At 71.0% G+C, this 56155-nt stretch carries 56 protein-coding genes (2 of these 56 cut by a window edge); 29 read left to right on the top strand and 27 right to left on the bottom strand.

Annotated features, from left to right (window positions below; translation table 11 throughout):
- On the bottom strand, positions 1-143 hold the start of the coding sequence (locus tag AA23TX_RS30195; RefSeq protein WP_230862766.1) for a helix-turn-helix domain-containing protein. The gene continues 778 nt to the left of window position 1, outside the view; 143 of the gene's 921 nt are visible here — the first part of the coding sequence; the start codon lies at positions 141-143; its stop codon lies off the left edge, out of view.
- A 156-nt stretch (positions 144-299) separates the two neighbouring features.
- Here AA23TX_RS30195 and AA23TX_RS30200 point away from each other — a divergent pair, with 156 nt between their 5' ends.
- On the top strand, positions 300-773 hold the full coding sequence (locus AA23TX_RS30200; protein ID WP_155546166.1) for an MmpS family transport accessory protein: 474 nt from the start codon (positions 300-302) through the stop codon (positions 771-773).
- Between the two features lie 16 nt (positions 774-789).
- A complete protein-coding gene (locus AA23TX_RS30205) occupies positions 790-1536 on the top strand; it encodes an ABC transporter permease (protein ID WP_155546167.1) in 747 nt (248 codons plus the stop codon).
- On the opposite strand, the gene AA23TX_RS30210 is transcribed toward AA23TX_RS30205, so the two are convergent.
- From AA23TX_RS30210 to AA23TX_RS30220, 3 genes are read right to left on the bottom strand one after another with little or no spacing between them, the layout of a single operon-like run.
- The gene (locus AA23TX_RS30210) at positions 1520-2206 is read right to left on the bottom strand and encodes a histidine phosphatase family protein (protein WP_155546168.1); all 687 of its coding nucleotides are present in this window, start codon (positions 2204-2206) and stop codon (positions 1520-1522) included. The genes AA23TX_RS30205 and AA23TX_RS30210 overlap by 17 nt on opposite strands.
- Positions 2207-2216: 10 nt before the next feature.
- Entirely contained in the window at positions 2217-4100 is a 1884-nt protein-coding gene (locus AA23TX_RS30215; protein WP_196425589.1) for a Na+/H+ antiporter, read from the bottom strand.
- A gap of 33 nt (positions 4101-4133) precedes the next feature.
- A complete protein-coding gene (locus AA23TX_RS30220) occupies positions 4134-4541 on the bottom strand; it encodes a nuclear transport factor 2 family protein (protein ID WP_155546169.1) in 408 nt (135 codons plus the stop codon).
- Positions 4542-4614: 73 nt separating this feature from the next.
- Between AA23TX_RS30220 and AA23TX_RS30225 the strand changes: the two genes are divergently transcribed.
- A complete protein-coding gene (locus tag AA23TX_RS30225) occupies positions 4615-6003 on the top strand; it encodes a carboxylesterase/lipase family protein (RefSeq protein WP_155546170.1) in 1389 nt (462 codons plus the stop codon).
- A gap of 43 nt (positions 6004-6046) precedes the next feature.
- Here the strand turns inward: AA23TX_RS30225 and AA23TX_RS30230 are convergent, their stop codons facing one another.
- The 4 genes from AA23TX_RS30230 to rnhA all read right to left on the bottom strand — a co-directional run bounded on the left by AA23TX_RS30230 (position 6047) and on the right by rnhA (position 10675).
- Positions 6047-9124: a glycosyl hydrolase 2 galactose-binding domain-containing protein gene (locus AA23TX_RS30230; protein ID WP_196425590.1), complete on the bottom strand. Its 3078-nt coding sequence runs from the start codon at positions 9122-9124 to the stop codon at positions 6047-6049.
- Between the two features lie 230 nt (positions 9125-9354).
- Entirely contained in the window at positions 9355-9792 is a 438-nt protein-coding gene (locus AA23TX_RS30235; protein ID WP_155546171.1) for a hypothetical protein, read from the bottom strand.
- Positions 9792-10172 carry a YchJ family protein gene (locus AA23TX_RS30240; RefSeq protein WP_155546172.1) on the bottom strand — a complete coding sequence of 127 codons (381 nt, stop codon included), beginning with the start codon at positions 10170-10172 and terminating at the stop codon, positions 9792-9794. The genes AA23TX_RS30235 and AA23TX_RS30240 overlap by 1 nt, the downstream gene beginning before the upstream one ends.
- A 41-nt stretch (positions 10173-10213) precedes the next feature.
- Positions 10214-10675 (bottom strand): ribonuclease HI, encoded by a 462-nt coding sequence (gene rnhA / locus AA23TX_RS30245; protein WP_155546173.1) that lies wholly within the window; start codon positions 10673-10675, stop codon positions 10214-10216.
- Positions 10676-10851: 176 nt separating this feature from the next.
- On the opposite strand from rnhA, the gene AA23TX_RS30250 reads away from it, so the two are divergent.
- The 5 genes from AA23TX_RS30250 (at position 10852) to AA23TX_RS30270 (ending at position 14422) form a co-directional block, all read left to right on the top strand.
- Positions 10852-11553 carry a Crp/Fnr family transcriptional regulator gene (locus AA23TX_RS30250; protein ID WP_155546174.1) on the top strand — a complete coding sequence of 234 codons (702 nt, stop codon included), beginning with the start codon at positions 10852-10854 and terminating at the stop codon, positions 11551-11553.
- A 65-nt stretch (positions 11554-11618) separates the two neighbouring features.
- On the top strand, positions 11619-11837 hold the full coding sequence (locus AA23TX_RS30255) for a hypothetical protein (RefSeq protein ID WP_155546175.1): 219 nt from the start codon (positions 11619-11621) through the stop codon (positions 11835-11837).
- Between the two features lie 207 nt (positions 11838-12044).
- Complete coding sequence (locus AA23TX_RS30260) at positions 12045-13010, top strand: hypothetical protein (protein ID WP_196425591.1); 966 nt, start codon at positions 12045-12047, stop codon at positions 13008-13010.
- 4 nt (positions 13011-13014) lie between these two features.
- Positions 13015-13620 carry a hypothetical protein gene (locus AA23TX_RS30265; protein ID WP_155546176.1) on the top strand — a complete coding sequence of 202 codons (606 nt, stop codon included), beginning with the start codon at positions 13015-13017 and terminating at the stop codon, positions 13618-13620.
- Between the two features lie 19 nt (positions 13621-13639).
- On the top strand, positions 13640-14422 hold the full coding sequence (locus AA23TX_RS30270) for a DUF1684 domain-containing protein (RefSeq protein ID WP_155546177.1): 783 nt from the start codon (positions 13640-13642) through the stop codon (positions 14420-14422).
- Positions 14423-14437: 15 nt separating this feature from the next.
- Here the strand turns inward: AA23TX_RS30270 and AA23TX_RS30275 are convergent, their stop codons facing one another.
- The 4 genes from AA23TX_RS30275 to AA23TX_RS30290 all read right to left on the bottom strand — a co-directional run bounded on the left by AA23TX_RS30275 (position 14438) and on the right by AA23TX_RS30290 (position 17425).
- A complete protein-coding gene (locus AA23TX_RS30275; RefSeq protein WP_155546178.1) occupies positions 14438-14920 on the bottom strand; it encodes an AMIN-like domain-containing (lipo)protein in 483 nt (160 codons plus the stop codon).
- Between the two features lie 93 nt (positions 14921-15013).
- Complete coding sequence (locus AA23TX_RS30280; RefSeq protein WP_155546179.1) at positions 15014-16312, bottom strand: PIN-like domain-containing protein; 1299 nt, start codon at positions 16310-16312, stop codon at positions 15014-15016.
- A gap of 93 nt (positions 16313-16405) precedes the next feature.
- Positions 16406-16558, bottom strand: coding sequence for a hypothetical protein (locus AA23TX_RS30285; RefSeq protein ID WP_155546180.1), 153 nt, complete (start codon positions 16556-16558; stop codon positions 16406-16408).
- A 189-nt stretch (positions 16559-16747) separates the two neighbouring features.
- Entirely contained in the window at positions 16748-17425 is a 678-nt protein-coding gene (locus AA23TX_RS30290) for an MBL fold metallo-hydrolase (protein WP_155546181.1), read from the bottom strand.
- A 110-nt stretch (positions 17426-17535) separates the two neighbouring features.
- Here AA23TX_RS30290 and AA23TX_RS30295 point away from each other — a divergent pair, with 110 nt between their 5' ends.
- Together AA23TX_RS30295 and uvrA are read left to right on the top strand one after the other, a co-directional pair.
- Positions 17536-18741 carry an acyltransferase family protein gene (locus tag AA23TX_RS30295; RefSeq protein WP_155546182.1) on the top strand — a complete coding sequence of 402 codons (1206 nt, stop codon included), beginning with the start codon at positions 17536-17538 and terminating at the stop codon, positions 18739-18741.
- Positions 18742-18817: 76 nt separating this feature from the next.
- Positions 18818-21679, top strand: coding sequence for an excinuclease ABC subunit UvrA (uvrA, locus tag AA23TX_RS30300; protein ID WP_155546183.1), 2862 nt, complete (start codon positions 18818-18820; stop codon positions 21677-21679).
- 4 nt (positions 21680-21683) lie between these two features.
- Here uvrA and AA23TX_RS30305 read toward each other — a convergent pair whose 3' ends face one another.
- Positions 21684-22226 carry a fibronectin type III domain-containing protein gene (locus AA23TX_RS30305; protein WP_155546184.1) on the bottom strand — a complete coding sequence of 181 codons (543 nt, stop codon included), beginning with the start codon at positions 22224-22226 and terminating at the stop codon, positions 21684-21686.
- Between the two features lie 222 nt (positions 22227-22448).
- Here AA23TX_RS30305 and AA23TX_RS30310 point away from each other — a divergent pair, with 222 nt between their 5' ends.
- The 4 genes from AA23TX_RS30310 to AA23TX_RS30325 all read left to right on the top strand — a co-directional run bounded on the left by AA23TX_RS30310 (position 22449) and on the right by AA23TX_RS30325 (position 24813).
- Positions 22449-22958 carry a hypothetical protein gene (locus AA23TX_RS30310; RefSeq protein WP_155546185.1) on the top strand — a complete coding sequence of 170 codons (510 nt, stop codon included), beginning with the start codon at positions 22449-22451 and terminating at the stop codon, positions 22956-22958.
- A gap of 145 nt (positions 22959-23103) precedes the next feature.
- Entirely contained in the window at positions 23104-23655 is a 552-nt protein-coding gene (locus AA23TX_RS30315; protein WP_026469270.1) for a sigma-70 family RNA polymerase sigma factor, read from the top strand.
- Positions 23652-24365 (top strand): anti-sigma factor family protein, encoded by a 714-nt coding sequence (locus tag AA23TX_RS30320; protein WP_155546186.1) that lies wholly within the window; start codon positions 23652-23654, stop codon positions 24363-24365. The genes AA23TX_RS30315 and AA23TX_RS30320 overlap by 4 nt, the downstream gene beginning before the upstream one ends.
- Before the next feature lie 4 nt (positions 24366-24369).
- Complete coding sequence (locus tag AA23TX_RS30325; RefSeq protein ID WP_155546187.1) at positions 24370-24813, top strand: SRPBCC family protein; 444 nt, start codon at positions 24370-24372, stop codon at positions 24811-24813.
- 126 nt (positions 24814-24939) lie between these two features.
- On the opposite strand, the gene AA23TX_RS30330 is transcribed toward AA23TX_RS30325, so the two are convergent.
- The gene (locus AA23TX_RS30330) at positions 24940-26355 is read right to left on the bottom strand and encodes an MFS transporter (RefSeq protein WP_155546188.1); all 1416 of its coding nucleotides are present in this window, start codon (positions 26353-26355) and stop codon (positions 24940-24942) included.
- Between the two features lie 106 nt (positions 26356-26461).
- Here AA23TX_RS30330 and AA23TX_RS30335 point away from each other — a divergent pair, with 106 nt between their 5' ends.
- Positions 26462-26863, top strand: coding sequence for a winged helix-turn-helix transcriptional regulator (locus AA23TX_RS30335; RefSeq protein ID WP_155546189.1), 402 nt, complete (start codon positions 26462-26464; stop codon positions 26861-26863).
- Positions 26864-26962: 99 nt separating this feature from the next.
- Here AA23TX_RS30335 and AA23TX_RS30340 read toward each other — a convergent pair whose 3' ends face one another.
- Positions 26963-28330, bottom strand: coding sequence for a cation:dicarboxylate symporter family transporter (locus AA23TX_RS30340; RefSeq protein ID WP_155546190.1), 1368 nt, complete (start codon positions 28328-28330; stop codon positions 26963-26965).
- A gap of 161 nt (positions 28331-28491) precedes the next feature.
- On the opposite strand from AA23TX_RS30340, the gene AA23TX_RS30345 reads away from it, so the two are divergent.
- The 3 genes from AA23TX_RS30345 to AA23TX_RS30355 all read left to right on the top strand — a co-directional run bounded on the left by AA23TX_RS30345 (position 28492) and on the right by AA23TX_RS30355 (position 32582).
- Positions 28492-30093, top strand: a complete 1602-nt coding sequence (locus tag AA23TX_RS30345; protein WP_439328781.1) for an ATP-binding protein — start codon at positions 28492-28494, stop codon at positions 30091-30093.
- Positions 30090-30758, top strand: coding sequence for a response regulator (locus AA23TX_RS30350; protein WP_155546191.1), 669 nt, complete (start codon positions 30090-30092; stop codon positions 30756-30758). Before AA23TX_RS30345 ends, AA23TX_RS30350 begins: the two co-directional genes overlap by 4 nt.
- 69 nt (positions 30759-30827) lie before the next feature.
- Entirely contained in the window at positions 30828-32582 is a 1755-nt protein-coding gene (locus tag AA23TX_RS30355; protein WP_155546192.1) for a M64 family metallopeptidase, read from the top strand.
- On the opposite strand, the gene AA23TX_RS30360 is transcribed toward AA23TX_RS30355, so the two are convergent.
- The 8 genes from AA23TX_RS30360 to AA23TX_RS30395 all read right to left on the bottom strand — a co-directional run bounded on the left by AA23TX_RS30360 (position 32583) and on the right by AA23TX_RS30395 (position 42555).
- The gene (locus AA23TX_RS30360; RefSeq protein ID WP_155546193.1) at positions 32583-33950 is read right to left on the bottom strand and encodes a beta-N-acetylhexosaminidase; all 1368 of its coding nucleotides are present in this window, start codon (positions 33948-33950) and stop codon (positions 32583-32585) included.
- Position 33951: 1 nt separating this feature from the next.
- Complete coding sequence (locus tag AA23TX_RS30365; RefSeq protein ID WP_155546194.1) at positions 33952-34806, bottom strand: carbohydrate ABC transporter permease; 855 nt, start codon at positions 34804-34806, stop codon at positions 33952-33954.
- Positions 34797-35744, bottom strand: a complete 948-nt coding sequence (locus AA23TX_RS30370) for a carbohydrate ABC transporter permease (protein WP_155546195.1) — start codon at positions 35742-35744, stop codon at positions 34797-34799. The genes AA23TX_RS30365 and AA23TX_RS30370 overlap by 10 nt, the downstream gene beginning before the upstream one ends.
- A complete protein-coding gene (locus AA23TX_RS30375; protein ID WP_155546196.1) occupies positions 35744-37027 on the bottom strand; it encodes an extracellular solute-binding protein in 1284 nt (427 codons plus the stop codon). The genes AA23TX_RS30370 and AA23TX_RS30375 overlap by 1 nt, the downstream gene beginning before the upstream one ends.
- Positions 37028-37100: 73 nt before the next feature.
- Positions 37101-38234, bottom strand: coding sequence for a lactonase family protein (locus tag AA23TX_RS30380; protein WP_155546197.1), 1134 nt, complete (start codon positions 38232-38234; stop codon positions 37101-37103).
- A 42-nt stretch (positions 38235-38276) separates the two neighbouring features.
- Positions 38277-39665 carry a GntP family permease gene (locus AA23TX_RS30385; RefSeq protein WP_155546198.1) on the bottom strand — a complete coding sequence of 463 codons (1389 nt, stop codon included), beginning with the start codon at positions 39663-39665 and terminating at the stop codon, positions 38277-38279.
- Entirely contained in the window at positions 39662-41257 is a 1596-nt protein-coding gene (locus AA23TX_RS30390; RefSeq protein ID WP_155546199.1) for an N-acyl-D-amino-acid deacylase family protein, read from the bottom strand. The genes AA23TX_RS30385 and AA23TX_RS30390 overlap by 4 nt, the downstream gene beginning before the upstream one ends.
- Complete coding sequence (locus AA23TX_RS30395; protein WP_155546200.1) at positions 41257-42555, bottom strand: amino acid deaminase; 1299 nt, start codon at positions 42553-42555, stop codon at positions 41257-41259. Before AA23TX_RS30395 ends, AA23TX_RS30390 begins: the two co-directional genes overlap by 1 nt.
- A 113-nt stretch (positions 42556-42668) precedes the next feature.
- Between AA23TX_RS30395 and AA23TX_RS30400 the strand changes: the two genes are divergently transcribed.
- From AA23TX_RS30400 to AA23TX_RS30410, 3 genes are read left to right on the top strand one after another with little or no spacing between them, the layout of a single operon-like run.
- Positions 42669-43643 carry a sugar kinase gene (locus tag AA23TX_RS30400; RefSeq protein ID WP_155546201.1) on the top strand — a complete coding sequence of 325 codons (975 nt, stop codon included), beginning with the start codon at positions 42669-42671 and terminating at the stop codon, positions 43641-43643.
- Positions 43640-44398, top strand: a complete 759-nt coding sequence (locus AA23TX_RS30405) for an IclR family transcriptional regulator (RefSeq protein WP_155546202.1) — start codon at positions 43640-43642, stop codon at positions 44396-44398. Before AA23TX_RS30400 ends, AA23TX_RS30405 begins: the two co-directional genes overlap by 4 nt.
- A complete protein-coding gene (locus AA23TX_RS30410) occupies positions 44398-44781 on the top strand; it encodes a RidA family protein (RefSeq protein WP_086672334.1) in 384 nt (127 codons plus the stop codon). Before AA23TX_RS30405 ends, AA23TX_RS30410 begins: the two co-directional genes overlap by 1 nt.
- Positions 44782-44815: 34 nt before the next feature.
- Here AA23TX_RS30410 and AA23TX_RS30415 read toward each other — a convergent pair whose 3' ends face one another.
- From AA23TX_RS30415 to AA23TX_RS30425, 3 genes are all read right to left on the bottom strand, one after another.
- The gene (locus AA23TX_RS30415; protein WP_155546203.1) at positions 44816-45811 is read right to left on the bottom strand and encodes a 1-aminocyclopropane-1-carboxylate deaminase; all 996 of its coding nucleotides are present in this window, start codon (positions 45809-45811) and stop codon (positions 44816-44818) included.
- Complete coding sequence (locus AA23TX_RS30420; RefSeq protein WP_155547410.1) at positions 45808-46413, bottom strand: GntR family transcriptional regulator; 606 nt, start codon at positions 46411-46413, stop codon at positions 45808-45810. The genes AA23TX_RS30415 and AA23TX_RS30420 overlap by 4 nt, the downstream gene beginning before the upstream one ends.
- An 87-nt stretch (positions 46414-46500) precedes the next feature.
- Entirely contained in the window at positions 46501-46860 is a 360-nt protein-coding gene (locus tag AA23TX_RS30425) for a DUF1844 domain-containing protein (RefSeq protein ID WP_196425594.1), read from the bottom strand.
- 205 nt (positions 46861-47065) lie between these two features.
- Here AA23TX_RS30425 and infC point away from each other — a divergent pair, with 205 nt between their 5' ends.
- From infC to pheT, 7 genes are all read left to right on the top strand, one after another.
- The gene (gene infC, locus AA23TX_RS30430; RefSeq protein ID WP_155546204.1) at positions 47066-47680 is read left to right on the top strand and encodes a translation initiation factor IF-3; all 615 of its coding nucleotides are present in this window, start codon (positions 47066-47068) and stop codon (positions 47678-47680) included.
- A gap of 68 nt (positions 47681-47748) precedes the next feature.
- The gene (gene rpmI, locus AA23TX_RS30435; RefSeq protein WP_086672342.1) at positions 47749-47943 is read left to right on the top strand and encodes a 50S ribosomal protein L35; all 195 of its coding nucleotides are present in this window, start codon (positions 47749-47751) and stop codon (positions 47941-47943) included.
- 68 nt (positions 47944-48011) lie between these two features.
- Entirely contained in the window at positions 48012-48386 is a 375-nt protein-coding gene (rplT, locus tag AA23TX_RS30440) for a 50S ribosomal protein L20 (RefSeq protein WP_155546205.1), read from the top strand.
- Positions 48383-49198, top strand: a complete 816-nt coding sequence (locus AA23TX_RS30445) for a TrmH family RNA methyltransferase (protein ID WP_277875451.1) — start codon at positions 48383-48385, stop codon at positions 49196-49198. Before rplT ends, AA23TX_RS30445 begins: the two co-directional genes overlap by 4 nt.
- A gap of 49 nt (positions 49199-49247) precedes the next feature.
- Positions 49248-50081: a DUF6159 family protein gene (locus AA23TX_RS30450; RefSeq protein WP_155546206.1), complete on the top strand. Its 834-nt coding sequence runs from the start codon at positions 49248-49250 to the stop codon at positions 50079-50081.
- 134 nt (positions 50082-50215) lie between these two features.
- Entirely contained in the window at positions 50216-51277 is a 1062-nt protein-coding gene (gene pheS, locus AA23TX_RS30455; protein ID WP_155546207.1) for a phenylalanine--tRNA ligase subunit alpha, read from the top strand.
- Positions 51277-53841, top strand: coding sequence for a phenylalanine--tRNA ligase subunit beta (pheT, locus tag AA23TX_RS30460; RefSeq protein WP_155546208.1), 2565 nt, complete (start codon positions 51277-51279; stop codon positions 53839-53841). The genes pheS and pheT overlap by 1 nt, the downstream gene beginning before the upstream one ends.
- 411 nt (positions 53842-54252) lie before the next feature.
- Here the strand turns inward: pheT and AA23TX_RS30465 are convergent, their stop codons facing one another.
- Positions 54253-54942 carry a DNA alkylation repair protein gene (locus tag AA23TX_RS30465; RefSeq protein ID WP_155546209.1) on the bottom strand — a complete coding sequence of 230 codons (690 nt, stop codon included), beginning with the start codon at positions 54940-54942 and terminating at the stop codon, positions 54253-54255.
- 193 nt (positions 54943-55135) lie between these two features.
- On the opposite strand from AA23TX_RS30465, the gene AA23TX_RS30470 reads away from it, so the two are divergent.
- On the top strand, positions 55136-56155 hold the 5' portion of the coding sequence (locus tag AA23TX_RS30470) for an alpha/beta hydrolase (protein ID WP_155546210.1). Its footprint extends 564 nt past the window's final position; only the first 1020 of its 1584 coding nucleotides appear in the window; its start codon is at positions 55136-55138; its stop codon lies off the right edge, out of view.

Here is a 56155-nt window from a genome sequence, read left to right on the forward strand (position 1 = left end):
CCCGCGATGAACACCTCGCCGTCGCCGACGACCAGGTCGAGGCAGCCGTCGGGGACGATCCGCTTCGGCGCCGCCGAAGCCGACCGCCACACGCAGCGGGCCACGCCCGCCAGCGGACCGGGTGGCGCCGTCTCCTCGTACACACCCCGATGATGCACCCCGGGTACGACAAAACCGCGGGCCCCCGATTGGGTGAAAGTTGGACATCTCGCGTATCAGGGGCTAACGCGCCGTGAGGTCACGGCGAGATATAGGCGACGCGCTCGACGGAAGCGCGCGCGACGAGAGAAGACCTCTTCATGGGTGTTCCCACCGCGATCCCGCCCCGCCGTGACTGCCCTGGCCGCGCCAGGTCGGCCGGCAGCGTCGTGGTCGTCCTGGGCGTGCTCGCCGCCGCCGTCGCGGTGACGGCGTTCGTCGTGCCCCGGTCCGCGCGCGGACCGGCCCAGCCCGCGCCGGTGGCCGCGCCGGTCGTGCCGGCCGCGGTCGCCACCGCGAGCCACTCCGTCGTCTACGAGCTGCTCGGCGCGCACGGCGCCCAGGACGTCACCTACGCCGCCGCGGGTGCCGCGCTGACCCAGCGCGTCGAGGTGACGACGCCGTGGTCGGTGGAGTTCACCCGAGTCGGGCCGGCCGGGCGCACCGAGTTCTACAGCATCGCCGCCCGCAACCCCGGGCCCGGCGAGCTGCGCTGCCGGATCGTCGTCGACGGGGTCGTCGTCGCCGAGAAGAGCGTCACCGAGCCGGGCCGCCAGTTCAGCTGCGCCGTCTGAGAGCAGGATCGTCGGCGTGAACAACGCCGCGATCACCTTCGGGCCCGCCCTCGTGGCGGTGCTGGTCCTGCTCGCCGTCGCCGCCACCGCGGTCGTCCAGGCCGGCGGCCTCGGCCGCGGACGGGACGTGGTCATCGCGGCCGTCCGGGCGGTCGCGCAGCTGGCCCTCGTCTCGCTGGTGATCACCGCCGTGCTGCGGTCGGCCCCGCTCACCGGCCTGTTCGTGCTGCTCATGTTCGGCATCGCCGCGGTGACGTCGGCGCGCCGCGCCGGGACCTGGGCGAACCTCCCGTGGACGGCACTCGCGATCGCGGCCGGCGTCGTGCCGGTGCTCGCGCTGGTGCTGGGCGCCGGGGTCGTCCCGCTCGAACCGATCGCGGTCGTGCCGATCGCCGGCATCGTCATCGGCGGCGCGATGACCGCGACGTCCCAGGCCGCGCGCCGGGCGCTCGACGAGCTGAACGCCCGTCACGGAGAGTACGAAGCCGCGCTCGCCCTGGGATTCCTGCCGCGCCCGGCCGCTCTCGAAATCTGCCGTCCGAGCGCCGGGCACGCGCTGATCCCGGCGCTGGACCAGACCCGCACGGTCGGACTGGTGACGCTGCCGGGCGCCTACGTCGGCGTGCTGCTGGGCGGCGCCGGGCCGATCCAGGCGGGCCTGACGCAGGTACTGGTCCTCATCGGGCTGCTCGCCGCGGAAGCCGTCTCGATCCTGGTGACCGTCCAGTTCGTCGCGGCCGGGAAGCTCAGCCGAGCGGCGTAGCCAGGTGCGAAGTGTCGTTGAAGCGCCGGACGATCCAGTTGTCGCCGTGCAGCACCAGGTGCGAAACGGACCCGTTGTCGGCGCCGAGGAACGCGAACCGCTCGACCGACCGGCTGGCCTGCGCGAACACCTCGCCGATCACGCCGCCGTGGGTGAACACGGCGACACGCTGGTCCGGGTGGGCGGCGGCGATCCGCGTCAGCGCGCCGCGCAGCCGGGCGCCGAACCGCTCGTCGGACTCCGCGCCCGGGATCACGTCCCAGCGCTGCTCGGTCCACAGCCGCTCGACGATCGGGTGGCCTTCGGCCGTGTACTTCCGGAAGAGGCCGTTCTCCCAGTCGCCCAGGTGGATCTCGCGCAGGTCCGGTTCGACGACCGGGGTCAGCCCGAGCTTCTCGGCCAGCGGCGCGGCGGTCTCCGCCGTGCGGCGCAACGTCGTCACATAGATCGCGTCGATCCGCTCGCCGGCCAGCCGGTCGCCGACGCGCCGGGCGTGGTCGCGGCCGTCCGGCGCGAGCTCCGGGTCGGCCTGGCCTTCGACCAGCGTGAAGGGGTTGTCCCCGCGCGCCGGCGCGGACTCGCCGTGCCGGACCAGGAAGATCTCGGTCGCGCCCGGCGGTGGGCTGAAGCGGTGCTGGCGGTACTCGATCTCCTGCTCGGGCGTGCTCATGGCCCCGACATTATCCGAGTTGCTTGTCCACGAAACACCATCGCCACGTCTCCCCGGGCTCGAAGCTGCGCATCACCGGATGGCGGCTTTCGTGGAAGTGCTGCGTGGCGTGCCGGCGCGGCGAAGAGTCGCAGCAGGCGACGTTGCCGCACTTGAGACACATCCGCAGGTGCACCCAGGTCGTGCCTTCGGCGATGCAGGCGGCGCACGCGTCCGGCGAGCTCGGCTCCTTTTCGACCCACTCGTGGGCCAAGTGCTTGCACGAACCGGCCGTCGCGGCCGGGGTGCGCAGCTCGCGGCCTTCGACCTCGGGCTCCTCTTCGTCCCGGTCCAGCATGGACTCTTCGATGTCGAGCCGCTCCAGGACCTTGCGCAGGACTTCGTCGTCGGCGCTGCCGCTGTCGCGGGCCTTCAGGAACTGGCGGCGCTCGACGTCGAGCAGGTCCAGCCGCAGGCGGCGGTAGGCGTCGCTCGGCGTCTCGGTCAGCGCGCTCTGCCGGCCGAGCTGTTCCCACGCCGAGTCGGTGCGGTGCTGGAGCCGGTCGCGCAGGCGCTGGATGATCTCCGGCGGGTCGTCGGGCTGCCGGATCTCTTCGAGCCGGGTCAGCGCCGCGCGGGTCATGTCGTGCAGGACGGCCGCCTCCTGCAGCGCGTCCTCCGCCGGGTCCGGCCGCGGCAGGCGCAGCTTCCGGATCAGCGGCGGCAGCGTCATGCCCTGCACGGCCAGGGTGCCGGCCACGACGACGAACGCCGCGAGCACCAGCACCGCCCGCTGCGGGGTGTCCGCGGGGAGCACGAACGCCGCGGCGAGCGTGACCACGCCGCGCATGCCCGCCCAGGCGATGACGGCCGAGTAGCGCCACGGCCAGATCTTCGCCCGCGGTTTCGCCGGCAGCAGGCGCCGCTCCAGCCGTTTCACGGTGCCGATCCCGGCCATCCACAGCACCCGGGTGACGATGGTCGCGCCCAGCACGGCGACGCAGATCCAGACGAGCATCGCCAGCGACAGCCCGCTTTCGCCGACCTCGGAGAGGATCCGGCGCAGCTGCAGGCCGATCAGCAGGAAGACCATGTTCTCCAGCAGGAACGCGATGGTCTGCCAGTTCAGCCGCGACGCCAGGCGCGTCGAGCCGGAGAGGATCTGCGGTGCCTTGTGCCCGAGGATGAGCCCGGCGATGACCACCGCGAGCACGCCGGAGCCGTGGATCGCCTCGGCCGGGATGTAGGCGATGAAGGGCACGGCGAACGACAGCGCGGTGTCGAGCACCGGCTCGTTCAGCCGGGCGCGGACGAACGCGGCCGCGAACCCGACGACGAGCCCGACGACGGCGCCGCCGATGGCCGCGCGGAAGAAGTCGGCGCCGACCTGCCACAGGCTGACCGACCCGGCCAGCGCGGCGATGGCCGTGCGGAGGGCGACCAGCGCGGCCGCGTCGTTGAACAGGCTCTCGCCCTCCAGCAGCCGGATCAGCTTGCGGGGCATGCCGACCCGGCGGGCGACGACGCTGGCCGCGACCGCGTCCGGCGGGGCCACGATCGCGCCGAGCGCGATGCCGCCGGCCAGCGGGAGCCCGGGGATCACCGCCCAGGCGACCAGCCCGACGCCGAAGGTGGTGAACACGACGAGCCCGACCGACATCAGCCCGATCGCCCCGCGGTTCTTCCGGAAGTCGACCAGCGACGTCTGGATGGCCGCCGAGTACAGCAGCGGCGGGAGCAGGCCGAGCAGCACGACCTCGGGGTCGAGGTGGTACTCGGGCACGCCGGGGACGTACGACGCCACGACGCCGACGGCGATCAGGCACAGCGGGGCGGACCAGTCCAGCCGCCGCGCCACCGCGCTGACGACGAGGACGGTCACGACCAGCGCCACTATCTCTGCCGCTATGTGCACGGGGTAATCATTACCCGTCGGCCGCCCCGGGTGTCACCTGGCCAGGTCGGGGAGCACTTCGGCGACCAGCTGGGTGTCCAGGTACTCGGTGATCTCGCGGATCCGGCCGCCTTCGAGCCGGACGACGAAGCAGTACTGGTTGTCGTAGCGCGCCCCGGCCTTCGTGGCGACGCTGCCCCGCGTCTCGACCACGACGACGTCGTCCTCGGCGACGAACCGGCTCGCGGTGCTGGTGTAGGTGCCGTCGAACTGCTCGCCGAGCGGCGCCAGCAGGTCGCGGCGGACGGAGTCCTTGCCGCGGAAGCTGCCGGACCAGCTGGTGTGGCCGCCGACCGTCCACGTGACGTCGTCGGCCATGGCGGCGATCAGCGGCCGGATGTCGCCGGTGCCCCAGGCGTCGAAGGCGGTTCTCAGCAGCTGCTTGTTTTCGGACGCGCTCATGGTTCCCTCCCAGTGTGTGTGGCCCAGTCAACACGCTGGAGCGCGCTCCAGCGCAAGCTCCTAGGCTGGGTTCGTGACGACGGTGGAGATCGCGGCCGGCGCCCTGCGCGGGTCCGAAGGGGACGGGGTGCGGACGTTCCTCGGCGTGCCCTACGCCGAGCCGCCGGTGGGGGAGCTGCGGTTCCGCGCGCCCCGGCCGGTGCCGCCGTGGCCGGGTGTCCGGGACGCCACCGGGTGGGCGCCGCGCGCGCCGCAGCCCGAGCTGACCGGGCGCGGCTTCACCGGGGACGAGGACTGCCTGTACCTGAACGTCTACGCGCCGGCGTCGCCCGGCTCGTACCCGGTGCTCGTCTGGATCCACGGCGGGGGCGGCGTGATGGGCGCGCCCCACCAGTTCGACGCGTCCGCGTACGCGCGGCGAGGCGTCGTCGTCGTGACCGTCGCCTACCGGCTCGGGGTGCTCGGGATGCTGCACCTGCCCGGCGTCGCCGACTCCAACCTGTCCCTGCGCGACCAGGTCGCGGCGCTGGAGTGGGTGCGGGACGACATCGGCGCGTTCGGGGGCGATCCGGACCGCGTGACGCTCGCCGGGCAGTCCAACGGCGGCCGCACCGTCGGGACGCTGCTGGCCGTGCCCGCGACGCGCGGTCTGGTGCGCCAGGCGATCGTCCAGAGCGGGACCGGCGTCGGCTCGGTCGTGCACACCCCGGCCGAAGGCGAGGCGATCGCTTCGGCGGTTCTCGCCGAGCTGGCCGCCTCGCCGGAAGACCTCGCGACGCTGCCGGTGAAGGAGATTCTTCAGGCGCAGCAACGGGTTTCGGCGGTCTCCGGCACGAAGGTGACCTACCGCGTGGTCGTCGGGGACGAGCTGCTGCCGCAACGCCCGCTGGACGCCGTCCGCGAGGTCCCGCTGCTCATCGGGACGACGGCCGACGAAGAGGACCTGTTCAGCTGGCTGCAGTCGGGCGGCGCGAAGCTCCTGGGCGTCGGCTCGACGATGCTGGACGCCGCCGAGGTCGAGAAAGCCGTCGCGGCGTACGGCGAACTGCTCGACTGGCCGGAGGACCAGATCCGCAACCGCGCGTTGACCGCGGGGGACTGGTGGATCCCGGCGATCCGCTTCGCCGAGAAGCAGCCGGACGCGTGGATGTACCGGCTGGACTGGCGGATCGCGCCGCGGGGTAAGGGGCTCGGCGCGCCGCACGGACTGGACCTGCCGCTGACGTTCGACGACATCCGCAACCGCAACTGGCGGTTCCTCTTCGCCGGCCGGACGTTCCCGGCCGAGCGCATGCAGGCGATGGCGACCGAGATGTTCGGCGCCTGGGTCCGCTTCATCGCGACCGGCGACCCGGGCTGGCCTCGCTACACGCGGGAAGACCGCGTCACGCGCCTCTTCGACGACGTCTCCACGACGGTCTCGGACCCGGACCGCGAGCAGCGCCTGCTCTGGATGGCATGAGGGGCACCTTCACAGCCGTGAAGGTGCCCCTCATCGAACAGCGCTAGACGGTGATCTTGTCGAGGTTCGGGCCGCCGTTGGCGGTCGTCGCGGTCGCCTTGATCTTGTTCGTCCCGGCGGTCAGCGTCACCGGGATGGTGACCGTCTGCCAGGTGTCCCAGTTGCCCGTGCCGCCGAACGCCACCGCGGACGCCACCTTGGTGCCGTTCACCGTGAGGTCCATCGGCCGGTTCACCGTGGTGCCGTTGGCGAACCGCAGGACGACGTTCGCCGGGCCGGCGGCCGCCGCGTTGACCGAGAACTCCACCGCGCTGCCCGTCGCGTTGTCGTAGTTGACGAACCCGGTGCCGGTGAACCCGGCGTGGTTCGACTCCGCGACGCCGTTGGTGATCGTGGCGTTCTCGGCCTGGTAGTCCACCGGGTCACCCGGGCCCGGGCCGGTGGTGCCGTCGGCCGGGATCGTCTTCGTCCCGGTGTTCCAGCCCGCGATCCGCACGGACGCCTTGGCGCCCTTGAGGTCCGCGGTCCGGTACGTCGCCGTCAGCGTCGTCGACTCGCCGGGCCAGAGGGTGACCTGGTTGTCGGTCCACCGCACCGGCAGCACCGGCGCGCCCGCTGCGCCGACCACGTGCGCGTCGACGAAGAACGCCGGCACCTTGTTCGCCGACCCGTTCGTCAGCGTCACCTTGGTGGTCGTGGTGCCGTCGCCGTTGGTGGTCGACGTCGCGGTCGACCCCAGGCTGACCTGGGCCAGGCCGTTCAGCCCGGACAGGTCCGCGTAGGCCGACTGCGGCGTGTAGTACCAGTCGCTGTTGCCCCAGTCGAGCGTGTCGGCCTTGGTGGACAGCCAGTAGACGTTGCGGCTGACCTCCTTGCCCGCCGAGTCGCTCAGGACCAGCTTCGCCAGGTACGTCGTCGACAGGCCGCTCACCGAACCGATGGTCAGCGCGGTCGTCTTCGCGCCGTCACCGCCCACGGACACGGCCTTCGACTGGTTGAACTTCTCCGTGCCGTCCAGGTTGTACAGCTTCACGGACGCGGTGAGGTTCGACGCCGCGTCGTGGTTGTGGTTCACCACCACGACCGACTTGGTGTCGTACGAGTACTGGATGTGCAGCGGCTCGTTCGCCTTCTTCGCCCCGAAGTACGAGCCGTTCTGGTCGAGGTAGGCGTCGAACAGCTGCCAGTGCAGCGACGTCCAGCCGCTGTTGAGCATCCAGTAGATGATCCCGGTGGCCGGGTTCGAGCTGTCGCTGAAGTTGCGCGAGTGCGACTCGAACTCGGCGCGCACGTTCTCGTACTGCGCCAGCTGCGCCTTGCGGACGAAGTCGTCCAGGCTCGCCGGCTTGCCGTAGCGGCCGGTGAGCGCGTCGCCGAACAGCTTCAGGTTGGCGAACGTCGAGGACGACGACCGGTGGTACTGCGCGGTCGACGGGCTCTTCCACAGCGTGTCCAGCTCGCTCGAGGACATCATCCGCTTGAGCGTGTCCATCGTCGGGATGTCCGGCCCGGCGCTGGTCTCGGAGTTGAAGCTCCAGGCGCCGCCGAGGTCGGTGTGCGCCTTGTCGTACCAGTAGTTCGGCGGGACGTAGTCGTACGGCCCGTTCATCTTCATGCCGGACGAGCCGAGCTGCGGCGACGACTTCGCCGACGCGGCCGGGACCACCGGGGTGGGCCAGTCCGCGGCCGTGAGCGCGTCGAGGTAGTTCTTCTCGATCGTCGCGTCGGGCGCGAAGTCGCTTCCGATCAGGAACGAGATGACGCTCGGGTGGTCGCGCAGGCGCTCGGCCTCCGCGGTCATCGACGCCTTCGCGACCGGGTAGTCCGCGGCCGTCCACGGGTCACCCTTCTCGTCGCCGTTGACCTGGCCCTCCCACTTGTCGCAGCACTCCCAGCCGGGCAGCGTGAGCACGCCCATCCGGTCGGCGAGGTCGAAGAACTCGTCCGGCTCGATGTGCCCCTCCAGGCGCACGGTGTTGAGCCCGAGGTCCTTGACGTAGGCCAGCTTGTCCGCCGCGTACTGCTCGTTCCAGCGCAGGAACAGGTCCGGCGAGTAGCCGCCGCCCTTGATCAGCAGCGGGCGCCCGTTGATCGTGTACGACCGGCCGCCGCTGGAGTTCTTGTTCGCCGTCACCTGACGCACGCCGAAGCTCTCGTGTGCGGAGTCGGACGCCGTGCCGCCGGCGCTCGCGGTCAGGTCGAGGTCGTAGAGCGGCTGCCCGCCCATCCCGGCCGGCCACCAGACCTGCGGGTTGTCGATCCCGGTCACCGGGAACGTGACGGTCTTCTTCTCCTTGGCCGCCAGGCTCACCGTCTGGCTGATCGCCTTGCCGGCGACCGTGCCGGACACCGTCGTGCTCACCGCGTTCGCCGAGTCGTTGCGGACGTCGGCCTTCACCGTGAGGTCGGCGTGGCCGAGGCCGGTCAGCTTCGTGACGACGTGGCCGCCGCGCAGCGCCACCGGGCCGCTGCGCCGCACGAGGACGTCGCGCACGATGCCCATGTTCTGGTCCGGCGGGGTCTGCGCCCAGTCGATCCAGCCCATCGACAGGTCCTTGTTCGGGTCGTTCGGGTAGACCTTGAACGCGATGCTGTTCGTCCCGGCCTTCACCTGCGCGGTGATGTCCAGGTCGTGGCGCGTGTAGGCGCCGGTGACCTGCGTCTTGTCCGCGATCCGCGTCCCGTTGACCCAGACGTCGGCCTTCGAGAGGACGCCGCTGAAGTCGAGGTAGGTGCGCTGGGTGGTGTCGGTGACGGTGAGGTCGGTGCGGTACCACCACGGGACCTTGAAGTCCGCGGTCGGCACGTTCTTCATGTTGGTCGAGTAGAACGGGTCGGCGTACTTGCCGTTGGCCAGCAGGCCGGCGTAGACGGTCGACCGGGGGCCGACGGGGTACCAGCCGGCGGTGTCGAAGCCCGGCTTCGACACCGCCGAGTCGTCGCTGACCTGCGCCGACGTCTGGATGAGGAAGCCGGGGACGGCGGTGGCCGGCGCCGCGGCGGTGACCACCGCTCTGGCCTGCTCCTGGCCGGTCGCCGCCGGGACGGTCGCCCCGCTCACGGCGACGGCGAGCACCGCCGCCACCACGAGGGTCCGGGATCTTCTCTGCCGATAGCTCACTAGCGCGCCTCCTAGGCACCGCGGCGGCGTGGGGGTCGAGCGGACCATCGTTAGGGAACTTTCCTAACAATTGCGGACGATCGTAGCGGTCCGGTCACCGGGAGAACAGGGGCGTTTCGGTCGGACCCGGGCCGCCGGCTGCACCGCCGCGGTGTGCACGGCCAGCAGGAGCGGCAGTGAGCCGTCCTCCCGGATCCGCTGGGGAAGTGCCTCGCTCAGCGGGACACCGATCAGCGCCGCAGGGCTTGCTGCGCCGTGATTCCGAGATCGGCTTTGAAGAGTGCGACCACCTCGAGCCGCTGCCGGTCGACGGCGGTCACGGCGGTCCCCTCGACACCCTCGCCGGACGCGATCTTCGAGTGCGTCTCGATCACCGTGGTCGCGAGGTCCCGGGCGGGCCCGGCCACCTCCCGGCCCGCCAGCACTTCGATCTCGGCCGTGGCGGCGTGCAACCGCGCGTCCTCGGTGCGGCTGCGCTCTCCGGCCATCGCCTGGCCGTAGCTCGCGCTGATCGAGCGCAGGTATTCGGCGTAGGCGGCTTGCTTCAGCTTGCCGAGCGCGTCGTCCCGCTGCCACCGGCGGGCGCGCGATGCCTGCAGCAGCTGGAGGAAACCGCCGACGAGCACGCCGAGCAGTGCCCCGGCCACGCCGACGAGTGCGGTGCCCATCAGGCTTCCGCGTCGAGGTAGACCCACTGGCCGTCATCACGGCGGAAGCGGCTGTTCTCCTCCAGGAACCCGTCCCGGCCGTGGTGGCGGTAGTGCGCCCGGAACTCGACCGTCCCTTCGGCGTGCAGCAGGCCGCCGCCCGTGCGGGCGAGGATCTCCAGCCGCGTCCACTCCTGGCCGGGATCGAGGCTCAGCCGGCGCGGGCGCGTGTCCGGGTGCCAGGTGCGCAGCAGGTAAGCCGTGTCCCCGACGGCGAACGCGCTGTACCGCGAACGCATCAGCAGCTCGGCTGTCGGCGCCGCGAGGTCGCCGTCGTGGAACCGGCCGCAGCAGGCGGGGTAGGACTCGGCGAGGCCGCACGGGCACGAGGCGGGAGGCATGGAGAAATCATCCCACGACGGCCGCGACCGTCTACTGAGGACTATTCGGCGTTGACCGGCTTCCCGGTCTCCCGCGCTTCCTGGGCTCCCCGCACCGCGAGCCGGTCGGCGCGCTCGTTCTCCGGGTGTCCCGCGTGGCCCTTGACCCACAGCCATTCGACCTCGTGGAGACTCGCCGCCGCGTCCAGGCGCTGCCACAGGTCCGCGTTCTTCACCGGCTGGCGCGCCGCCGTCTGCCAGCCGTTGCTCTTCCAGCGGGGCAGCCACTGCATGATCCCGTTGCGCACGTACGTGCTGTCCGTGAACACGCGGACTTGCGATGGCCGGGTCAGGCTCTCCAGCGCCCGGATCGGCGCCGTCAGCTCCATCCGGTTGTTCGTCGTCGGCGTGGCTTCGCCGCCGTAGAGCTCACGCTCGTGCCGCCCGTAGCGGAGGACCGCGCCCCAGCCGCCTGGTCCCGGGTTCCCGCTGCACGCGCCGTCGGTGAAGATCTCCACGTCCACGCGGTGACCCTATCGGTCCCGGCCCTCGCCCCGGCCCGCCACGCCCGGTTACCGATCCGGCCAGAAGTAGGCCGGCCCTCGAGCGGTACGTGCCCTTGCCACGACAGCCATCCGGCCGTGACTGTGGTCGGATTGGTAACGAACGGCACAGTACGGTGGAGATCCGGAGGGGAGCCATGAGCGGGCACGACGACACGGCCGAGGGAGCGCTCCTGGCCTATCTCGCCGACGTCGATCGCGACTACCTGCTCGCCCGGGGCACCCGCCGCCGGTTCCGCGCGAACGACGTCGTCCTCATGGAGGGCGACCCGTCCGACCACGTCCACGTGCTGGTGTCCGGCTGGGTGCGCGTCTCCACGATCGTCGAGGACGGCCGCGAGGTCCTCTTCGGCCTGCGCGGCCCCGGCGAGGTGCTCGGCGACCTCGCCGCCGTCACCGGGCGGCCGCGCTCGGCGTCGGTGCGCGCGATCGAACCCTGCGTCGTCTTCCAGCTGACCGGCGCGGAGTTCGTCGACGTCCTGCACACCCGGCCCGAGATCGCCATCGCGACGATCAAGACCGTCGCCGCCCGGCTCCGCAGCGCCGAGTCGGCCCGGGTCGACGCCGCGGCCTTCGACGTCAGCCGTCGCGTCGCGGTGGTCCTGGTCCGGCTGGCCGAGGAGCGCGGCCGGCGCGTCCCCGAGGGCGTGATCGTCGAGGGCTCGCAGGAGGACATCGGCGCGCAGATCGGCGCGGCCCGGCGTACCGTCGCGCGGGCGTTGCGCATGCTGCGGGAGCGGGGGATCGTCGAGACCGGCCGCGGCCGGATCCTCATCCGCGAGCTGCGCGTGCTGCGCGCCTTCGCCCGTTCTGAGCCAAACGGCACACACCGCCCGTGACAGCGGACCTCTGAGCGAACCCCGCCCCGGCGCGATCCTGGGTTCCGGCCGGAAAAAGAAATCGGATGCCGACCGGCCGGATTTCCGTTTCGAGCGAGGTCGGGGAGTGCTTTGCCGTGAACGTCTACTGCAAGATCTTGACCCTGGTGAAATCGGTCTTCGCCGCGTTCGTGGTCGGTGCTGTCGCGGGTTTCCTGGCGGCCACCGGAAACGCGACGGAGCCGGCCGCGCCGGCGTCACACGGCTCCGCCCCGTTCTCCGCCTCGGCTTGGGTGCAGCGATGAGGAGGTGTGTGTGATGGAGAGCCACTCGATCTGGGCGCTGATCTTCGGCGCGAACTGATCCGCGCACGTCCCGGTCGGCCGGCTCGTGGGGGGCCGGCCGGCCGGGTATTTCCGTGAATTCCGGTGTCCGCGATCTGTCACGCCCCACGCGGAACGTTCTTGGTAATGTTGGCTGTCATTTTCACCGCGGCTCCGGAAGGGGGTGGGATGCGGCCGGACAACTCCTTCCCGTTCGTGCGCGAGCTGAACGAACTGCGCCGCGGTCGCGGGCTCGACGCGGCCGACCTGCACCAGCGGATCGGTCCCTGCCTGCGCGAGGCGTGCGGGATCACCGAGGCCGACCAGCCCTCCGCCGCCCGGCAGAAGCTCGTCCTGCGGCTCACCGAGCTGTGCGGCCGGCTCCCGGCCGACCTGCGGCTGGCCGCGCTCGCCGCGCTGGGCCTGCACGAGGAGGCCGCGGGGGAGTTCCTGGACCGGCGGATCTCGTGGCTGGCCAGCGTCCTGGACCGCGACCCGCGCACCGCGCGCCGGCGGATCGACCTCGCGTTCCGCCGGCTCGACGAGCTGCTCGGCGCGCCCCCGCCGGACCGCGACCGGCACCCGCTGGCCGGCTGGTACGCCGAGTCGACGAAGGCGGTGCTCCGGCTCGACCGCGACCCGCCGGACCTGCAGGAGGAGCGCCGGATCGTCGCGGAGGTCGACGAGCTCGACGAGCTCGTGCTCTCGTTCAGCGTCCCGGCCGAGCCGGGCAGCGACCCGGTGCCGGACATCTCCGCCGAAGTCCTGTTCGGCGGCGAGATCGTCGAAGCGCGCCAGGTTTCGGTGAGCCACGCGCAGTTCGTCATGCGGCTGCCCAGCCCGTTGCGGCTCGGTCAGCGGCACGAGTACGGGATCCGCTTCGCGCCGCGGCGCACGTCGCTGCGGCCGTACTACGTCATGACGCCCCTGCGCCGCTGCGAAGAGTTCGCGGTGCGGGTCCGGTTCGACCGCGCGAACCCGCCGCCGCGCGTGTGGCGGCTCAACGGCGTCCCGGGCCGGGTCGTGGACGACGGCGTCGACTCCGGTGACGCGTTGACGGTCAACCGGGTCGGCGAGGTGGCGCTGGAGTTCCACGACCTGCACCAGGGGCTGAGCTACGGCCTGCAGTGGTCCTTCGACCCCCGGGAGGACTGAGCCCATGCGCACCGTCCCGGTGGCCGCGACGGTCGTCCGGATCGGGATCGTCGCCCCCAGCCGCGGCGGCACCGCCCGCGCGGTGCACCTCGGCGCCACTCTCGACGGGGTGCTGGACGAGGTGTTCGACCGCGTCCCGGTGCCGTACCGCACGCCGACCTGGTACCGCAGGCCGGAAGGGGACAACGCGACGCTGGTCATCCCGCCGAGCGTGCCGCTGCGGTGGGTCGCGACCGGGTTCGCCGGCGAGCTGGACGCGGCGCTGCGGCGGCGCAACCGCCACCTCAACGAGTTCGGCAGGCTGCGGCTGAGGCTGGCCGCCGACCACGGCGACGTCGTGCTGCGGCCGCCGAACTTCGGTGGCGCCGCGATCGCGCTGGCGGTCTGGCTGTGCGAGTCGGAGGTGCTGAAGACGGCGATGGGCGCGGAGCCCGGGCGCGATCAGCTGCTGATCGTCTCCGACCGGTTCCACGCGGCGATCGACGACGTCCCGGGGTTCCGGCGCGTCGTCGTCCCCGCCGGCGGCGAGCGCGAAATCGCGTGGGTGTCGACCGGTCCGGATACTGGGACGCGGAATACCGGCTCTCCCGACGGGTTGGCACCGTCGTAGCCGAGGAGAAGGGCCCGCGATGAGCACGTTCACGAGCGAGTGGCAGGACTGGAAGACCCACCGCGAGGAGGACCTCGCGGCACCCCACGGCTGGCTGGCGCTGGTGTCGCTCGACTGGCTGACCGACGCCCCGCGTGAGTACCCGGGCATCCCGGGCCGCTGGTGGCAGGACGCCGAGGCGGCGTACGTCGACCCGGCCGGAGCGGCCCTCGCGCACGAGGGTTCGCCGATCACGGAGACCCGCCGGTTCGAGCTGGTCAACAGCGGTGCGGGCACGCGCGTGCTGGCCGGCGACGTCGAGATCGAGGTCGCCCGCCGTTCGGGGTACCTGATCCGCGTGCACGACCCGAAGGCCGAGGTCCTGCGCGAGTTCCACGGCGTCCCGGCGTACGAGCCGTCGCCGTCCTGGGTGGTCACGGGCCGTTTCGAGCCGTTCGACGAGCCGCGGCCCACGACGGTCGGTGCGGTGGTGGAGGGCCTCAGCCACGTCTACACGGCGCCGGGCCTGGTCCACTTCTCCGTCGGGGGAGCGCCGCACACGCTGACCGCGTTCAACGGCAAGGACGGGGGGTTCAGCATCCTGTTCACGGACGAGACGAGCGGCGTCACGACGTACGCGGCGAACCGCTCGCTGCCGGTCGGCGCGCCCGCCCCGGACGGGACGGTGACCCTGGACTTCAACCGGGCGGTGAACCTGCCGTGCGCGTTCACGGACTTCGCGACGTGCCCCCTGCCGCCGGCGGGCAACCACCTGCCGTTCGCGGTGGAGGCGGGGGAGAAGATCCCGTACGAGCGTGGGTGACTCCCCCGCTGTCCCCTAGTGGGCCACGTCGATGACGACGCGGTTGGGCCCGGTGAGCGTGAAGACGTTCACCGCGGTCCGCGACCGCACGCCGAGCCCGATGGTCAGCTCCGCTTCGAAGTCCCCGGTGACGGCGACGGCCATGACGTTCGAGAGGTTCCGCGTCCGGAACTTCTGCGGCCCGGTGTAGGTGGGGTTCCCGGCATCGTCGTGCGCGGCGGCGTGCGACACGGCGACGTTGACGAAGTACTGCCCGGTGAGCCACACGATGTCCCCGGTGGGGTCGGCGGTGAGCTCGTCGACGAGCTGGTAGCTGACGGTGGGGGTGCCGCCGGGGCCGAGGTCGAGCACGACCCGGTCGAAGGTGGGGTTGTTCCCGGTCCGGATGGTGGTGAGGGTGGGAACGCTGTTGACGGCCTGAGCTGGCGCGGCGGCGGCCACGCTCGCCGCGAGCAGCAGGGTGATGGCGAGAAGGGCGCGTCTGACGGGTCTGGACATGGTGGACCTCCTGGGTGAACCGGTGGAAGTCCCAGCGCTGGGTTCTCAGGAGACGTCCGGTTCGTCCGGGAGTTGCGCCGGAGTCCCTTATCGTTACCCGGCTGCTCCGGACGTGTCGGGGGTCGGCTTCTCGCCGGGGTCCGGTGCCGTGGCCGCGAGTTCCTCGAGCAGCGCCGGGACTTCGGCCGGAACGCTGAAGTACGAAGCCTTCACCCCGTCGGGGTAGCGGGCGACGAAGACCGGCGCGACGCGGGCCGGAACCGTGCCGTCCCCTTGCAGCGCCGCCGTCAGGCGGCGGAAGGGCCGGGTGAAGCCGCGCAGCATCCGGTCGTCCGCGTACTCGCCCAGCTCGTAGACCTTCTCCCGGCTCACCCGCCCGTCGCTGCCGGGAGTCGCGAGGCGGAGCGCGGCGGCTTGCACCGGAGCTTCCCGGTCGAGCTGCTCCAGAAGCGCCGACAGCGCCGGCAAGGTCCAGGGATCGGCCGGCTCTTCTTCACCGGCCTCGGCGACCCTTCCGGCGTCGACCGGCGAAGCCCGGTCGACCTCGACCTCCAGGACGGCCGCCCGCGCGAGCAGGTCCGCCGGGCGTAGCAGGAACAGCCGTCGGCCGGTCAGTTCGTGGAACTCCAGGGCCAGCTCGGGCCGCGGGCCGACGAAGTCGGACTGCTGGCGCCACCACCAGTCTTCCTTCTCGTCGCGGGTGACGAGGAGAAGGTCTTTGCTCTTGTCCTTCGCGTACCGGGTGGCTTGGTACCAGACGAGGTAGTCGCCGGCGCCGCCTTCCGGCGTGTCGTTGTCCTGCTTGCCCGCGTCTTTGTAGCCGGGCGGTTCCTCGTTCTCGATGCGGCGGTTGGCCTCCGCGACGCACTCGGTCCACTCGTCGGCGTCCAATCGCGGTGTGATCCGTCCGGCGAGAAGCTCTTCGAGCTGTTCCAGGATCCGGTCGCCACTCCGCTCGGCATCCGCGTCCTGGAGCACCTGCTGGAGTTCGTCCTTGAGCGTGCCGACGAAGCCGTCGACTCGCGAGGCGAGCTCGGACAGCTCGTCGTCGACTACGCCGACCGCCTTCGCCCACACGGTCAAGGCGTCGCAGATGGCCCGGCCCGACTTGGCGAGGGCGTCCGTGGCCGCCTTGGTCGCACCGCGAGGACTGCCTTGGGAACGTTGCCGGTGTCGCCAGAACTCGCGAAGGGCCTGATGCGGCACGACGAGCCGCTCGTCCAGGCTCTTCAGGGTGTTGATGAGGTCCTGTGACGTCTGGGGCCGGAACCGGTAGAGATCGAGGAGGACGTTCGCGTCGACGGCGACGACCGCCTCGCGGAGGGCGGTGTCGATCTCCTCCGACGAAGCGATCTTGAACCCGGCGAATTCCCCGTCGTACAGCCCGCTCATGGGAAGACTCTGCTCGACGGGGAACCGCGCGAGGAAGCGATCGCGGCCAGCACCACCTGGTTGGAGCAGGTGTCACCGACCGCGTTCGCGCCGCTACTTCCAGTGGCCGCCGTGTTCGTTGCACACGAGGCCCGTGGACGAGCACTTGCTGCACGTCAGCTTGTCGCCCAGCAGGCTGCGGGTCCGTCCGCCGTTGCAGGCGGAGCAGTCGTGCAGCGGCCGGTGGCACTTGCGGCAATCGGACATGAGTCACTCCTTGGTCGGCTGGCCCGTTTCGCGGGTTCGGCTTCGGTCCAGGACACGGTCGGTGTTCTCGGGCGTCCTGTTACGGCGCGGCCGGATTCCGGGGCCGGTCAAGGGAAGCGGGCAGCGACGGCGCGCAAAAAGCAAACGGGGCCGCCTGAAGGAGCACAGGCAGCCCCGATCGGAGGAAATTCACCAGCCGCGTTCGCGCCATTCGCCGAGCTTCGGACGCTCCGCGCCCAACGTCGAGTCATCCCCGTGGCCCGGGTAGAACCACGTCTCGTCCGGCAGCTCGTCGAAGATCCGCGACGACACGTCGTCCAGCAACGACGAGAAGTCCTCCGGCGACGTGGTCCGCCCGATACCGCCCGGGAACAGCGAGTCCCCGGTGAACAGGTGCGGGTGCCCCGACGGATCGCGGTACAGCAAAGCGATCGACCCCGGTGTGTGCCCCCTCAAATGGATCACCGAAAGAGTGACCTGCCCCACCGACAGCGTGTCTCCGTGCTCGACCAGGAAGTCCGGCGGCACCGGCAACGGCGAAGCGTCCAGAGGGTGCGCCGCCGTGTTGGCTCCGTTGGCCCCCGCCACCGCGCCCAGTGCCTGCCAGTGGTCCTGGTGCTGGTGGGTGGTGACGACCGTCTTCAACGCCGGGCGGTCGGGGCCGTGGCCGATCAGGTCCGAGATGCGGTCCGGGTCGTTCGCCGCGTCGATGAGCAGGGCCTCGTTGTCCGCCCGGCACACCAGCAGGTACGCGTTGTTGTCCATCGGGCCGACGGACAGCTTGGTGATGGTCAGCGCGTCCAGGGTGCGCCGGGAGGCGTCGCCGCCCGGGTCGACGTGCCCCGTGTAGGTCTCCACGATGTTCACCTGGCACACGGTAGTCGTTTCGCTCCAACCGGTTCCACCCGCACAAGCGCGCGGCCGCCCCGCCACGTAGGCTCACGGCGACCCCCAGCCCAGCCGACCTCAGGACGACCGTGCCCACCTCCCCGACGCCGCGCCGGATCAGCTGGGACCTCCTCCGCGTCGTCGCCGTCTTCGCGGTGATCCTCGGGCACGTCACCCACCAGGGTGCGCTCCTGCACCCGGAGTTGACGGGGTACCCCGTAAGGGTGACAGCGCAGTTCGGCGCCGCGATCCTGCTGGTGATCTCCGCCTTCTTCGTTTGCGCGAGCCTCCGCAAGGGCAATCCGCGCCGGTGGCTGTGGAACCGCGTCGCGCGCCTCGTGCCCGCCTACTTCGTCGCCGTCCTGGTGACCTACGTCGTGACGCGGTGGGCTGCCATCTCCTTCAGTGGCCTGCCCTACCCGTCCGGCGTCACCGGGTTCCTCTTCGGCGTGCCGCAGGGGCTGCCGTCGAACCCGTCGCCGTGGTACATCCCGACCGGGCTCGACCTGGTCGCCAACCTCGGCATGGTGCAGGAGTGGGGCATCCGGTCGGAGACGTTCTACTACCTCGACGGCTCCTACTGGACGCTGCCGGTGCAGCTGCTGGCCTTCACCGGCGCCGCCCTCCTGTGGCCGCGGTCGTGGCGCACCCACCGGCTGACCGTCGCCCTGCTCTGGGCCCTGATCCTCGTCCCGCTCGCGCTGCGCTTCGTCGTCTTCGCGCCGGGGACGGCGAGCCCGGTCGTCGAGACGTTCTACTACGGCCTGGGTCTGCACCGGCTGCACGTCTTCGCCATCGGCGTCGCGCTGTGGCTCTGGTCTCAACGCCGGCTCAAGACGTGGCACGCCGCGCTGTTCGTGGTCGCCGCCGTCGCCGCGCAGGACCTGCAGGTCTTCCCGTTCCACGTCGCGCTGCCGCAGGACGCCCTGCGCTGGCCGTCCACGATCGGGTTCGCCGTGCTCCTGCTGCTGGTCTGCCTGGCCGCCCGCGGCCCCGACTGGCGGTTCCCCGGACTGGCGAGGATCGCCCCGGCCGTCACCTGGCTCGCGGGCATCTCGTATGGTCTTTACCTGGTGCACCAGGAGCTGGGTTACGTCCTGGCCCGCGCCCTGCTCGACGCCGGCCTGCCCGGCTGGCTGCGGCTCCCCGTGGTCGTCGGCGCCGCCGTGCTGGCGGGGTGGGCGGTCACCGCGGGGGTCGAACGGCCGGTCCACCGGTGGCTCACCACCCGCCGGAAGCCGGAAGAACCGCAGGTCAAAGACGCAGAACCAGTTTCTGTCGGTGGTGGCTCGTAGCATGGAGAGGCCGCCCGTGCAGCCTCCTCTCCGGGCCGGCAACCGCAGCTGAGAATGACACTGAAGGGACCCTGGCGTGGCTGATCGCCTCGTTGTTCGCGGTGCCCGCGAGCACAACCTCCGCGGCGTGGATCTCGACCTGCCCCGCGACAGCCTGATCGTTTTCACCGGTCTGTCCGGGTCCGGGAAGTCGAGCCTCGCCTTCGACACCATCTTCGCCGAAGGGCAGCGGCGCTACGTCGAGTCGCTCTCGGCGTACGCCCGCCAGTTCCTCGGGCAGATGGACAAGCCGGACGTCGACTTCATCGAGGGCCTTTCGCCCGCGGTGTCGATCGACCAGAAGTCCACCTCACGCAACCCGCGCTCGACCGTGGGCACGATCACCGAGGTCTACGACTACCTGCGCCTGCTCTACGCCCGCGCCGGCAAGGCGCACTGCCCCAAGTGCGGCGAGCCGATCAGCAAGCAGACCCCGCAGCAGATCGTCGACCAGGTGCTGGAGATGGACGAAGGCGTCCGCTTCCAGGTGCTCGCGCCGGTCGTGCGCGGGCGCAAGGGCGAGTACGTCGACCTGTTCGAGAACCTGCAGCAGCAGGGCTACGCGCGCGTGGTCGTCGACGGCACGGTGTACCCGCTCACCGACCCGCCGAAGCTGAAGAAGCAGGAAAAGCACCAGATCGGCGTGGTCATCGACCGCCTGAGCGTGAAGTCGTCTTCGCGTCAGCGGCTCACCGACTCGGTCGAGACGGCGCTGCGGCTGGCCGACGGCCTGGTCGAGCTGGAGTTCGTCGACCTGCCCGAGAACGACCCGAACCGGATCCGCGGCTTCTCCGAGAACCTGGCCTGCCCCAACGGCCACCCCCTGGCCATCGAAGACCTCGAGCCCCGCTCGTTCTCCTTCAACTCGCCCTACGGCGCCTGCCCCGTGTGCACCGGTATCGGCATCCGCAAGGAGGTCGACCCGGAGCTGGTGGTCCCGGACGACGAGCTGTCGCTGGCCGAGGGCGCGATCGCGCCGTGGTCGGGCGGGCAGAGCGCGGACTACTTCATCCGGCTGCTGGAGTCGCTGTCGGAGACCATCGGCTTCCGGATGGACACGCCGTGGCGCCGGCTGCCGGCGCGGGCACAGAAGGCCGTCTTGCACGGTGTCGACGAACAGGTCCACGTCCGCTACAAGAACCGCTATGGCCGCCAGCGGTCGTACTACGCGGCCTTCGAGGGCGTCATCCCGTTCCTCGAGCGGCGGCAGGAGCAGACCGAGTCCGAGTACATGCGCGAGCGGTACGAGGGCTACATGCGCGAGGTGCCGTGCCCGGCCTGCCAGGGCACCCGGCTCAAGCCGGAGATCCTCGCCGTCACGCTGGCGCACAAGACCCGCGGTGACATGTCGATCGCCGAGGTCTGCGCGCTGTCCATCGCGGAGGCGTCGCAGTTCCTCGACGAGCTGGAGCTCGGGCAGCGCGAGTCAATGATCGCCGGCGCGGTGCTCAAGGAGATCCAGGCCCGCCTGCGCTTCCTGCTCGACGTCGGCCTGACGTACCTCTCGCTCGACCGCGCGTCGGCCACTCTTTCGGGTGGTGAAGCGCAGCGGATCCGGCTCGCGACGCAGATCGGGTCCGGTCTGGTCGGCGTGCTCTACGTCCTGGACGAGCCGTCGATCGGCCTGCACCAGCGCGACAACCACCGGCTGATCGAGACGCTGACCCGGCTGCGGAACCTGGGCAACACGCTGATCGTCGTCGAGCACGACGAAGACACGATCCGCTCGAGCGACTGGGTGGTCGACATCGGTCCGGGCGCGGGCGAGCACGGCGGCCACATCGTCCACAGTGGACCGTACAAGAAGCTGCTCAAGAGCAAGGAGTCGCTGACCGGGCAGTACCTGTCCGGGCGGCGGAAGATCGAGATCCCGGCGATCCGGCGGCCGATCGACAAGAAGCGGCAGCTGACCGTGGTCGGCGCGCGCGAGCACAACCTGCGCGGGCTGGACGTCTCGTTCCCGCTCGGCTGCCTGGTCTCGGTCACCGGCGTCTCGGGCTCGGGCAAGTCCACGCTGGTGAACGACATCCTCGCGACGGTGCTGGCGAACAAGCTCAACGGCGCCCGCCAGGTGCCGGGCCGCCACACCCGGGTCAACGGCCTGGGCAACGTCGACAAGCTGGTGCGCGTCGACCAGTCGCCGATCGGGCGGACCCCGCGGTCCAACCCGGCGACCTACACCGGCGTCTGGGACCACGTGCGGAAGCTGTTCGCGGCGACGACCGAGGCGAAGGTCCGCGGCTACCAGCAGGGCCGGTTCTCGTTCAACGTCAAGGGCGGCCGCTGCGAGGCGTGCGCCGGCGACGGCACGATCAAGATCGAGATGAACTTCCTGCCGGACGTCTACGTCCCCTGCGAGGTCTGCAAGGGCGCGCGGTACAACCGGGAAACCCTCGAGGTGCACTACAAGGGCAAGACCGTCTCGGACGTGCTCGACATGCCCATCGAGGAGGCGGCGGAGTTCTTCGAGCCGATCAAGGCCATCCACCGCCACCTGCAGACGCTGGTGGACGTCGGCCTCGGCTACGTCCGGCTCGGCCAGCCCGCGCCGACGCTCTCCGGTGGCGAGGCGCAGCGCGTCAAGCTGGCCAGCGAGCTGCAGAAGCGCTCGACCGGCAAGACGGTCTACATCCTCGACGAGCCGACCACCGGCCTGCACTTCGAGGACATCAACAAGCTGATCGGCGTGATCAACGGGCTGGTCGACAAGGGCAACTCGGTGATCGTCATCGAGCACAACCTCGACGTGATCAAGACGTCCGACTGGATCATCGACATGGGTCCCGAGGGCGGCAACGGCGGCGGCACGATCGTCGCCGAGGGCACGCCGGAGCACATCGCGAGCGTCGAGGAGAGCTACACGGGCGAGTTCCTGCGCACCGTCCTCACCGCCGAGTAGCGGCTCACCGCTCCTTCCCGGTGGTCTGGTGGACCACCGGGGAGAGCGGGCCGTAGTGCAGTGTCCGGAGCCGGTAGGCCGAGCCCTCCTCACCCGGGAGGACGGACAGGGCGCACGTCGTCGCGTCCGGGTCGGTCACCTCGACCGGGTCGAAGTCCGGCGCGCCCGGCCGCCGGATCTCCAGGAGGTACCCGGCTTCGTCGCTCGTGCGGTCGGCCCACGTGAACGTCACCGTGTCGCCGGAGGTCACCTCGTGCAGCTCGGTCGACACCGGGCCGGTGAACGGCTGCTCCCGGTAGTAGAACGGCGTCTCCGGGATCAGGTCCGGGTGGTGGTAGCTCGTTGTGTGGGCGGGCAGGAACCGCAGTGTCGTCCACGGCCCGGCGGGGTCGTTCGCGTACTCGACGCGGTGGCCCGCCCCGTCGTCCGGCCACGTCAACACCACGTCGGTCGGTGACGTCAGCGACGCGGTGAACGACGGCGGCGGCGCCGGGGTGGAACAGCCCGCGGCCAGCAGCGCCACGCAGAAGAGGGGTTTCACGGACACGGCGGCTCCCGAGGTGAAGCGGGGGCGGCGGCGAACGTGATCAGCTTAGGAACCCCGCCCGTACGGCGACAAGGTCGTGCCGATCACCGGAACGCACCAATCCGGCCCCGGACCGGCACCGAACCGCCCGAAACCCCGCTGAACCGTTTCGTGCACGCGTCCGTGTCTCAGGTGTCGAGGTCCGCCGGACGGCGGTGCCGCCCTCACCGAGGAGAGAACGTCATGAACCGTATCCGGACGGCCAGTTTGTGCGCCGCCGCGATCGCCGTCGTCGCCCCGTTGTCGGCCTGCGGTGACATGGCCTCCGCGGGGGCCGGGAACCCGGACCACGGGCAGCCCGGGCACGTGATGCTGGCCGCCACGCAGGTCGCGGGGGTCGGCACGGTCGTCACCGACGCCGCGGGCAAGACGCTCTACCGGTTCGACAAGGACATGGCGACGCCGCCGATGTCCCACTGCGACGCCCAGTGCGCCGCGACCTGGCCGCCGGCGCTGGCCGGGGAGGGCGCCACGATGCTCGAGGGCATCCAGGACAGCCAGGTCGGCACGCTGGCGCGGCCGGACGGCAGCAAGCAGCTCACGCTCAACGGCTGGGCGCTCTACGAGTTCTCGGGCGACAAGGCCCCGGGGCAGATGAACGGCCAGGGCGCCAACGGCACCTGGTTCGCCGTCGCCCCGGACGGCAGCAAGATCACCGCGGCGCAGCCCGCGGCCGGTGGCTCCGGCTACTGATCACCGACGGATTCCGGGCAGGACGAGGAAGGACGGGCAGCCGATGAACACCATGGTCGCGCTGCGCTCGGCGCACGCACCGCCGGTGGAGCTGAGGGTTGCACTACTGTCCTCGACGACTCAGAACACCGTCGGGAGGACGAGGGTGGCCATAGGAGGCAGGCGGCCTAAGAAGGCCAAAGGTGAAGACCTGATCCGGCAGCTTTATGCCGAGCACGGGCGAAGCCTGCTGGCCTACGCGACGAGGCTGACCGGTGATCGGGCGGCAGCCGAGGACGTGGTCCAGGAGACGCTGGTAAGAGCGTGGAAACACGCGGACGACCTGCAGAACGACGGGAAGGGCTCGGTGCGCGGCTGGTTGCTGACCGTCGCGCGCAACCTGGTCACCGACCGGGCCCGCGCCCGGGCGGCGCGGCCCCAAGAGGTGGCCGAACCGGCCGAAGGCGTGCCGACGCCGGCCGTCGAGCGCGATCACGCCCAGGGCGTGGTCGACTCGATGACGGTGCTCGGCGCGATGGACGGCCTATCGAACGAGCACCGAGAGGTCCTGGTGGAGATCTACTACCGGGGACGGACGGTGGCCGAAGCGGCGAGAACACTGGGCGTCGCACCGGGTACCGTGAAATCAAGGTCGTACTACGCACTGAGAGCACTGAGAGCAGCGATGATTTCGAGCGGAACGGAGGTGGCGCGATGAACTCGGTCGACGAGAGTCACACGCAGCTCGGCGCGTACGCCCTCGGCGCGCTCGATCCCGGGGAGGCGGCCGACTTCGAGCGGCGGCACCTGCAGACCTGCGCGCAGTGCCGGTTCGACCTGAACGAGCTCGTGGCTCTGCGCGAGTCACTCGACGAGGTACCGCCCGAGGCGTTCCTCGACGGGCCGCCCGAAGGCGGGGACCTGCTGCTGCAGAAGACCCTGCGGCGGGTGCGCGACGAGGAGAAGACGGCGCCGGTGCGCTCGACGTCACGTCGGGGCCTGGCCCTGGTCGCGGCGGCCGTGCTGGTCGTGGCCGCGCTCGGCGGCGGAATCCTGGTCGGCCGGCAGACGGGTGGGGGGAGCGAGCCCCTCGCGATCCCCGCGCCGCCGACCGATGTGCCCGGCACGAAGAGCGTCGAAGGGCGTGATCCGACGACCGGTGTGCAGCTGGCCGCGTCGGTGAGCCCCTTCCAGGGCTGGGTCCGGGTGAACGTCGCCGTGAAGGGCGTCAAGGCCGGGGAACAGTGCCTCCTTCAGGTCGTCACGAAGGAAGGCCAGGCGGTCACCGCCGGCAGCTGGAAGGTGTCCGAGAAGTGGGAGAGTTCGGGCTTCTCGCTCGACGGCTCCGCTTTGGTGGCGCCCGACGACGTGAAGTCGGTCGACATCGTCACGGTGGACGGCCGGAAGCTGGTCTCGGCCCAGGTGTGACGCCGTGACGGGCGCGCGCTACCGGTTCAGCAGCACGTGGCTGCTGCCCGGTACCGCGCCCGATCGGGTGTTCGGCGCGGTCACCGACCTCGCCGGCTACCCGCGGTGGTGGTCGGACGTCCGCACGGTCCGCCGGGTGGACGACGACACCGCCGAGCTGATCTGCCGGTCCCGGCTCCCGTTCCGCTTGGTGGTGCGGATGCATCGCGAGCACCAGGACGAGCGGGCGGGACTGCTGCGGGTCCGGTTGAGCGGCGACCTGGACGGGGTGCTGGCCGGAGCGGTCCGCGCGGCGGGCGCGGGCACGCTCCTGCAGATCACCCAGGACGTCCAGGCTCGCAAGGAGCTGCTGCGGCGGCTCGACGCGGTGGCCCGGCCGCTCTTCCGCGCGAACCACGCGCTGATGATGCGGCGGGGTCACCGTGGCCTTCGCACCTACCTGGCGTGATCGAAGCGCCAACACGCGTGATTGAGGGTCGACACGCGTGATTGCGGAGTCGACACGGTCGGGGAAGCCGTGTCGACCCCCTGATCACGCGTGTCGACTCTCTGATCACGCGTGTCGACCTTCGGATCACGCCTGGCCGGCTGCGCAGACCTCCGGGGAGGGCGTGGCGGCCGGGCGGGGGCGGCGGGACAGGACCAGGGCGCCCAGCGCCACCGCGGCGATCAGGAAGCCCGCGCTGACTCCGTACGCCAGCCGGAAGCCGGACGCCAAGGCTTCGCGGTGGTCCAGCGATCCCAGGCTCGCCGTGCGGGAAGCCGCCACCGAAGCCAGGATCGCCGTCCCCATCGCCGCACCCACCTGCTGGGTCGTGTTGATCAGGCCGGACGCCACGCCGGCGTCCTCAGGGGCCACGTCGGACATCGCCAGCCCCATCAGCGCCGGGATCGCCGCGCCCGCGCCGAGACCCATCAGCAGCAGCGGGGGCAGGACGCCGGTGAAGTAGCCGCCGGACACCCGCGTCAGCAGCAGCAAGCCCGCGATCACCAGGCCCAGGCCGGACAGCAGCACCGTCCGCGGCCCGAACCGCGTCGCGAGCTTGTCCGCGAAACCCAGTGACGCCACCGCGATCACCAGCGGCACCGGCAGGAACGCGACGCCGGTCCACAGCGCGTCGAGGCCCAGCACCTGCTGCAGGTACAACGCCGTGACGAACTGGAAGCCCAGCATCCCGGCGACCATCAGCACCATCACCACGTTCGCGCCGGTGACCGCGCGGATCCGGAACAGCCGCAGCGGGAGCAGTGGCGTGCGCGCTTTCGCTTGCCGCACCACGAAAACGGCCAGCAGCACGGCCGCCGCGGCGAGCACACCCCAGGCGGAGGACGAAATCCCGTACACGCCGAGCATCACCGCCGCGGTCACGAGCACCGCGCCGAGCACGTCGAGGCCGGCCCGCAGGCCCGGGCCGCGGTCGGCTTCGACCACGCGGACCGCCAGCACCAGTGCGACCACGCCGATCGGCAGGTTGACGTAGAACGTCCAGTGCCAGCTGAGCGCCTGCGTCAGCGCGCCGCCGGCGATGAGCCCGATCGACGCGCCCGCGGCCTGCGTGAAGCTGTAGACGCCGATCGCGCGGGCCCGGGCCCGCGGCTCGGGGTACATCGTGACGATCATCCCGAGCACGACGGCCGAGGCCAGCGCGCCGCCGACGCCCTGCGCGAACCGCGAGACGACGAGCACGCCCGCGTCCGTGGCCAGGCCGGCGACCAGGGAAGCGAGGGTGAAGAGGCCGAGCCCGCCGAGGAAGACGCGGCGGCGGCCGAGCAGGTCACCGAGCCGGCCGGAGATCAGGAGCAGGCCGCCGAAGGCGACCAGGTACGCCGTGACGACCCAGGCGAGACCGGCGGGCGTGAAGCCGAGGTCGGCCTGGATCGCGGGCAGTGCCACCGCGACGATGCTGCTGTCCAGCACGACCATCAGCGAGGCGGCGCACAGCACCGCCAGTGCGAGGCCGCGGGAGCGGATGGGGTGGTTCTCGGCCATTTCTGGGCCCCTCCAGTTGAGCGTTCCCCCTGGTCGTTGCCAGGGCACTTCTTGTAACAGTGCCCATCATGTGTGACCATGGGGGTCCGCGTAAGGAGGCACTTCCATGTCCCAGGGGAACATCGGTGTACCTGTCCAGGTCACCGAGATCGATCCGGAGAAACTCGACGTCTGCACCGTGCTGGAGGTCATCAACCGGATCAGCGGGAAGTGGGCGATCGGCATCCTCCTGGAGGCGATCCGCGGTCCGGTGCGCTTCACCGAGCTGGAACGCGCGGTCAACGGGATCAGCCGCCGGATGCTGACGCTGACCCTGCGCAACCTCGAGCGCGACGGCCTGCTGGAGCGCACGATCTACCCGACGGTCCCGCCGCGCGTGGAGTATGAAGCCACGGCGATGGCGAAGGAGCTTTACCAGTCGCTGAGCGGCCTGCTCGGGTGGGCGGAGCAGCACCGGGAGGACATCGCCGCCGCGCGCGTCGTCTACGACGGTCACGCCGCCTGCTGACGCGGACGTGGAAACGGGCCGCGGTGCGAAGTCGGGGAACTCGCACCGCGGCCCGCGGCGGCTCGTGCTCAGCGGGGGCGTGAGCACGAACGGGTGGGGTTACCTGGCGGGTTCCTTGACGGTGTCGTCCATGTCATCGGTCCCGGCCGCGTGACTGTGCTCGTCGAGCATCGTGGCCTCGTCGAACGGTTCCTGCCCGGCGAAGACGCGCTGCGCCTTCTCGCGGTCGAACTCCTTCGTCCAGTTCCCGATGAGGACGGTCGCGACGGCGTTGCCCGCGAAGTTCGTCAGCGCGCGGGCCTCCGACATGAAGCGGTCGATGCCGAGGATGAAGCCGACGCCGTTGACGAGCTCCGGCCGGTGCGACTGGAGTCCGCTCGCCAGCGTCGCGATGCCCGAGCCGCTGACGCCCGCGGCGCCCTTCGACGCGATGATCATGAAGACCAGCAGGCCGATCTGCGACCCGAGGGACAGCGGTTCGTCCTGCGCGGCGGCGATGAACAGCGTCGCCATGGTCAGGTAGATCGCCGTGCCGTCCAGGTTGAACGAGTACCCGGTCGGGACCGTGATGCCGACGACCGACTTGCTGACGCCGACGTGCTCCATCTTCGCGATCAGCCGCGGCAGCGCCGACTCCGACGACGACGTCGACAGGATCAGCAGGAACTCGCGGCCGAGGTAGCGCAGCAGGTGCCAGATGTAGACGCGGGCGCCGAGCCACAGCACGATCCCGAGGATCACGAACACGAACACCAGGCACGTCGCGTAGAACCCGATCATGATCACCGCGAGGCTCTTGAGCGCGGCCCAGCCGGTCGCGCCGACCACCGCCGCGATGGCGCCGAACGCGCCGATCGGGGCCGCCCACATGATCATGGCGAGGATGCGGAACACCAGGCGCTGGATGTGCTCGATGCCGCGCAGGATCGGCGTGCCCTTCGCGCCCAGCTTCTGCAGCGCGAACCCGACGAGCAGCGCGACCAGCAGGGTCTGCAGGACCTCGCCTTCGGTGAAGGCGGAGACGAGCGTCTTCGGGATGATGCCGAGCAGGAAGTCGACCGGGCCTTCGGCGCCGCCGGCGGACTTCTGGACGCTCTTCACGTCGGCCGGGTTGAGGTGCAGGCCGGTGCCCGGGTGCAGGATGTTGCCGACGACCAGGCCGATCGCCAGGGCGAAGGTCGACATGATGATGAAGTAGAACAACGCCATCAGACCGACTTTGCCGACCTTGGCCGCCTTCGCGACCGAGCCGACGCCGATGACGATCGTGCAGAAGATGATCGGCGTGATCATCATCTTGATCAGGTTGACGAAGCCGTCGCCGAGGGGCTTGAGGCCCTTGGCGAAGCCCGGGAAGAGGAAGCCCACCAGGATCCCGAGCGCGACCGCGACGATCACGGCCAGGTACAGGTAGTGGGTCTTGTCCCGCTTGCGCGGGGTCTCCTCCGTGGTCGGTGGGGTCGGCACCGTTGCCTCCAGCTCAGGGGTGTTCCAGGTTGCGGCACACTGTAGGCGCACTCGGGTGACCCGGCTCACTTGTGTTCATTGAGTTCGCGCGATGATCGAGCACCGTTCTGTTCGAGCACCGTCCAGTTCGAGCACCGTCCCGTTCGGACACCCGCCTTCCGGTGTGCTGGTATGAGGAGGTGTTCCCGACGTCGTCCCGCTGGAGCCTGGCGCGCCAGCTGCTCGTGCTGCAGCTGGTGGTGCTCTGCGTGCTCGCCGGCGCCGGGATCACGTTCGCCTACCTCGACGCGTCGCGGGCGGTGGACGAGAACGCGCGCGACCAGGTCCGCGCGATCGCCTCGGCGGTGGCCGACGCGCCGACCGTCGCCTCGGCCGCGGCGACCGCGAACCCGAGCGCGACGCTGCAGCCGTTCGCGATCCGCGTGCAGGCCGACACCGGCGTCGACTTCATCACGATCATGAGCCCGGCCGGGATCCGCTACACCCACCCGAACCCGGCGCTGATCGGGCAGCACTACATCGGGACGATCGAGCAGGCGCAGCGCGGTCAGGAGCTCACCGAGACCTACACCGGCTCGCTCGGCCCGTCGGTGCGCACGGTCGTCCCGGTGTTCGGGCCGGGGCACCGGGTGGTCGCGCTGGTCGCCGTCGGGATCACCGTCGCGGCGATCTCGGCCGAGCTGCGCGAACGGCTCTGGCCGCTGTTCGGCGTCGCCGGCGCGGTGCTGCTGGTCGGCGCGCTGGGCGGCTGGCTGATCAGCGCCCGGCTGCGGCGCCAGACCCGCGGGGTCGCGCCGGACGAGCTGAGCAACCTCTTCGAGTACCACGAAGCCGTGCTGCACTCGGTCCGCGAAGGCGTGCTGCTCGTCGGCCGGGACGGGCGCATCGGCCTGTGCAACGACGGCGCGCGCACGCTCCTCGGCCTGGACGCCGACCCGGTCGGGCGCGAGCTGGCGTCGCTGGGCCTGCCGGAGGAGCTTGCGCGGGCGTTCACGTCGGCGGAGAACCGCGCCGAGGAGCTGCACCTGACCGACGCCCGCGTGCTCCTGGTCAGCACGACCGCGGTCCGCATGGGCGGCCGCTCGCAGGGCACCGTCGTCGTCCTGCGCGACCACACGGAACTGCAGACGCTGACCGGCGAGCTGACGACCGCCCGCGGTCTCGCCGAGGCGCTGCGGTCGCAGGCGCACGAGGCGGCGAACCGGCTGCACACCGTGGTTTCCCTGGTGGAGATCGGCCGGCCGGAGCAGGCCGTCGAGTTCGCGACGGCCGAACTGGCGCTCGCCCAGGAGCTGACCGACCGCGTCGTCGGCGCCGTCGCCGAGCCGGTGCTCGCCGCGCTGCTGCTGGGCAAGGCCGCCGAGGCGAGCGAGCGCGGGGTCGAGCTGACGATCACGCCGGACACGGTGATCGACGACGTCTCGCTCGGCATCCCCGCCCGCGACCTGGTGACCATCCTCGGCAACCTGATCGACAACGGCATCGACGCGGCCGTGCGCGGCACCGGCAAGCCCGCGGTGGTCGTCACCGCGCGCTCCGGTCCCGAGGAGCTGCTGCTGCGCGTCGCCGACACCGGCCCCGGCGTCCCCGAGGACGCGGACGTGTTCCGCCGCGGCTGGTCGACGAAGGCCGGGGACGGCCACGGGCTCGGCCTGGCGCTGGTGGGCCAGGTGCTGCGCCGCTACGGCGGCACGGTGGACGTCGGACGGGACGGCGGCGCGGTGTTCACCGTGCGCCTGCCGCGGCAGGAGGGTGACCGGTGATCCGGGTGCTGGTGGTGGAGGACGAGCCGGTGGCCGCCGAGGCGCACCGCGTCTACGTCGAGCGGCTGGCCGGGTTTTCGGTGGCCGGCGTCGTCCATTCCGGCGGCGACGCGCTGCGGTTCTGCGAACGCGAACCGGTCGACCTGGTGCTGCTGGACTTCTACCTGCCCGACACGCACGGCCTGGCGGTGTGCCGCTCGTTGCGCGCGGCCGGCCTCCCGATCGACGTCATCGCGGTGACGTCGGCCCGCGACCTCGGCCTGGTGAAGGCGGCGGTGTCGGTGGGGGTGGTGCAGTACCTGCTGAAGCCGTTCACGTTCGCCACGCTGCGCGAAAAGCTGGAGCGCTACCGCGAGTTCCGCGACGCGTCTGGTGAGGTCACCGGCCAGGCCGAGATCGACCGGGCCTTGGGAGCGTTGCGCACGACGGAGCAACCCCCGCTGCCGAAGGGGATGAGCGTCCAGACCCTGGAGGCGATCACGGACGCGCTGTCCGGAGCGGCGGAGGGCCTGTCCGCGGGAGCGGCGGCTTCGGCGATCGGCGCGTCGCGGGTGACGGCGAGGCGGTACCTGGAGTACTTGGCGGACAACGGGATGGCGCACCGCGAGCCCCACTACGGCCAAGTCGGCCGGCCCGAGGTCTGGTACCGACTCACTCGCGTATAACGCCCTATACTTCGCGCCTCCGACTTCCGGCGGGTTCCGGCGGTGAATGCCGTGCGGTAGACCGGGACCATGTCGAAGTGGGCCGGGTTCGTCGCCGCACTGCTGATCACCATCGGGCTCGCCACTCCCGCACAGGCCGCCGAGCCTGCCGCGAGTGTCACGGCCGTCCAAGTCACCGGGCCCGTCGCCCAGCGGTTCACCCTCGTCGTCCTCGGGGACGGCTACACCGCCGCCGAACAGCCGAAGTTCTTCGCCGACGTCCAGCGGCACGTCAGCACCCTCTGGTCGCTCGAGCCGTTCAAGTCCTACCGCAGCTACTTCAACGTCTACGCCGTGTCGATCGCGTCGCCCGAGTCCGGTGTGGACTGTGACCCCTCGCTCGACGCGCCGACGAAGGACACCCCGCTGAACATGGGCTTCTGGGGTGGCTGCAACGCCGGGAGCGTCCAGCGGCTGCTGACCGTCGACGACGACGCGGCCCAGCGGTACGCCGATCTCGTGCCCGGCACCACCCGGGCCAACCGGCAGATCCTCGCCCTCGCCAACAGCGGCACCTACGGCGGCGCGGGCGGCACCTACGCGACGGCGTCCGGCGGGAACGCGCTGTCCGCCCTGATCTCCCCGCACGAGCTGGGTCATTCGCTCGGCGGCCTCGACGACGAGTACGACTACTACGCCCGCAACGTCCCGGGCGGCGCCTACGAAGGCGGCGAGCCGGACTCGATCCACCACACGCTGCTGACGACGCGGCAGATGCGTGACCAGCACGCGAAGTGGTACCGCTGGCTGGGCGAGCCCAGCGAGTCCGGCGGCACGATCGACCGGTTCGAAGGCGGCCTCTACACGCAGACCGGCGTGTGGCGGCCGAGCAAGCATTCGATGATGAAGACCCTCGGCTACGCCTTCGACCAGGTCGGCCGCGAACGGATGACGCAACGGATCTCCGCGAAGGTGCCGCTCATCAGCGGCGGTACCCCGGCCGGGACGATCGGTGCCGACCGCGTCGTGTGGGTGCGGACGATGCACCCGGTCGGCCACCGCCTCGACGTCACCTGGACCCTCGACGGCAAGGCGCTGCCCGGCCGCGACGCCCTTGACCTGCGGCAAGCGCACGTCAAGCCGGGCAAGCACACGCTGACGGCGAAGGTGACCGACCCGACGCCGTTCGTGCGCGACCCGGCCGTCCGGCCGACGGCGACCCGCACGTGGACCGTCGACACCGCGGTCGTCACCCCGCCCGCGACCGGCCCGGCCGTCGAGGGATCGACCCCCACCGTCCAGCCCGTCGGCGGCAAGGACGTCGTCTACGTCGAAACCGGCGAGCCGACCGGGGCGATTCCGCCGGTCCGCTGGACTCTCGACGGGAAGCCGGCCGGGAGCGGACCCGACTTCGCCCTCGACGAGTCGCATGGGACGCACCGGCTGACCGCGACCACCGGCGGCACCACGCTCACCTGGACGGTCGACGCGGCGGGACCGACGACGACCGCCGAGCTGCCGCCCGCCGAGGACAACGTCTTCCACGGCTCGTTCACCATGCGGCTGACGGCGTCCGACGGCATGCCCGAGTTCCGCGTCGACGGCGACGGCTGGCACAAGTACTACGGCTGGCCGACGGACCCGAACGCGCCGTACCTGTTCACGCCGCGCGGCACGGAGATCGACGGCCTGGCGTACGGCAACCTCGGTTCGGGCGGGCTCACGGTGTCCCCGTTCAGCGACCGCACCCCGGGTTACGGCCGCCACCGCGTCGAGTACCGCTCGATCGACGCGGCGGGCAACGTGGGCCCGACGCGGTCGTTCGTGGTGACGCTCCTGCCGTGATCAGCGGGGCCGGCCCGGCACCCCGGGCCGGGTCTGCCACGGGTGCGGTCCGTCGAGCGGCCGGTACTCGACGCCGAGCGCGTCCAGTCGCGGCAGGTGGTGGTCCCGCAGGCGCGGCAGGAACTCGGCGTAGTCCCGGGTCCCGCTGCTCCACGCCACCTCGGCGAACGCCGACAGCCGCGGGAAGGCCATGTAGTCCACGCGACGCACGCTGTCGAGGTGCTCGCTCCACACCTGGGCCTGCACCCCGCGCAGCCGCGGGCCGGTCAGCGCCGGCTCGTACGCGTAGACGTCCTCGAGGGTGTGCACCATCCCGACCGGGATCGGCTCGTCCGGCTCCGGGGACTGCCGGTGGTCCAGGTAGATGTGCTGTTCCGGGCACATCACGACGTCGTGTCCGTCCGAAGCGGCGCGGACGCCGGCCGCCTCGTTCTGCCACGAGCCGATCACCATCGGGGGCAGGTCCGGGATGTCGAGGACCTCGTCCCAGCCCATCGGCGTCCGGCCGCGCGCGACGAGGTGCTCGGCCAGCAGGCGGACGAACTCGCGGTGCTCGTCGGTCGCGCCCGGCGTCTCGTCGCCGCCCAGCGCGATCACCGGCGACGGGAAGATCTCCAGCAGGTGGTCGAACACGCGGCGGAAGAAGTCCAAAGTGGACGCCGACGGGTCGAGCAGGGAAGTGCTGATGCCCCAACCGGTCCAGACTTCGTAGGAGTCGAGGGTCCCCAGCGACGGGTAGGCCGCCAGCGCCGCCCGGGCGTGGCCGGGGATGTCGATCTCCGGCACCACGGTGATGGCCCGCGCGGCCGCGTACGCCACGATTTCCCGCAGGTCGTCGCCGGTGTAGAAGCCGCCGTGCGGACGGCCGTCCTGCGCACCCCCGCTGCCCACCATCGACGACGGCCGCCAGCCGCCGACGGACGTCAGCCGGGGGAACTCGGGAACCTCGAAGCGCCAGCCCTGGTCGTCGGTCAGGTGCAGGTTGAGCACGTTCAGCTTGTGCGCCGCCAGCAGGTCGACGAACCGCAGCACCTCGGCCTTGGTCCGGAAGTGCCGGGCGACGTCGAGCAGGCACCCGCGCCAGCCGAAGCGCGGGTGGTCCTCCACGACCCCGCACGGCAGCGACGACGGCGAGAACCCGGCGACGCGAAACGCCGAGGGCCCCGCGAGCTGCCGCAACGTCTGCCGCCCGTAAACCTCTCCGGCGAGATCACCGCAGTGGAGCACGACCCCGGACGGCGAAATCTCCAGCCGGTAGCCCTCCGCCGGCAAAGACGCCGACCTGACGTCTACTGTGGACGGCCACGGGCACGAACCCGCGGCGGGCGTCACCGAAACCGGGCGGGGGAGCAAGGTGTCGAAAGACATGTCAGCCCTTCACGGCGCCGGCCATCCCGGACACCAGCCGTCGTTGCACGAGGACGAAGAACACCAGGACCGGGATCGTCATCAGCGTCGAGGACGCCATGACCGCGCCCCAGTCGGTGTCCTCCGGCTTGAAGAACACCAGGATCGCCTGCGGCAGCGTCTGGTTCTCGGTCTTGGAGATGATGAACGTCTTGGCGAAGAGGAAGTCGTTCCAGGCGTGGATGAACGCGAGCACGCTGACCGCGACCAGTCCGGGCGCGACCAGCGGGAACAGGATCTGCCACGTGAACCGCATGCGTGACGCGCCGTCCAGCTTCGCCGCCTCTTCGAGCTCCACCGGAACCGCCGCGACGAACCCGCGCAGCATCCAGATCGCGAACGGCAGGCTGAACGCCAGGTGCACCAGGACCAGCGAGCCCAGCTCGTTGAGCCCGAACGCCGACGCGACGCCGCCGATCTGGCGCATCAGGAAGAACAGCGGGATGGTCAGCGCCTCCACCGGCACCATCTGCGCGACCAGGATCATCACCAGCAGCACGGTCCGGCCCTTGAACGAGAACCGCGTCAGCGCCACGGCCGAGAGGAACGACAGCAGCAGCGAAAGCACCACCACGACCAGCGCGACCACGAGGCTGTTCACGAAGAACCGGCCGAACCCGGACACCGTGAGCACGCGGGAGAAGCTGTCGAACGACGGGCTGAACGTCCACGGCTTCGGGTTCGCCGACTGGATCTCGCCCGGCGGCTTGAACGCCGAGAGCAGCATCCAGTACAGCGGGAACGCGACGATCCCGGCGATGACCACGGTGATCACTTCGGCGATCAAGCGCCCAGGACGCTTTACAGCTAGAGCCATGCCGCGCTCCGGCGTTGCGACCGGACGTACAGCCCGGTGACCGACAGCAGCAACAGCGTCATGACGACTCCGATCGCCGAGCCGAGGCCGTACTCCTGCCCGGCGAAGGCCTGCTGGTAGGCGTAGACGTTGAGGACCAGGTTGCGGCCGGCGACGCCGCCGCCGTTGGTCATCACGTAGATCTGGGTGAACACCTTGAAGTCCCAGATGATCGACTGGACGGTCGCGATCATCAGCAGCGGCCGCACCATCGGCAGCACGATCGACCAGGTCGTCCGCCACACCGACGCGCCGTCGAGCGACGAGGCTTCGAGCACCTCGTCGGGGACGCCCTTGATCCCGGCGTACATGGTGACCAGCACGAACGGGAACGAGCACCAGATCACCTCGGCGGCGACCAGCCCGAACGCGCCGATCGTGCCGAAGGTCCACGAGTGGTGCTCGAACGGCAGGCCGATTCCCGAAAGCACCTCGTTGACCAGGCCGAAGTCGGTGTCGAAGAGGAACAGCCAGACGTAGGAGCCCGCGATCGCCGGGGTCGACCACGCGCCGAGCGCGGCGAGGAACAGCAGCGTCCGGGGGAGTGAGCGCACCCGGCTGGCCAGCACGGCGAGCCCGGTGCCGACGACGAGCGAGCCGACGACGCAGGCGGCGGCGAACCCGACCGTCTTGCCGAGCACGGTCCAGAACTGCACTTGGGACAGCAGGTCGGTGTAGTTCGCGAAGCCGAGGAACACCAGCGGCGCGTTGCCCGTGGCCTGCGGCTGGCCGTAGTCGTAGAACGAGATCAGGACGAGCTGGTAGATCGGGTAGGCCAGCATCGCCGCGAGCAGGATGCCCGCCGGGGCGAGGTAGAGGGCGGCGGCCCGGCCGTCCCCCCGCCGCCGTCGCCGCGCCTTCGGGGGCGCGGCGACGGGACGGACTTCCTGAGCGACCACTAGCCGAAGGCCTTGTTCATCGCCGCGGCCGCGTCGGTCAGCGCCGCCGACGGGTCCTTGCCGCCGGTCGCGATCTGCTGGACGGCCGTCGGCAGCACGTTCTGGCTGTCGATCTTCGACCACGCCGGCGTCGCCGGGACGAACTTCGTGCCCGCCTTGAGCGTGTCGACGAACGGCTTGAGGAACGGGTCGTCGGCGGCGAGCTTCTGCTGCACGCTGCTCAGCGTCGGCAGGTTCCCCATCGCCGTGTACATCTTCTCCTGGTACTTCGCGCCGCCGAGCAGCTCGATGAACTCGAGCGCCAGGCCGCGGTGCTTGGAGGCGTTGAAGACACCCAGCAGGTTGCCGCCGGCGAACGCGGGGGCGACGCTGCCCGCGGCCGTGCCCGGGATCGGGACGACGGCGTACTTGCCCTTGACCGCGCCCTGCTCGACGGCCTTGCGGTTGAAGTCGCCGCCGATGGTCATGCCGGCCTTGCCGCCGGCGAACGCCGTGACGCTCTGCGTGCCGGTCAGGTTCGCGCACTGCGCGGGCGGGCAGATGTCGTCCTTGAGCAGGTTCGCGTACTGGGTCACGCCGGCCTTGGCCTGCTCGCCGGTGACCGTGGACGTCCACTTGCCGCCGCTCTCCTGCGCCAGCTCACCGCCGTTGGCCCAGAGGAACGGGAGCATCGCGTAGGTGTACTTGCCGCCGACGGAGATGCCGTAGAGGTCCGGCTTCGCGGCGCGGATCTTCCGGGCGTCCTCGGTCAGCTCCGAGAGCGTCGTGGGCGGCTTGAGGCCGAGCTCGGTGAAGACGTCGGTGCGGTAGTACAACGCGCGGATGCCGGTGTACCAGGGCAGGCCGTAGGTCTTGCCGCCGGACTTCGCCGTGTCGACGACGGTCGGGATGAGGTCCTTGCCCTCGCTCCACGACGCGAGGTCGCCGGTCAGGTCGGCGAGCGCGCCGGTGGCGGCGTAGCTGGAGACGTCGGTGTTGCCGAACTCGGCGGCGTCCGGGGCGCTGGCCGGGTCGGTGAAGGCACCGGAGAACTTGTCGGCGCGGCCTTCGACCGGCACCCACTGGACGTCGACCTCGACCCCTTGGTGCGCGGCCTTGAACTCGGTGATGGCGTCCTTGACCGCGGCCTCCTTCGGCGCGCGGTTGGCCTCGTCGAACAGCCAGACGCGGACGGTCCCGGTCTTCTCGTCCCCGCCGGAGCCGGCGGGCGCGGACTGGGTGGGCGCGCAGCCGGCCAGCAGGGCCAGCCCGGCGACGACGGGCAGCGTGCGGCGCAGTCTCATGGGGATCCTCCAGTGGGCAGGGTCGTGAGTGCGTAACGGTGTTAGAACACCGTTACGCACTCACGACCGGTACTCAGGCGAAGTAGACGGAGTTGACGTCGGGGACGGCCAGGCTGCCGGCGACCGCGCCGGGCAGGCCGGTGGCCGGGTCGCGCGGCAGCCAGGTGACGGTGCCGGAGCGCTGGTTCGAGACGTAGAACCAGTTCTCCCCGGGGTCGAGGGCCACGTGCCGCGGCCAGTTGCCGCCACTGGACACAGTGGACACCAGCTTCAGCGAGTCACCGGCGACGGCGAACGTCGCCAGGGTGTTGGGGCCGCGGACGGTGGCGTAGGCGAACTTCCCGTCCTTCGACAGGGTGATCTCGCCGGGGAACAGGTCGCCGGTGCTGCCCGGCGGCACGGCGGGGACGACGGAAAGCGCCTTCAGCGTCCCGGCGGCCGCGTCCCAGCTCGCGACCGTCACCTCCGGGCGCAGCTCCTGCAGGATGTAGGCGAACTTCCCGGTCTTGTCGAACGCGAGGTGCCGCGGCCCGGCGCCGGCCGGGAGCTTCAGCTGCTGGTGCAGCGCGAGCTTTCCCGTGCCGACATCGAGGGAGTAGACGTACACGGAGTCGGCGCCCAGGTCGACCGACAGCACCCAGCGCCCGGTCGGGTCGTTGACGACCTGGTGGGCGTGCGCCTGCCCGGAGTCGGCCTTGTGCGTCACCAGGTCGGTGGCCGCGCCGAGCTTGCCGCCGGCCAGGATCGGCAGCACGACGACGCTGCCCGAGCTGTAGTTCGCGGCCAGCACGTACTTCTGGCTCGAATGCACGCTCAGGTGCGTCGGCGCGCCGCCCTTGGACGAAACCTTGTTGAGCAGCTTCGGGTTCGCGGCGTCGGCGACGTTCAACGCCGAGACGAACCCGTTCGGGTCGCCTTCGTTGGTGACGTAGAGGGTCTTGCCGTCGGCGCCGCGGTCGAACCACGACGTGTCGGTGATGCCCGGCACCGTGCGGACCGGGCCCAGCTTGGCGCCCGACCGGCTCGAGACGTCGAGGCCGTGGCCGCCCGCCCCGCTGGTGTAGCTGCCGATGTACACGGTCCCTCCGGCGATGCAGCCCTTCGCGGTGGTGGCCGCGGAGGCGAGCTGCGCGCCGAGAACGGTCGCGGCACTCGCCCCCGCGGCGGCGCCGAGGAACGTACGACGGGAAAGTCCGGTCATCGTCATTGTCTCCCAACGGTTCGGGCGGCGGCTTCCCTCCAGTATGGTCTAGACCACGGCCATGAGCAATGCCGAAACCCCGAATCCGGAAACGGAAAGCACGGTTTCCAGCGCCGTCCAGGACTTCAGCGTCTGCACCACGCTCATGTTGAAGTAGCGCGAAACGATCCAGAAACCACCATCGTTGACGTGCGACGCGATGATCGACCCGGCGGAGATCGCCATGACCAGCAAGGCCAGCTGCACCTGGGAATACCCGAGCTGCGCCACGGTCGGCGCGATGATCCCGCTCGTGGTCACGATGGCGACGGTCGCCGAACCCTGCGCGATGCGCATGCCGCAACTGATGACGTACGCCGCGAGCAGCACCGGCAGGCCGGCGTCGTGCAGCGAGTCGGCGACGGCCTTGCCGATCCCGGTGGCCGAGAGCACCGCGCCGAAGAACGCGCCCGCGCCGACGACGAGCAGGATCATCGCGACCGGCCGCAACGACTTCGCGGCCAACTCGTTGAGGTCCTTGCCGGTGAACCCGCGGCGCAGGCCGAGCAGCCAGGACGCGAGCAGCACGGCGACGGTGAGGGCGACGGCGGGGGTGCCGATGAACGCGGCGACACCGGAGAGGGCGGAGCCCTTCGGCAGCCAGATGCTGCCGAACGTCCCGGCGAGGATCAGCACGAGCGGCACCGCGATGATCGAGCCGACCAGCGCCAGCGACGGCACGTCCTTCTCTTCTTCGCCTTCTTCTTCGGCGACGATCATCTCTTCGGGCACCCCGACGTCGATGCGCTTGCCGATCCAGGTCGCGTACAGCACGCCGCCGACGAGGAACGCGGGGATGCCACAGGCCAGGCCCATCAGGATGATCCAGCCGAGTTCCACGTGCAGCAGCCCGGCCGCGGCCACCGGACCGGGGTGCGGCGGCAGGAAGGCGTGCGTGATCGACAGGCCCGCGATCAGCGGCATCGCGTAGAGCACCAGCGAGCGCTTACCCTGCTTCGCCGCGACGTACACCAGCGGCGCCAGCACGAAGATGCCGATGTCGAAGAACACCGGGATGCCGAAGATGAACCCGGCGACACCCATGGCCAGCGGCGCCCGCTTCTCGCCGAAGCCGCGCAGCAGCGCGCCCGTGAGCACCTTCGCGCCCCCCGAGCGTTCCAGGATCGACCCGAGCAGCGTGCCGAGCCCGATGATCGCCGTGATGTGCCCGAGGATGCTGCCGAAGCCCTTTTCCAGCAAGGAGTCCGACGACTTCTGCGCGGTCCCGACGATCGTCCCGACCGGCAGGCCCGCGGCCAGCGCGGTGAGCAGGCCGACCACGATCAGCGCGATGAACGGCTCGATCTTGAGCTTGACGATCAGCAGCAGCAGGACGGCGATCGAGACGGCGGCGAGCGTCAGCAGCCCGCCCGTGGTGTGTTGCAGCCAGTGGATCATCGGGCTCTCCGGGGGTTGCGCAGGGAGGTACCGGCGAGGGCGCCGGTGGGACGGCCGTCGTCGAGCGCGGCGACGCCGTTGACGAACACGTGCGTGATCCCCGCGGCGGGCTGCCGCGGGTCGTCGAAGGTGGCGGTGTCGGCGACCGCGTCCGGGTCGAACAGCACCAGGTCGGCGGCGTACCCGGCGCGGACGAGCCCGCGGTCGGTCAGCCGCAGCCGCCGCGCGGCCCGCCCGGTGAGGTGGGCGACGCAGTCGGCGAGGTCCAGCACGCCCAGTTCGCGGACGTACCGGGCCAGGTAGCGGGGGAAGGTGCCCCACGCGCGCGGGTGCGGCCGGGCGCCGACGAGGAGCCCGTCGCTGCCGCCGGTGTGCGTGCGGTGGCGCATGATCGCCTGGACGTTCTCCTCGTGCCCGACGTGCATCAGGCAGGACGTGCCGAGCTTTTCGTCGAGGAGCGTGTCGAAGTACAGCTTCGCCGGTTCGGTACCGGCGGTGCGCGCCGACGCGGCGACGCTGTGCCCGACGAGGTGGGCGTTGTGCTCGTTGCGGACGCCGTTGATCTCGATGGCGTCCCAGTCGATCGGGACGCCGTGCGCACCGTCCGAACCGGACTCCTCGATCGCGGCGCGGATCCGCTCGCGTTCGTCCACATCGGACAAGCGGGCGAGCGTCGGTTCGAGGCCGCCTTCGGTGGCCCAGCTCGGCAACAGCGCCGAGAGGTAGGTCGCGCCCGGCAGGTACGGGTAGGTGTCGAGGGAGATGTCACAGCCGTCGTCGAGCGCGTCGTCCAGCAGCTTGAGCAGGTCGGGCGCTTTTCCCTTGTTCACCGAGAAGTTCATCGTGGCGTGCGCGAGGTGCAGCGGGCAGCCGGAGCGGCGCGAGACGTCGATCATCTCGGCGAAGGCCTCCAGCGCGCCCTTCCCGTAGCTGCGGTGGTGCGGGCTGTAGAAGCCGCCGCCCTCCGCGACGACCTTGCACAGCTCGACCAGTTCGTCGGTCTCCGCGTACATCCCCGGGGTGTAGGTGAGCCCGGACGACATCCCCATGGCGCCCTCGGCGAGTCCGGTCGCGACCAGCTCCTTCATCCGGTTCAGCTCGGCGTCGGTGGCGGGGCGGTCGTCGAAGCCGACGGCGAGCATCCGGACCGTGCCCTGCGGCACCAGGTAGGCGGCGTTGACGGCGACACCCCGATCGAGGCGGTCGAGGTACTCGCCGACCGAGCGCCAGTTCCAGTCGAAGCCGGCCGGGTCGTCGTTCCACCCGGCGAGCTGCTGCCGCAACGCGGCCAGGACGGTGTCGTCGACCGGCGCGTACGACAGCCCGTCCTGGCCGAGCACCTCGGTCGTGACGCCCTGGGTGATCTTGGCCGGGTGGTCCGGGTTGGCCAGCAGCTGCAGGTCGGAGTGCGAGTGCATGTCGATGAACCCCGGCGCGAGCACCAGCCCGCCGGCGTCGATGTTCCGGCGCCCGTCCAGCGAGCCGGCTTCGGCGACGCTCGCGATCCGGTCGCCGGTGATGCCGACGTCGTGGCGGGTCAGCGCGTCGCCGGTGCCGTCGGCGACCAGCGCGTTCTTGACGACGACGTCCATCAGAACCACGTCCGCACGAGGTCGACGACGGTCTCGCCGTCGGCCGCGGTCACCGGCAGCAGCGGCCACTTGTCGAACACCGTGCACGGGTGCGAGAGGCCGAGCCCGATCCAGTCGCCGACCTCGACCGGCGACCCGGCGGGCAGCGTGAGGAACGCGTGCTGGTCGTTCATCTTCGCGACGACGTGCCCGTCGAGGGGTTCGGCGGGGCCGTTCGGGGTGCGGCGCAGCTGCGGCTCGGGCATGCCCTCGTCGAAGGACGCGTCCCGCTTGCCGATGGTCAGCAGCGCGAGGGTGTCCGACGGCTTCGACGTCACCTGCGCCCAGGCCCGCAGGGCCGGGCGGAACGACTCGACGCCGTCGATGCGCGGGTGGTCGCCGAGCGGGGAGATCTGGCGGTAGAAGCCGTCGTCGTGGGTGACGTACGCGCCGCTGCGCAGCACCGGGAGCACGTCGAGACCGTCCGGCCACGGCTTGGTCAGCTCGTTCGCGACCTGGTCGAAGTACGCGCTGCCGCCGGCGGTGACGATGATCTGCCCGTCGAGCATCCCCTTGTCCGCGAACGTGATGGCGAGGTCGCGCAGACCGTCCACATAGGAGCTGATCTTGGCGAGCGCGGCCTCGTCGGTGTCGTGCGAGAGCGCGCCTTCGTAACCGCCGGTGCCGCGCAGCCGCAGTGCCGGGCTGGCGTGCACCGCCTCGGCTACGGCCAGCGCGGTCGCGGTGTCGCGGACTCCCGTGCGGCCGCCGTCGGCGCCCAGCTCGAGCAGGACGTCGACCGGCCGCTCGGTGCCTTCGAGCGCCTCGGTCATCAGCTCGACGCCGCGGACCGAGTCGACCCAGCAGACGAACTCGAAGTCCGGGTCGGCGGCCAGTTCGGCGGCCAGCCAGCGGAGACCGCTCGGGTCCAGGAACTGGTTGGCCAGCAGGATCCGGGAGACGCCGAACGCGCGGTAGACCCGGAGGTGACCGGCGTTCGCGCAGGTGATGCCCCACGCGCCGTGCTCGATCTGGCGGGCGAACAGTTGCGGGGCCATGGTGGTCTTGCCGTGCGGGGCGAGCACGACGCCGCGGGCGGCGCACCAGGCGGCCATCGTCCGCAGGTTGTGTTCGAGGGCTTCGTCGTCGAGGACGACGAAGGGCGCGAAGAACCCGTCGGTGAACAGGTTCAGCCGCCCGTCCGCGGCCTCGGTGAGCGTGAGCCCGGTCAGGGCGGGGGCGGCCGAACGGAACCGCCAGTCGATCCGCTCGTCGCGAAGGGCGGCGAGCGCGGCGGGGTTCATCAGGCAAGGGTTCATCGGCGGCGACCTCGGTTGCGTATGTTGCAACGACTGTTGCGCATTTTGAGTGCCATAGGTGTAGCATCCGGGTCGCCACAGGTCAACGGGGTGACGGACAGGGGAGACGGAAAGTGACGAGCGGGCCCGAGGTGCTCTGTGTCGGCGAGACGATGGCGCTGTTCGTGCCCGCCGAACCCGGCCCGCCGGACGAGGTCAAGCAGTGGACGCGGACGATCGGCGGCGCCGAGTCGAACGTCGCCTGCAACCTCCCGGCCCTGGGCGTGCCGAGCGGCTGGGTGAGCGCGGTCGGTGACGACCCCTTCGGGCGGGCGCTGCTGCGGGAGGTGGCCGCGAAGGGCGTCGACGTCAGCGCCTGCTACGTCGACCCGGTGCGCCCGACCGGGCTCTACATCAAGGAAAGCGGCGCCGGCGGCAGCCCGGTGCGCTACTACCGCGCCGGCTCCGCGGCGTCCGGGATGGGCCCGTCGCTGCTGGACCGGCTGGACCTCGACGGCGTCCGCGTGCTGCACCTGTCCGGCATCACGCCCGCCCTGTCCGAGAGCTGCCTCGCGCTGGTGCGCGCCCTGCTGGACATGCCCCGCGGCGACCGGCTGATCTCGTTCGACGTCAACCTGCGCCCCGCGCTCTGGGCCGGCCGCGACCCGCGGCTGCTCGCGGAGCTGGCCGGGCAGGCCGACATCGTCCTGACCGGCGACGACGAGGCCCAGCACGTCTGGGGGACCGGCGCCCCGGCCGAGCTGCGCGCGTTGCTGCCAGGGCCGCGCACGCTCGTCGTCAAGCACGGCGAACGCGGCGCGACGCTGGTCGAGGGCGAGCCGCTGTTCGCCCCGGCGCTGAAGGTCGACGTCGTCGAGCCGGTCGGTGCCGGGGACGCGTTCGCCGCGGGTTTCCTGGCCGCGACGCTGCGGGGCGCCTCGCCGCTGGAACGGCTGCGGCAGGGGCACCTGCAGGCCGCCGTCACGCTGCTCACCCACGACGACGTCGGGGTGCCCCTGCCGCGCGCGGTCGTGGATAGCCTGCTGCGGGCGGACCCCGACGAGTGGCGTTCGGCCCGGCTGACCGGGGAAGGGCTGGTGCGCACGTGAGTCAGAGCCTGGATCGCGCGTTGACGCTGCTGAACTCGATCGCGAAGGACGCGCGCACGCTCGACCACCTCGCCGAGGAGATCGGCGTGCACAAGTCGACGGTGCTGCGCCTGCTGCGCACCCTCGAACAGCACCACTTCGTCCGCCGCGAGGGCACCCGGTACTACCGGCTGGGCAGCGCGATGTTCGACCTGGCCAACCAGGCCCTCGACTCGATCGACGTCCGCCGCAGCGCGCAGCCGGCGCTGGCCGCGCTCAACGCGCGCACCGGGCACACCGTGCACCTGGCCAGCTACGACGACGGCGAAGTCGTCTACATCGACAAGTACGAGGGCCGCCACTCGGTGCGGATGTACTCGCGCGTCGGCAAGCGGGCGCCGCTGCACTGCACGGCGGTGGGGAAGGTGCTGGTCGCGGCGATGCCGGAAGCGCGCCGCGAGGAGATCGCGCGGTCCATGAAGTACCCGGCGCTGACGCCGAACACGATCACCACGCCCGAGGCGTACCTCGCCGAGCTGGAGCGGGTGGGCCGTCTCGGGTACTCCGTCGACAACGCCGAGCACGAGGACTTCATCCACTGCATCGCGGCGCCCGTCCGCGGGGCGGACGGCGAGGTGCTGGCCGCCGCGTCGATGTCGGTGCCGAAGGTGCTGCTCGACTACGAAGGCCTGCTCGCGCTGGTCCCTGATCTGCGCGCCGCGACCACGGAAGCTTCCGTCCACAGTGGATGGACGGAGAACGGAAAGGGGCACTGATGAGCAAGACGGCAGTTTCCACCGAGAACGCGCCGAAGCCGCCGGCGAAGTTCTCGCAGGCCGTCCGCAAGGGGAACCTGCTGCAGGTCGCCGGCCAGGTCGGGTTCGACCCGGCCACGAACGAGATCGTCGGCGACGACGTCGTGGGCCAGACCCGGCAGACGTTCAAGAACATCGAAGCCGTGCTGGCGGAGGCGGGCTCGAGCCTCGCCGACGCGATCATGGTGCGGGTGTACCTGACCGACACGGCGCACTTCGCGCCGTTCAACGAGGTCTACAACGAGCTGATCGGCGACGCGCCGCACGCCGCCCGCACGACGGTGTACGTCGGCCTCCCGGGCGAGCTCCTCGTCGAGATCGACGTGCTCTGCGTGCTGGACTGAGGCCTTGCCCCGGGGCCCGCGGGCCCCGGGGCGCTCAGCCGAGGACGCTCGTGTAGCCGTTGAGCGCGGGCTGCCCGCCGAGGTGGGCGTAGAGGACGTTCGAGTCCTCGCCGATTTCCCCGCGGCCGACCAGGTCGATCAGCCCCGCCATGGACTTGCCCTCGTACACGGGGTCGGTGATCATGCCCTCCAGCCGGGCGCACGTCTCGATGGCGTCCACGCATGCCTTGTCGGGGATGCCGTAGATCCCGGCGTGGTAGCGGTCGTCCAGCTCGACGTCCGCGATCTCCCCGGCGCCGATCAGCTCGGCGGTGCCGCGCGCGATCCGCGTGACCTGCTCGCGGGTTTCCTCGGGCTTCGCGGAGGCGTCGATGCCGAGGATCCTCCTGGGCCGCCCGAGCGCCGTGCCCGCCACCATGCCGCCCTGGGTGCTGCCGGTGACCGAGCAGACGATCACGGTGTCGAAGAAGACGCCGAGCTCTTCTTCCTGGGCTTCGAGTTCGACGATCCAGTTCGCGAACCCGAGCCCGCCGAGCCGGTGGTCCGACGCACCGGCGGGGATGGCGTACGGCTTTCCGCCCCCGGCCTCGATCTCGGCGACGGCGTCCTCCCACGCCTGCTTGAACCCGATGCCGAAGCCGGCGTCGACGAGCCGGACGTCCGCGCCGAGGATCCGCGAGAGCTGGATGTTGCCGACCTTGTCGTAGAGCGGGTCGTGCCAGTCGACCCAGCTTTCCTGCACCAGCACGGCCTTCAGTCCGGCGCGGGCGGCGGCGGCCGCGACCTGGCGGGTGTGGTTGGACTGGACGCCGCCGATGGAGACGAGCGTGTCGGCGCCTTCTTTGAGGGCATCAGCGACCAGGTATTCGAGCTTGCGGGTCTTGTTGCCGCCGAACGCGAGGCCCGAGTTCACGTCCTCGCGCTTGGCCCAGACCTTCGCGCCGCCGAGGTGCTCGGTGAGGCGTTCGAGGGGGTGCACCGGCGACGGCCCGAACAGCAGCGGGTAGCGCGGGAAGTCGGCGAGGGTCATCGGTCCTCCAGCAGGTCGGTCCAGATGGTCGAGATCACCGAGACGGCGGTTTCGGTGTCGTGCGCTTCGAGCGCGTCGATGAGCTTCGTGTGGCGCTCGACCGAGTTCCAGGCCAGCGCGGAGCTGAAGCGGGCGTGCTCCAGCCGGCGCAGCAGCGGCGTGTAGCGGTCGAGAGTCGCGGCGACGGCGGCGTTGCCGGCCAGCCGGACCGGGACGTCGTGCAGTGCGTCGTCGGCTTCGACGGCGGATTTGACGTCTCCGGTTTCGATGGCTTTCGCGAACCGGTCGTTGGCCGCGCGCATGGCGGCGACGTCGGCCGGCCGGCACCTCCGGGCTGCCTCCCGCACGGCGAACTCGTGCAGCACGCGCACGATCTGCCGGGCGTCGATGACGTCGCGGGACATGACGTCGGAGACGCGCGTGTAGCTCTGCGGCTTGGAGTCGACGAGCCCGTCGTCGGCCAGCCGCCGGAGCGCTTCCCGGACGGGTGCTTTCGAGAGGCCGAGCTGCTCGGCCAGGTCGCCGTCCCGCAGGGGAGTGCCGGGCGGCAGCGTGCCGTCGACGATCGCCTGCCGGATGCGGTCGTACGCCTCGTCCCGCAGGAGCGGGCGGGTGACCTTTGAGAGACTCACATCTAACATGTTAGATGGCGGGAAGCTCGTCCGGCAAGGAGCCGGGCGAGCGGGACGTCAGTAAACGGGACCGGTGTACTTCTCGCCGGGGCCCTTGCCGGGCTCGTCCGGCACGGCCGAAGCCTCGCGGAAGGCCTTCTGGAGCGACTGCAGACCGTCGCGCAGTGGCCCGGCGTGCAGGCCCAGGTACTCCGCGGACGCGGTCACGAGCCCGGCCAGTGCGGTGATGAGCCGGCGCGCCTCGTCGAGGTCGCGGTGCGGGGAGGTCTCCGGGTCCGGGTCGGCGAGGCCGAGCCGCTCGGCCCCGGCCAACAGCAGCATGACGGCCGCGCGGCTGATCACCTCCACACTGGGGATGTCCTCCAGGTGGCGGTCGTCGGGGGAATAGGGGGGCTGTTCGGAGGGTTGATCTGACACGTCTGGTACCCTTCCACGAGCGACCAGCCCCCGAGCGATCGGGGGCGGCAAGTGGAGCCCCGCTCCCACCCGCGTCACCGTACAGGTGTCCGGGTCCGGTCTCGCCCGGACGCCAAGTCCAGGGTGAAGTGCCCGGCTTGGCGGCCGGGTGCGATCGGAAACAGAGTGGGCCCCGCGCACCGAACGGTGTCGGGGCCTTCGCTATGTGGGCACCAGGTCGAAGAACAGGAAATATTCCTCGGACCAAGGAGGCCCCATCAGCTCCGAGACACGCATCAACGACCGCATCCGGGTGCCGGAGGTCCGTCTCGTCGGACCGGCCGGTGAACAGGTCGGCATCGTCCGGATCGAGGATGCGCTGCGCCTGGCGCAGGAGAACGATCTCGACCTCGTCGAGGTCGCGCCGCAGGCCCGCCCGCCGGTGTGCAAGCTCATGGACTTCGGCAAGTTCAAGTACGAGAGCGCGCAGAAGGCCCGCGAGTCGCGTCGCAACCAGCAGCTGACCGTCATCAAGGAACAGAAGCTGCGTCCCAAGATCGACCAGCACGACTACGAGACCAAGAAGGGTCACGTGTCGCGGTTCCTGGCGGCGGGCAACAAGGTCAAGGTCACGATCATGTTCCGCGGTCGCGAGCAGTCCCGGCCGGAGCTCGGCTACCGGCTGCTGCAGAAGCTGGCCGAAGACGTCACGGAGCTGGGCTTCGTCGAGTCGTCGGCCAAGCAGGACGGTCGCAACATGATCATGGTGCTGGCCCCGCACAAGAACGTGAAGCCGAAGGCCAAGGCAGAGACGGCTCCCGAGCCGGTCCCCGAGGCGTAGGCGCCGACCAGCACAGTCAGCGGCTCACCGGAGTTTTCCGGTGAGCCGCCGCACGGAAGAGGACTGAAATGCCGAAGATGAAGACCCACAGCGGGACGTCCAAGCGGATCCGCGTCACGGGCACGGGCAAGCTGCGCCGCCAGAAGGCCGGCCGCCGCCACCTGATGGAGAAGAAGTCGAACCGCCTCACCCGCCGTCTCGAGGGCACCACCGAGCTGGCGAAGACCGAGGCCGGCCGCGTCAAGCGCCTGCTCGGCATCTGATCCCCCGAAACTTGCTGTAACCACCCGGGGCGTTTCCCCTCGCCCCCCGAGATCGACAGGATGGACCCGTGGCACGCGTCAAGCGGGCGGTCAACGCCCAGAAGAAGCGTCGCGCAACTCTCGAACTGGCCAGCGGCTACCGCGGCCAGCGTTCGCGGTTGTACCGCAAGGCCAAGGAGCAGACGCTTCACTCGCTCAACTACGCCTACCGGGACCGCCGTGCCCGCAAGGGTGACTTCCGCCAGCTGTGGATCACCCGCATCAACGCGGCCGCCCGCGCGAACGGCGTGACCTACAACCGGTTCATCCAGGGCATCAAGGCCGCGGGTGTCGAGGTCGACCGCAAGATCCTCGCGGACCTCGCCGTCAACGACGCCGCCGCTTTCGCCGCGCTGGCCGAGCTCGCCAAGGCCAACGTGAACACCGAAGCGAAGTCGGCCTGACCGGCAGCTTTCCCCGACCCGGGGCGGATCCGTTCACCGAGCGGACCCCCCGGGTCGTTGCTGCGCGCAAGCTGACGCGGCGCGCGGAACGCGACAAGACCGGCCGTTTCCTGGCCGAAGGCGCCAACGCCGTCGAAGCCGCACTGGCCGGCGGCACGGTGCACGAACTGTTCGTCACCGCCCGCGCGGCGGAGCAGCACGCGAACCTGGTCGATGCGGCCCGCGCGGCCGGCGTCCCGGTCTCGCCGATCACCGACCGCGCCGCCGACGGGCTGTCGGAAACCGTGACACCCCAAGGCATCGTGGCCGTCTGCGGGCTGCTCGCCCGGCCGCTCGACGAGGCCGTGACGCCGGCCGCCCGGCTCGTCGTGGTGCTGGTCGACGTCGCCGACCCCGGCAACGCGGGCACGGTCATCCGCGTCGCCGACGCGGCGGGCGCCGACGCCGTGGTCCTGGCGGGCGACACCGTCGACCCGCACAACGGCAAGTGCGTCCGCGCGGCCGCCGGCAGCCTGTTCCACCTCCCCATCGCGCGCGTCCGTGACGTCCCGGCCGCCCTGGCGGCCTGCTCGGCGGCGGGTCTGCGCACGTTCGCCGCGCACGGTTATGCCGACGCCGAACTCGATCGGGTGGATCTCACCGAGCCGACCGCGTGGGTCTTCGGCAACGAGGCCCACGGGCTGCCCGCCGACGTTCTCGAGCGCGCCGACCTCGCCGTCCGGATCCCGCTGTACGGCAAGGCCGAGAGCCTCAACCTGGCCACCGCGGCGGCCGTCTGCGTGTACACGAGCGCGATGGCGGCACGCCGCTGACCGGCCGCTAGGCTGCCCCGGTATCCATTGTGGTCACCTGGGGGAAATCATGGGCAGGCTCGCTCGTTCGTTCGCGTTGTTCTCCGCTTCGCTGAAGGTGCTGCGCGCCCACAAGGGCCTGGCGTGGTTCCCGGTGCTCGCCGGCACCGCCGGGCTGCTGGTCGCCGCGGCGTTCCTCACCCCGGCGTTCTTCACCGTCGACCTCGCGGGCGAGCACTTCCGGCCCAGCGTCGGCACGTACGTGCTGCTGGCGGCGTTCTACCTCGTCTCGGCGTTCACCACGATCTTCTTCAACGCCGCCCTGATCTCCCAGGCCGACCTCGCGCTGCGCGGCGACGGCGGCGTCCCGGGCGTCGGCACGGGCCTGGCCGCGGCGGCCCGGCGCTGGCCGGCGCTGCTCGGCTGGGCCGGTCTCACCGCGACGGTCAGCCTGGTGCTGCGCACGATCGAGGAGCGGCTCGGCTTCCTCGGCAGCATCGTCAGCGGCCTGGTCGGCCTGGCCTGGCGGCTCACGACGTTCCTCGTGCTGCCGGTCGTCGTCCTCGAAGGCGCCGGCGTCCGCGGCGGCGTCAAGCGCTCGGTCGAGCTGTTCCGGCGCACCTGGGGCGAGAACGTCGCGGGCACCGCGGGCATCGGCCTGGTCGGCTTCCTGCTCACCCTGGCCGGGTACGTCGTGTTCCTCGGCGCCGGCTTCCTGCTCGGCGGCACGGCCACCGTGTTCGTCGCGGTCGGGCTGGCGATCGTCTGGACCCTGCTCGTCGCCGTCTTCACCACGACTTTGTCCGGTATCTACCAGACGGCGCTGTACCGCTACGCCGCCGACGGCGTGGTGCCCGGCGAATTTGCGTCGGTCGACTTCGCCGACGCGTTCCGCGAGCGCTGACCGCGCATCCGCGCGCCCCGGGGCGACCGGGGGCGCGCGGACCCGATCCCATAGACTTTTCCCACCTTTGACCTCTCGCGCGCCGCGTGTCCGGCGGTGCGCGCACGACCAGTCCCAGCGGACGCCGAGGAGTTATGTCCGGAGCCACGGAGAAGGAAGCCCAGGGCGCGGTGCTCGCCCCCGAGACGCTGCAGGAAGCGGTCAAGGCCGCCGAAGCCGCGTTCGCCGCCGCGACCGGGCTCGAAGCGCTGGCCGAGGTCAAGCCGGCTCACCTCGGCGACCAGTCCCCGGTGGGCCTGGCCCGCCGTGCGATCGGCGCCCTGCCCAAGTCGGAGAAGGCCGAGGCGGGCAAGCGCGTCAACGAGGCCCGCCAGGCCGTCCAGGCGGCCTTCGACAAGCGCCGCGCCGAGCTCCAGGTGGAGCGCGACGAGCGTGTGCTGCGCGAGGAGGCCGTCGACGTCACGCTCCCGTGGGACCGCGTCCCGCGCGGTGCCCGGCACCCGATCAGCACCATCTCCGAGCGCGTCGCCGACGCGTTCGTGGCGATGGGCTACGAGGTCGCCGAGGGCCCGGAGCTCGAAGCCGAGTGGTTCAACTTCGACGCGCTGAACTTCGGCAAGGACCACCCCGCCCGGCAGCTGCAGGACACGTTCTACGTCGGCGAGGAGGACTCCGGCCTGGTGCTGCGCACGCACACCTCGCCGGTGCAGGCCCGCACCCTGCTGCACCGCGACCTGCCGGTGTACGTCGTCTGCCCGGGCCGCACGTACCGCACCGACGAGCTCGACTCGACGCACACCCCGGTGTTCACGCAGGTCGAGGGTCTCGCGGTGGACAAGGGCATCACCATGGCGCACCTCAAGGGCACGCTGGACGCCTTCGCCCGCGCGATGTTCGGCGAGAGCTCGAAGACGCGGCTGCGTCCGCACTTCTTCCCGTTCACCGAGCCGTCCGCCGAGGTGGACGTCTGGTTCGAGGAGAAGAAGGGCGGCGCCGGCTGGGTCGAGTGGGGCGGCTGCGGCATGGTCAACCCGAACGTGCTGCGCGCCTGCGGCGTCGACCCCGAGGTGTACTCGGGCTTCGCCTTCGGCATGGGCATCGAGCGCACCCTGCAGTTCCGCAACGGGATCCCGGACATGCGCGACATGGTGGAGGGCGACGTCCGCTTCACCCTTCCCTTCGGAACGGAGGCGTAGTGCGAGTCCCCGTCAGCTGGCTGACCGAGCACCTCGACATCGGCGAGGAAGTCACGCCGCAGGAACTGGCCGACGCGTTCGTCCGGATCGGCATCGAGGTCGACGACCTGAAGCAGCTCGGGCCGGTGACCGGCCCGCTGGTCGTCGGCCGGGTGGCCGAGATCGAGGAGCTCACCGAGTTCAAGAAGCCGATCCGGTTCTGCCGCGTCGACGTCGGCGAAGAGGCCGAGGAGCCGGAAGAGCCGGCCGACGACGAAGACGAGGACGAGGACGACGAGTCGGGCGAGTTCGACGAGGGCCCGCACGGCATCCGGACCCGCGGCATCGTCTGCGGCGCCCGCAACTTCGCCGAAGGCGACCTGGTCGTCGTCGCGCTGCCCGGCGCGGTCCTGCCCGGCGACTTCACCATCGCGACCCGCAAGACGTACGGCCGGGTCAGCGACGGCATGATCTGCTCCGCCCGCGAGCTGGGCCTCGGCGACGACCACACCGGCATCCTCGTGCTGCCCTCGGGCACCGCGAGCCCGGGTGACGACGCGTCGGAGCTGCTCGGCCTCGACGACACCGTGATCGAGCTGACCCCGACGCCGGACCGCGGCTACGCGCTGTCGATCCGCGGCCTCGCCCGCGAGCTGTCGAACGCGCTGGACGTGGCCTTCGGCGACCCGGCGCTGCTGGAGGTCCCGGCGGCCGAGGGCGACGCCTGGCCGGTCCACGTCGAAGACCCGGAAGGCTGCCCGCGGTTCGTGCTGCGCCGCGTCACCGGCCTGGACTCGACCGCGCCGACGCCGTGGTGGATGCGGCGGCGGCTGATGCTGGCCGGCATCCGCTCCATCTCCCTGGCCGTCGACGTCACCAACTACGTGATGCTCGAGCTCGGGCACCCGCTGCACGCGTTCGCGACGAAGGCCATCCAGGGCGACCTGGTGGTCCGCCGGGCGAAGCCGGGGGAGAAGCTGACCACGCTGGACGACGTCGAGCGCACGCTCGACCCGGACGACGTGATCATCGCCGACGACACCGGCGTCATCTCCCTCGCCGGCACGATGGGCGGCGCGAGCACCGAGATCACGCCGGAGAGCACCGACGTGCTGCTCGAGGCGGCGCATTGGAACCCGGCCGCGATCAGCCGCACCGCGCGCCGGCACAAGCTGTTCTCCGAGGCCGCGAAGCGGTTCGAGCGGTTCACCGACCCGCAGCTGTGCGCGGCCGCCGTCGAGCTGGCCGCGCGCCTGCTGCGCCAGTACGGCGACGCGGCGATCCAGCCCGGCCGCACCGACGAGGGCTCGGTCGAGCCGAACCCGCCCGTGATGATGCCGATCAACCTGCCCGACAAGGTCGCGGGCGTGAGCTACCAGCGCGGCGTGACCGTCCGGCGGCTGTCCCAGATCGGCTGCAAGGTCTCGGTCAGCACGGGCGACGACGGCACCGGCCTGGTCACGGCGATCCCGCCGAGCTGGCGCGGCGACCTGCGCCAGCCGGCCGACCTCGTCGAAGAGGTGCTGCGGCTGGAGGGCTACGACAGCATCCCGTCGACGCTGCCCGCCGCTCCGGCCGGCCGAGGTCTGACCGACGCCCAGCGGCGCGTCCGGAGTGTGTCCCGGGCGCTGGCCGAGGCCGGGTACGTCGAGGTGCGCCCGTTCCCGTTCATCAGCGACGCGGTGTGGGACGCCTTCGGCCTGCCGGCGGACGACGTCCGCCGCAACGCGGTCGTGGTCCGCAACCCGCTGGAGGCCGACCGCAACCGGCTGGCGACGACGCTGTTGCCGGGTCTGCTGGACACGCTGCAGCGCAACGTGTCCCGGGGCATGAAGGACGTCTCGCTCTACCACATCGGCCAGGTCGTGCTGCCCGCGCCGAACCCGCTGAAGGTCCCGGACCTCGGCGTCGACGGCCGGCCGTCGGACGAGGAGCTCGCGCTGCTCGAAGCGGCCGTGCCGCCGCAGCCGCTGCACGTGGCCGTGGTGCTCGCCGGCCAGCGCCACCGAGCGGGCTGGTGGGGTGCCGGCGAGCCGGCGAACTGGGCCGACGCGGTGCAGGCCGCCCGGACGGTCGCGAAGGCCGCCGGCATCGAGCTGACGGTCCAGGCGGCGGACCTCCCGCCGTGGCACCCGGGCCGCTGCGCCCGGCTCCAGGTCGGCGACTGGCCGGTCGGCCACGCGGGCGAGCTGCACCCGAAGGTGGTCGAGGCCCTCGGCCTGCCACCGCGGACGGTGGCGATGGAGCTGGACCTGGACGCGATCCCGCTCCCGGACTCCCGCCCGGCGCCGAGCGTGTCGGGGTACCCGCCGGTGCTGCTGGACGTGGCACTGGTCGTGGCGGCGGAGGTGCCGTCGGCGGACCTGGCGGCGGTCCTGCGCGAAGGTGCGGGCGAGCTGCTGGAGGACATCACCCTGTTCGACGTGTACGCGGGCGAGCAGGTGGGCGAGGGCAAGCGTTCGCTGGCGTACAAGCTGCGCTTCCGCGCGGCGGACCGCACCCTGACGGTCGACGAGGCCATCAAGGCCCGCGACGCGGCAGTGGCAGCGGCAGCCGAGCGCTTCGAGGCAACACTGCGCGCCTGACCGGCGCGCACGAGGAAGTTCCACCGCGGGAGGGGCCGGGAAACCGGCCCCTCCCGCCGTTTCCGCCCAACTCACCCGCCCGCCCCACGTCGGCCTTCCGGCCAGCGAAGGGTCCCGACACGCGCCACGACTCCCCAGATACGCGTGTCGTCCGCCCAGGTACGCGACCCGGCCGCCTGGGTACGTGTCTCGGCTGTCCGGGTACGCGAGTCGGCTGTTCCGGTACGCGACCCGGCCGCCCGGGTACGCGACCCGGCTTCCCGGGGGCGCGAGTTGGCTGTTCCGGCACGCGACCCACCGCCCGGGTACGCAAACCGACCGCCCGGGTACGCGTGTCGTCCCTCCAGGTACGCGTGTCGTCCGCCGGGGTACGCGTGCCGTCCGTCCGGGTATGTCCGTCGCGGCCGGACCTCAGCCGATGTGCTTGAGCGCCTCCCGCCGGGACAGCCCCGACAGTCCGGGGTGATCGTCCACGAAGGACCGCACCCAGTCCGGTGCCGTCTTCGCGTAGTCGCGCAACGCCCACCCGATTCCCTTGCGCAGGAAGAACTCCGGCTCGGCGATCGCCGGCTCGATCGTGCGGGTGAGCAGGTCGGTGTCCGTTTCCTCCTTGGCGCCGATCTGGCAGATGATCGCCGTGCGGCGGCGCCAGAGGTCGCGGTCGGCCGACCAGCTCAGCATGGTCGGGGTGACCTTCGCCCGGTCGGCGCGCAGGATCGGCCCGATCCGGCGGATGGCGAGCTCGTCCACGTGGTCCCACCACGCGCCGCTGACGATCATCTCCTCGTACATCGGCAGCAGCTCCGGGTCCTGCCACCGCCGGTACGCCCGGTGCCCGGAAAGCGCGATGGCCGCGTACCGCTCCTCGCGGAATTCCGCTGCCCGCCACAACTCCAGCACGGTCGCCGTATATGTCACCCGATCGGGCAGTATGTGGTCGGCCAGTACCCGCTTGAGAAGCACGTTTCGCTCGGGTGAAGCCACCCCGCGGAACGGCATGGCCGACTTCATGTACGCCTGCATCGCCGGCGCCTTCACCGGGTCGGCCAGCTCGGCCAGCCCGGTGCGGATCGCCTTGACCAGCTGTTCCTCCACGCTCACGCGTCCTCCCATCGCCCTCCGGCGGTCCGGAGCGTACTGCCGGGCACCGACAGTTCCGGTGCGTGAAGACCGGCGCAGGTCCCGACGAAAGACGGATGGCGGAAGTCGCGTCGGTCGACGAGATTGGCGAAGGTTGCCGGTAGTTTCGCCGGAATCCGGCGAACTCTGTCCAATGCGGATGAAAAGGACGACTGTGAAGAGAATCGTTGCCGCTGTCGCCGCCGCGGGGCTCGCGGCCGGGCTGATGGCCGCCGCGCCCGCCGCTTCGGCGGACCCCGGGGTGCAGTTCAGTCCCGCGCCGATCGCCTGGGGGCCCTGTGCGTCGGCGAACCTGAAGGCCGCGGGCGCCGAATGCGGCTTCCTCGACGTGCCGATGGACTACGCGAAGCCGGGTGGGGCGAAGGTCTCCGTCGCGGTGTCGCGGATCAAGCACAAGACGCCGCAGTCGCAAGGGATCATGCTCGTGAACCCCGGCGGTCCCGGCGGCTCCGGGCTCGGGCTCTCGGTGCTCGGCAAGTACGTGCCGAACCACGCGGGGGACAACTACGACTGGATCGGCTTCGACCCCCGCGGTGTCGGGTCCAGCAAGCCGTCGGTCAGCTGCGACGGGAACTACTTCAGCTACAACCGGCCGGCCTACGTGCCGACCACTCCGAAGCTGGAGAAGACCTGGCTCGACCGTTCCCGGGGTTACGCCGAGGCGTGCAAGAAGAACGGCGCGATCCTCGACCACCTCAAGACGACCGACGTCGCGCAGGACATGGACAGCCTGCGCAAGGCGCTGGGCGAGAAGCAGATCAACTACTACGGCTTCTCCTACGGCACCTACCTCGGCCAGGTGTACAGCACGATGTACCCGAAGAACGTCCGCCGGATGGTCCTGGACGGCAACGTCGACCCGCGGAAGGTCTGGTACCAGGCCAACCTCGACCAGGACGTCGCGTTCGACAAGAACATCAAGACGTACTTCGCCTGGCTGGCGTCCTACGACAGCGTCTACCACCTCGGCAAGTCCGGCTCCGCCGTCGAGAAGCTCTGGTACGACACACAGCGCAAGCTCACCAGGAACCCGGCGGGCGGCGTCATCGGCGGCGACGAGTGGACCGACATCTTCCTGCAGGCCGGCTACTACGTCTTCGGCTGGGTCGACATGGCGAAGGCCTTCGACGGGTACGTCCACAAGGGTGACTGGCAGACGCTGAAGGACCTCTAC

The sequence above is a fragment of the Amycolatopsis camponoti genome (genome assembly GCF_902497555.1).
GTDB classification, from domain to species: Bacteria; Actinomycetota; Actinomycetes; order Mycobacteriales; family Pseudonocardiaceae; genus Amycolatopsis; species Amycolatopsis camponoti.

Bases quoted from the DNA above. Each gene is read 5' to 3' on its own strand.
- AA23TX_RS30200 (WP_155546166.1), top strand. From the start codon at position 300: ATGGGTGTTCCCACCGCGATCCCGCCCCGCCGTGACTGCCCTGGCCGC.
- AA23TX_RS30210 (WP_155546168.1), bottom strand. From the start codon at position 2,206: ATGAGCACGCCCGAGCAGGAGATCGAGTACCGCCAGCACCGCTTCAGC.
- AA23TX_RS30220 (WP_155546169.1), bottom strand. From the start codon at position 4,541: ATGAGCGCGTCCGAAAACAAGCAGCTGCTGAGAACCGCCTTCGACGCC.
- AA23TX_RS30235 (WP_155546171.1), bottom strand. From the start codon at position 9,792: ATGGGCACCGCACTCGTCGGCGTGGCCGGGGCACTGCTCGGCGTGCTC.
- AA23TX_RS30240 (WP_155546172.1), bottom strand. From the start codon at position 10,172: ATGCCTCCCGCCTCGTGCCCGTGCGGCCTCGCCGAGTCCTACCCCGCC.
- AA23TX_RS30250 (WP_155546174.1), top strand. From the start codon at position 10,852: ATGAGCGGGCACGACGACACGGCCGAGGGAGCGCTCCTGGCCTATCTC.
- AA23TX_RS30255 (WP_155546175.1), top strand. From the start codon at position 11,619: ATGCCGACCGGCCGGATTTCCGTTTCGAGCGAGGTCGGGGAGTGCTTT.
- AA23TX_RS30260 (WP_196425591.1), top strand. From the start codon at position 12,045: ATGCGGCCGGACAACTCCTTCCCGTTCGTGCGCGAGCTGAACGAACTG.
- AA23TX_RS30265 (WP_155546176.1), top strand. From the start codon at position 13,015: ATGCGCACCGTCCCGGTGGCCGCGACGGTCGTCCGGATCGGGATCGTC.
- AA23TX_RS30270 (WP_155546177.1), top strand. From the start codon at position 13,640: ATGAGCACGTTCACGAGCGAGTGGCAGGACTGGAAGACCCACCGCGAG.
- AA23TX_RS30275 (WP_155546178.1), bottom strand. From the start codon at position 14,920: ATGTCCAGACCCGTCAGACGCGCCCTTCTCGCCATCACCCTGCTGCTC.
- AA23TX_RS30280 (WP_155546179.1), bottom strand. From the start codon at position 16,312: ATGAGCGGGCTGTACGACGGGGAATTCGCCGGGTTCAAGATCGCTTCG.
- AA23TX_RS30285 (WP_155546180.1), bottom strand. From the start codon at position 16,558: ATGTCCGATTGCCGCAAGTGCCACCGGCCGCTGCACGACTGCTCCGCC.
- AA23TX_RS30310 (WP_155546185.1), top strand. From the start codon at position 22,449: ATGAACCGTATCCGGACGGCCAGTTTGTGCGCCGCCGCGATCGCCGTC.
- AA23TX_RS30320 (WP_155546186.1), top strand. From the start codon at position 23,652: ATGAACTCGGTCGACGAGAGTCACACGCAGCTCGGCGCGTACGCCCTC.
- AA23TX_RS30330 (WP_155546188.1), bottom strand. From the start codon at position 26,355: ATGGCCGAGAACCACCCCATCCGCTCCCGCGGCCTCGCACTGGCGGTG.
- AA23TX_RS30335 (WP_155546189.1), top strand. From the start codon at position 26,462: ATGTCCCAGGGGAACATCGGTGTACCTGTCCAGGTCACCGAGATCGAT.
- AA23TX_RS30355 (WP_155546192.1), top strand. From the start codon at position 30,828: ATGTCGAAGTGGGCCGGGTTCGTCGCCGCACTGCTGATCACCATCGGG.
- AA23TX_RS30360 (WP_155546193.1), bottom strand. From the start codon at position 33,950: ATGTCTTTCGACACCTTGCTCCCCCGCCCGGTTTCGGTGACGCCCGCC.
- AA23TX_RS30365 (WP_155546194.1), bottom strand. From the start codon at position 34,806: ATGGCTCTAGCTGTAAAGCGTCCTGGGCGCTTGATCGCCGAAGTGATC.
- AA23TX_RS30375 (WP_155546196.1), bottom strand. From the start codon at position 37,027: ATGAGACTGCGCCGCACGCTGCCCGTCGTCGCCGGGCTGGCCCTGCTG.
- AA23TX_RS30380 (WP_155546197.1), bottom strand. From the start codon at position 38,234: ATGACGATGACCGGACTTTCCCGTCGTACGTTCCTCGGCGCCGCCGCG.
- AA23TX_RS30385 (WP_155546198.1), bottom strand. From the start codon at position 39,665: ATGATCCACTGGCTGCAACACACCACGGGCGGGCTGCTGACGCTCGCC.
- AA23TX_RS30390 (WP_155546199.1), bottom strand. From the start codon at position 41,257: ATGGACGTCGTCGTCAAGAACGCGCTGGTCGCCGACGGCACCGGCGAC.
- AA23TX_RS30395 (WP_155546200.1), bottom strand. From the start codon at position 42,555: ATGAACCCTTGCCTGATGAACCCCGCCGCGCTCGCCGCCCTTCGCGAC.
- AA23TX_RS30410 (WP_086672334.1), top strand. From the start codon at position 44,398: ATGAGCAAGACGGCAGTTTCCACCGAGAACGCGCCGAAGCCGCCGGCG.
- AA23TX_RS30415 (WP_155546203.1), bottom strand. From the start codon at position 45,811: ATGACCCTCGCCGACTTCCCGCGCTACCCGCTGCTGTTCGGGCCGTCG.
- rpmI (WP_086672342.1), top strand. From the start codon at position 47,749: ATGCCGAAGATGAAGACCCACAGCGGGACGTCCAAGCGGATCCGCGTC.
- AA23TX_RS30450 (WP_155546206.1), top strand. From the start codon at position 49,248: ATGGGCAGGCTCGCTCGTTCGTTCGCGTTGTTCTCCGCTTCGCTGAAG.
- pheS (WP_155546207.1), top strand. From the start codon at position 50,216: ATGTCCGGAGCCACGGAGAAGGAAGCCCAGGGCGCGGTGCTCGCCCCC.